This is a genomic window from Pseudomonas sp. G5(2012) (genome assembly GCF_000408945.1).
Lineage (GTDB): Bacteria > Pseudomonadota > Gammaproteobacteria > Pseudomonadales > Pseudomonadaceae > Aquipseudomonas > Aquipseudomonas umsongensis.
On record NZ_APIO01000092.1, the window covers coordinates 1 to 56365 of the forward strand.

Sequence of the window (56365 nt, forward strand, 5' to 3'; positions counted from 1 at the left end):
CCACCACCACCACCACCACCGTTGGAGTTAGACGGCAACCGTCGGGGTCTTCAGGCATATCTGGCACCCGGGGCTTCAGATTGGTCTCCGCTAAACGAGGATGCATTTACCATCCTCAAAGGCGCACCACCTACTGATCCCCTGCAGATCAGTTCAAATCGTTCAGCTCTGTCAGACATGCTTACCGCAGCATTGCAGATACCCAACCTAGGTTTCCTAGCAGGAAGCGGGACATCACTAGGCGCGCCAGGTGGCCCAGGTATGGGAGACCTCTGGAAGCGATCTATGTGTGAGACAGGAACTTGGACGCTTACGGGGTTGGCTGCTCAGGTGGCGGGAACGGTGCGTTATCACGAAACACTCAGTCCGAATATTGAGCACTTCCTATCGCAGTGTGACGCTTATCTGGCTTTCAATGATGACGCCGCTGTGAGGGCATTTGTCAGCGATGTGAAGGCTATTATCTTGGATGCTTGTTCAGCCTTCCTCAGAGCCCCTAGTGCTGACATATCAGCTTATCGGCATTTACTTCAAAAGCTGGCCAGACGACGAGTCCGGGATCCTCGCCTCAAAGTGTTCACGACGAACTACGATATGTGCTTTGAAACAGCGGCGTCAGATCTCGGCATGATGGCTATCGATGGCTTCTCGTACACTCGAAGACGCCGATTTGATGGTAGGCACTTTACCTACGATATCGTGCGTCGAGAAGCTGAAGGCCACGAATTCGCTGAAGGTGTTTTCCAGCTCTTGAAGCTGCATGGATCAGTAAGCTGGAGCAGAGACGGTAAAGAAATCTACGAGGATGCAGCACCTAATCCAGCTAACGCGTGCCTTATTTATCCGGCAAAAGGAAAGTACCAGCAGGCATTTTTGCAGCCTCACCTTGAGCTTCTGTCACGCTACCTGGAGTTCTTACGCCAGCCCAACAGCTGCCTCATCGTTGCCGGCTTCGGATTCAACGATGACCACCTCTCCGAACCGATTTTCTCTGCTATTCAATCTAACCCCAGCCTAAAGCTCATCCTGTGTGACTTCCAATGCATCACGCACCTGCACAACCGTGGATTCCATGGCTCAAGTGATTACTGGGGTAGATTTCACGACTTGGCCAAACGAGGCTTCGACATCCACTTCATCAGTGGCTCTTTCAGTGACTTAGTCAGTCATATCCCGCACCTGCGCACCGCCTCGCCTGCGGAACAACTTGCCAACGCTGTGAAGCGTATAGGAGGCCAGAGATCATGATATCGCTCGATGGTATTTTGGCTAGCAACCTAAAAATCGGGGTCGTCTCAAGCGTAAGTGCTCAGTTGGTAAAGACGAACCTTGCTCACGCAGGTAACGTGAGCGGCCAATATCTAGGGCACAACCGATACGGCAAGGGTGAGGTAGGCGAACTCGTATTGATCGAAGGTCAACAGGCCGTATTGCTTGGGCGGATCACCGAAGTAACACTCCCGGATAGAGACCGAACTGAGATATCCCAGGACTTTGCGGGCAGCCGTCAAATTGATGCCATCGGCTTCATTCGGCTTTTAGGATCAGTGAATCCGCAGTCATTGCGAGTGACCGCTGGTGTGAGCTCATACCCGCGTTTAGGTGACCGGGTTTATTCAGCACCAGGGGAGTTTATCTCTCAAATTCCCTTGCTAACCTCGGCTGGAGTGGACGGAACGCCCCCAGAAATTTCGCTAAATCTTGGGCACGTTGCAGGCGACGGTGGTTTCCCAATCGCAGTCACCCCCGAGAAAATCTTTGGTAGACACTGTGCAATATTGGGATCAACAGGCGGAGGGAAAAGTTGGACGACCTCAAAGCTGATTGAAGAGTGTCGGCGTTTCGCTGCCAAAGTGGTTCTCATCGACGCAACCGGTGAATATCGGTCTCTTGTAGGCGCAGACACGCTTCATTGTCATCTAGGCAGCCCAATCTACCGCGCTCCAGATTCGATAGAAGTTGCGATCCCTCCGACAAGCTTCACCGAAACTGATTTTATTGCGCTCTTTCAACCTTCAGGAAAGACTCAAGGGCCGAAACTCAGAGAGGCCATCAAGAGTTTGCGGCTCGCAAATCTCGCACCAGATTTATTTACTGATCGAATCGTATGGAAAGTTGACCAATCCCGGGCGACGTTCCGACAGGCCATGAACAGGGGGAACAATGCGAACCTGGTGGGCAATCCAAACCAGCCTTTCGATCCAAAATTCCTCGTCCGCCAATTGATTCAGGAATGTTGTTACCCAACATCTTTCAATGACCCAGAAAGATTCGGCTCAGCTAACAATGAGATTTCTCACTGTTCATCCTTGATGACCCGCATCATGGGCGTTATGGAATCTCAGTCGTTGAGCTGTGTGTTTAGCCCTCCGCCCGAAATCAGCAGCCTTGTAGAGCAACTGGAAACTTTCCTCGCTAGTGACAAAACTCTATTCCGGATCTGCCTGAGCGCAGTGGGGTATGAGTTCAATGCTCGAGAAGTGATTGCCAATGTTATTGGTAGGCTGCTCCTGCAGCGCGCTAGAGCTGAAGCATTTCGATCAAAACCTCTAATCACCATTCTCGATGAAGCGCATAATTTCCTGGGTAAAACCATTGGTAGTGAAGATGATGTTCAGAATCTGGACGCCTTTGAGTTGATTGCCAAGGAGGGTCGGAAATACGGTCTGAATCTCTGCCTAGCAACTCAGCGCCCTCGTGACATAACCGAGGGTGTCTTGAGCCAGATGGGGACATTGCTCGTTCATCGATTAACCAATGATCGTGATCGAGAGGTGGTCGAGCGTGCCTGCGGCGAGATTGACCGATCAGCAGCTGCTTTTCTGCCCAATCTAAAGCAGGGTGAAGTAGCCATGGTGGGAGTAGATTTCCCTATCCCCGTGACGATCCAGATTGGCCGTCCCATACAACCGCCGATTTCGGATGGGCCCAGTTTCCAGAGTTCCTGGGCCAGGCATGAGGATATTCAGTAAGAAGCATTCCATCTATTTCCCTCCCTGACGTTACCGCAGAGTGAGGGGTGTTGGGGGCCGCACCACTACTGCAGTAAGTGCGGAGACAGGTGGTGCTGACTACGGGACAACCGCAGAAATTGCCGGAGGCTTACACGACCATTACCACGCTGGAAGGCCGCGATTACGTACCGCGAGTTGACGGTTGTCAGTACCCAAAATCGGCCCTCGCGCTCCGCCTTAATGACGTCAGAAGTCCGGATCAGATGACCGTCGCCGAACCGTCCATATTGATCTTTACGCTTGTGACCAAATACCACGCCTATGCCAGTACGAGCCTTTATGGATACTCCGCAGAGATAGGCTGTTATCGGTTTGTCGAAGCCTTGCGCTTGTGCTTTTAGGACTCGTGCGAGATCGAAATCTGTATGGCGCTTTCCATGAAAGTTCACATCCAACGTGTTCAGCATAATTGCGCTCCTTTCGCAGCCCCTATGGCCTTACCAAGAAATCCAAACGGAACCATCTGCCCTGGTATCGTGCGGAATTCTTGGTAAATTTCAGGCTGTACGAATCATGTTCGCGTGATAGATCGGGCGGAGGTTGCTGAGAGCATCGCTGCTGAAGCCAGGTTGGTGAGAGCTGTGGTATTTGAAGCCGGTCTCTACCTCCAGCAGGCACACAACACACTCGTTTTGGTCTTCGCCAAGCGTCACCTTGGTAAGTATCTCCATGCGCCAACCTCCCGTGCCATTCATGTGGGCGGGAGTGACTACTTGCACCTCTGTGATGATCGTCTCAGCGTCTTGGGCAATCAGCAGTTGCTGAAGCCGTGGTTCGCTGTCGATCATCAGAACCGCCTCGGTGATTCGGCCCTCGTGCTTAGCCTGGATGGTGACGTGATACCAGTGAGAGCGAAGCACTCTTGAAACCTGGTGCCATTGGTACTGACCGGCACCAAACATGCCGGGCAGGCCGAGCATGTCGGCATCATGTGTTCTAAACATGGTATGTGCTGCGCCTTAAGGAGCTCCGATACGGAGCGCAGTTAGAAGAGGGAAAAAACATCCTTCAAGGTTGCGGGTTGTTCATGGCCGGGGCCAATCAAAACGTAAGTAGTGTTCCTGGTTTCGAAGACAACACCATCGTGGAAACCTGTGCACATGCTTGAACGAACCCAATCGCCCCGTTCGAAACGGCCTTGGCTATCCTCGGCCACGTTGTGAGCAAACAGGATCATCGGGAGCTGGCCCGCTGCATGACATTTGAAGAGTTCGTCGCGTGTGACTTCGATGCGAAATATTGTCCAGTCTCGAACCAGGCAGTAAGGCTTTCCGGGAAAACGTTGGTTCGCCAGTGTTCGTGCTTCAGAGCTGCTCGACAGGCCTTCCAGTGGTGTACGTGGCCCCTTCATAAAGTCGGGCTCTTCGACGCTAGCCATAATCTCTTCCCTCAGTAATTACCATCAAATTGACAATTCAACCTTTCTGCCCGCCGCTCACGATGGCTTGGCTGACCCATGAGGGCGCTGCCTTCTCCATGTCATGGCGTATGGGCAGGGCTATTAAACATGCACACAAGCCAACAGGCAATCATAATGAACCCAATCAGGCGTGTTATGACGAATTCAGATGTGGCCTCATCCTCAGATTTGATTGGGGAAAAATACCAATGGATGCGGCAGAAGCACTGGCTGTCGTGGTTCGTGGGATTCGCAGAGGGCAAGGTCTGTCCCAGGAGGACATCAACAGCCTCGGGCGGTCTCATTTCAGCCGGATAGAGCGGGGGAAAGTTAGTATTGGGCTTGATGTGCTGGTACGGCTTGCCGGAATCCTAGATCTCGACCCGGCTACGCTTCTACTAATGGCGACCTCCGTGCAAAATCACGAGTCATTCCGAGACGGTCAAAAGCGTCTCTCGAAGCAACTGACGAGAATCAAAAAGTCAGGCATCGATCTTGAAATTGACTCCCAGGCTCTGGCTGGGAAGCCACCTCCTGGTCGACCAGCTCGTGCTGGGGCGGCGGCTAATGTGATTGAGGCCAATCGGTTGAAGAAGGAAGGAGTGCCCGTTGTCGAGATCGCGGCAAAATTAGGGCTGTCTGAGGCTACTATTCGAAGATACTTAAAAGTAATCCAAAAAAACTAGGTGATCTCGTTGTTGAGAGCTTCCGAAAACTCTCGTCTAACAGGGTGGGATTTAATGAGACCTCAATATCTGGCGGCTCACCACTTCCTGTCATTCAAGTGAGCGCAAACAGCCAGTCACTGCATTCCTTTTATCAGACAGCATTTTTTGTATTTTCTGGTAGATCCGCAAGGACATGGATCATTTCGGCCAATATTTTTGGGCTGATCTGGAGTTTTTACTCGCTTCTCCGAAATGTTATCTAGAATTTTGTATGTATTCATTATTTTCTGAGCAGCTACCCGTTCTTCGCTTGAAAGAGGAACTGACGCATCAATAGCGAATATAGTTTCTGAGCCGCCTGGACTGCCTTTAGTGTCAGCGCCTAGTATCAAGATTTCTCTAGCTTTTTGGAATTTATAGCGGGCTACATGGGCATATAGCTGCATGCATGCTGTTCGATCCTGCCTGTACTCTTCGTAAGATTTATATTTATCGTCCCATGGAAAAAACACGAATACGTACATCCGACCGGGATTACTCAAAGACTGCACTGACCGAGAAGAGCGAATACCTTTCGGCACGCTATCAAATTTTTCGAATAGGGTAGAGGCTAGGCAGCTGCTCGAATGGACGTTCTCAGAAGCAAGGACTTGAACGGCATTTGAATGAGTTAGAAATGGAAGGTCGCGTCCCTCACCGACACGCGCGTCAACAATGCAGTCAGCAAAGCGAGCTGTAATTTCATTCCATAGTCTGGCTTTAACCTTATGCTGGTGCCGAAGCGCATACGCCACGGTTCGTCTGTAATGCTCCCACTCGCCCTCAGGTATGGCAAAGAAATTTCCTTTGTTTTCAGGTAGGTTTTGGATATCTCCAAAGCCGCGATCACCATCCTCTTGTAAATAGAATCCTAATGTCTCTTCTTCACCAGCACTAAGTAATAGCTTTTGCTCTCGGATCGCCTTTTCTTTCACTTCCAAGTAGTGAATGAAATCCGCTGGTGTGGCTAACTCTTCAAGAAGAAGATGTATGCCGCTTTCATCAAGTACGTGAACGAACGTTTTTTCTTGGTCAACGTCCCCTACGAAAAAAGGTTTTTCAAGAAGTGTTTTTTCAGGAACCTGATAGTAGTAGCCCAGCGTTCCACTGCTGCCCGGTTTTATAGTGTCGAAGAACCGTTTTGCATGCTCACCGATTCCTCGGGTGACCGCTATCAGATGAATCTTCAAGCGCGGATTGGTCAGGTCGAATGGGAACGGATCTTCCAGCTTGCTATTGAGAAAAATTTTATCAGGGTGGTTTCGTACAAAGCTTTCAGCGGCATGGAGTTGCTTGGCAGACTCCTTTACTGCTCCTCTGTACCAACGACTCCAAGCGAGGTTGATTTCACTGTGCGCCTGGAATTTAACATGTCCTTTATCCGAGAAAAGAATAAGGGTGTTGTCAAAATAGACTGTGAGATCGATGAGCTCTTTTCCTTTGCCCGCTGATCTAAATAAGCTCGGATAGCACCATAAACTGAAAAACGTGTTTGTAGCGATTGATGAAAGAATCCTTTCGCTCTCGTTAACGCTTGGCTCTTTTTGGATTGGCTTTAGCATTTTTCTTCCCTGATTGTTGTGAAGGTAAAATCCTCAAAAGCCTACCATCAAAAGTGGTTTTCTTATGCCTGTTGTTCTGCGAGTCTGAATACAGGTGCAGGACTTATCCTGACGCCGCCAGCGAGACTTGAAGCGGTCAGAAGGGTATAGGGGCAACGTATACGACAGCCCGCACGATGCACCTAGGAGAGTGCAGACTGCCGTGCAAATGAACCTCATCTTGGCTGCCGGCCCTCTCGTGGAGGTCATCCACATTTTGGGTAACCACAGTCAGCTTAGGCGCGTGGCGGGCGAGCTCAGCGATAGCGAGATGAGCACCGTTTGGCTGCGCCTGGTGAGCCTTCAGCCGGCGCCATTCGTACCACCCCCAACACACGCTCGGGTCTGCACGAAATGCTTCAGGAGTCGCAAGCTGTGCGGGATCAAAACGCTCCCAAAGTCCACTCAGCGCATCCTGGAATGTTGGGATGCCGCGCCCCAGCACCTGTGAAGACAACAACATGCTTAGACTCCCTCACTGCTGAGCCAGGGTACTGGTGATCATAAGCATTCCTTCGGGCCGGATCTCATTTGGGTGCCGACATTATGGGCGTTGGGTTAAGCTTGCCTGTCTCGCCTCATCATAAAGTCAGCGAAGGCATTCGCTGGGTTGTGCCCACCTTCATCACCAGCCCTTCCAAGTGATTCTGGGGTGACATCTGTCGTAGGCCAAACACAGCCGCTGACGAAATCATGCAGAAAGCCTAGGCTGTCTAGCTTCATGAAGAACTCATCGTCTGTTTCGCCCTTCTGCCGTTTGGTGTAGTAGTACGAGAGCGCGCTGGTGAGAACGTCGGTAAGCTGTATACCATCAGAATCGTGTGAGGCACTGAAGGCCAACGTATTCAGCCTCAGGGGCAACTCAATCTGGGCGTTTCCGAAGCCCATCACTTGTTGCTCTTCAGCCTGTTCTTCGAGCTCGGCGATTGCCGTGAAAAAATCGGCCTGCCGTTCCAGTGGCTCCGAGTCATCGCATATCGCGTCGAACCGGGCGTGCTGCCTTCCCCACTCAACACACAGCGAAAAGAAAGCCGGGATCGCAGGGTTGAAGGTACTCTTGGGCAAATCTTCGAGGGCATCCCGGACAATCACCGAGGTCATGGACAGCACTTCGAGCTCCCACTCCATCGGCAGCGTGCTCTGTGCGGCAGCTTCTTTCATCACCTCCAAATGCTCGTAGAACGCCGTGATTGCTTCCTCGCTCTTCTCGCCGCACATGTCGTAGTAGATGGAGAGGAATTGATCGAAGCAGGCATCCCCCACTGCCAGGGGAAGGCAAGTGAAGAGCATGTTGCTCAGGGCGATGTTCTGGCCGTTCTCATAGAGGTTGAAGTCGAATTGGTAGTAAAGCAGCGGCTCCAGGAGGTCATCGATCACCTTGGTCAGCAGCATGAACCGCTTGTGAAACACCTGTGCCTTAAAGCGCTCAGGCGACACCAAGTCGGACTGGAATAGCTCAATGATCCGATCTTGTCCTCGCCCAGACTTTCGAAGTTTTTTGAAGTGGATTTCAGCCGCCTGCTTGGAGCGCAGTGGGCGGAGAAGCTGCTCGCACTCTTCAGCGCTGAAGTCACACGAGCCAAGGATAAACAGTGGTTGGTCGAGATCGGCTAGCTGACGTCCTGTGTTGCCTGATTCGTCGAAGTAGATTGTTGTCATTTCGCTACCCTGCGTTTCTGCCTTCGTGGAGTATCAGGTTAAAGCCGAAGGAAGGGAAATATGGACTAGCAGCCTATGTTGGGAAGTCTGGGTATCTCGAAGCGTTTTGAATGGCCAGCTTAAAGCTGGCCATCACCTCATCAATCTCAGAACTCGTGCTCAACATCATCGAAGAAATTTGCGTCTAGCTCGTACTCCAGCGAGCCGAATCGCGCAAGCAGATTGGCTCTCAGTTTCCCCTCAGCTTCCGGTTCAAAATTGATCCAGTAGCTGTACACGAGGCCATCATCAGACTCGTTAGTCGTGATCTCTGATCCGGCCAAGAGCTCGCCGTCTTCGACCGATATCCCCAGCTCGCTCGCGAGTGCTTGCGCCATGGACATGCGGTTGCTGTTTCGAGCCTCTTCCATCTGAGCCCAATACTCCTGCTCAGACCTACGATCTCGATCAGCATCCGACTCGATACTGGAGATGGACACGCCATCTTCTGCAAGCAACCACTTCCCCTCGCGGCGAAGCAATCCGACCGTGGCAGTAAGGAAGAACGCTGCACCGTGGTACACCCGTTCCTGGTGTTGCTGGCCTTGGTAGGTCAGCGAGACTCCCAGGATCAGTATTCCGGTTGATGCGGCGTACTCAGTGGTATCGACCGTCAAGGCGTCTACCGTGAACCCGCTTGCGTTTGTCTCCGCAATCGCACCGGAGAGCTGATCTTCCAGCTCCTGATCCAGATCTGAGTAGACATCGTCCTCGTGGATCGCGTCGCTAAAATCCTTGATCCCAAAGGCAGCCATCATCAAGCGCGGATCCTCGGGGTTCCGCTGGGCGACCATAGCAAGCTCGTGGTAATCAGCAAAGCCAGCCTTCCGGGCGAGTGTCTCTTGAGCGGCAGAAAGCTTCACGTCCTGATCACGAACGAGCTGCTTGGCTTGAGATTTGAAAATGTTGAGCGGGGAAAAGTCGGACATAGCAATGTCTCCAAAACCATCGACGCTTTGGTTACCGATTGCCTGTTCACCGGGCAGCGTCTGGTTAGGGACATGCCGATGTAAAACTGGAGGGTGACTATAGATGGGCTATTGCTTCGCGAAACAGGCGCCAGGCGACCATCACCGCCTAGTGGGATCATAGGTCAACGAGCCCAACTCGACAACCTAATGATGCTCAACTTCCTAGGTGGCATTAACGCGAGCGAAACTTAAATTTTGACGCTTTATATAGTCAAAAATACGACCAATACAAAAAAACAACTCTTGCAACAAAAAACCGTTGTCGCCGGTTCGTTTACTCTGATAAATACTGTATCTGTTGGGTGTTACCACCCAAGTGCTCTTTAAATATGACTGAAATTTGGGCTTGCGGTTGTTGACCGGGAAACTGGTCGCCTTGGTGTTCTCCTTGGCTTTCTTCGCCGCGCAGGTTGTTGCTGCCCATCGCTCCTCAGTGCTTAGCGCCTAGGGCAATCCCAAAGGTGATCCAAGGGTTTGTCTCTGATCGTTTGATGCGTTGAGGCAAAAAGTGATGCGGCGGTAATGCGGCGGACGGCTTATCAAGGGACTTGATAAGCAGAACTGTGGTTTGTAGTGGCATCTTCAGCGTTCCTTTCGGCCCGGAATGCTTGGCGGCGGGGCAATTTCGCCTGTCGTTGGGAACATCAGTCATGGTTAATTTAAAGAACCTGGCGCGCCGCAAGGCTCGTCAGTCTATGCACAACAGTGAAGATGCTCGTGTCATCGAGGCAGCTCCATCTCAAGAATCTAAAGCGGGTCGGATTGCGTGGGTAAAGGCTAAGGCAGTAACCCTGCTCAAGTGGATCACACGTATTCGTCTATGCATCTGGTTATGGGAAAAGGCTGTTGAGGGTTGGGATTTTGTCGATACAGTGGTGATTCCATTTATTGAGAACCTCCCATGACACAACAAACCACATCATTCGAATTCAGAGGGGTCGGTTCTTCGGGGCCGGCCCATCACCGGAAGCTTGGACATGGATGCTCCGTTCTATCCTCATAGCCCTATCCACAGTATCAGCGCCTTAGCACGTGCTCTCGGAGAGCCTGTCGAGAGACTACTCGCACTTGCTCAGCGTAACTCTCGCCTTTATCGATATGTCCCGCAAACTAAAAAAGACGGCATAACACCCAGACATACCTATGATGCTCATGAACCGCTGAAGACCATCCAGCGCAAGATCGTGGATCGGATCCTCCGCAAGGTTGCGTTCCCTGGATACCTGCACGGCGGCATTAGAGATCCCAAGCTACCCCGCAGCATCTACTCGAACGCTCGAGTTCATACCGGCGCCAAGACAGTCATCCTTCAGGACATCGCTGATTTCTTCCCGTCAATCACTAACGAGCACATTCAGCGCTTGTTCGTGGGGCTCTTCCGTTTCTCCGCAGATGTAGCCACTCTGCTTGCGAACCTAGTTACTCGTGAGGGCCAGGTTCCACAGGGGGCGAGTACAAGTAGCTACTTGGCCAACCTAGTTTTCTGGGACATTGAGCCGGCGCTGGTCACTCGCTTTAAAGCTCAGGGAATGGCGTATTCGCGCTTCGCAGATGACATCACTGTTTCTAGCAAAACTCGTATTGATCAAGCTACTACCACCCAAGTCATCGCATCTGTCACATGGATGCTCGGCCAGAAAGGTTGCTTGCAGAAGCGAAGCAAGTTGCACGTACGCAAACGTGGACAGGCTTTGATCTCCGGGGAAAAAGCAGAGGCAGTAACGGTGACGGGTTTGGTCGTGGACAAACCAATACCGGGTCTTCCTAAGAAAGCGCGGCTGGCTATCCGGGCCGCTGTGAAGCAACTAGAGGATCGAGTCAAAGGTAATCTAGGCCAGCTGACCACAGAGGATGAAAAAGAAGCACGTCAGGTGATGGGGCGCATAGGCAGATTGATCGCTTGCGGGCATCTCGATGGGCAACGCTTTAAGGCTAGGGTTCGAGCATTGCTAATGCGAGCCCCTTTGCTGGAGCGCTACGCTGGTAATGTCGAGTTTGAACGTCAGATTGTTGCAGTAACGCCGGCAGAGCAGAACTCTACTCCGCCCTCTGCCCTACCCGGTTCGTTACTACTAGATCTGCCATGGGACATTGAGAAAGCGACTGCAGAGCATTTGCGTCGACTACCCACCTAAGTTAGCCCGACATAGTTTGGCGTATCGCGTGCTGCTCAAGGCCAAAGATCAAGCACCTACCACGTCGTCGGCTAGCACTAATGCTGTAGTGGGATGCATGATGAGCGTGATTTCGCGCTGCGCAGCCCCTTTCATCCGGCAACGCCCGTGCTATCGCTCGTTCACAAGTTTTACAGATTCCAACAAGGCGCGCAGACCGACTTGCCTTGAGAAAGCCTTCGGAGGCATTGCGATAGCATCCTTCACGGCATCCAAATTACCGACGAAGACCACCTGCACTTGGGCTCGGGTTGCAGCGGTGTACACAAAGGTACGATCAAGAATACGTGACTTACGCACCGGGATGATCACCCGCCTAAACTGCGAACCCTGAGCTTTATGGACTGTGATTGAGTATGCCAGCTCGAGTGAATCGATATCAGTGTTCAGAATGTAGTGCTTAACCCCCTCAAAGGTAGCCATGCCTAGGGCCGTGCAACGATAAGGCTTGCCTTCAGCGCCAAGATCCACGGAGCGCGGCTTGTCAAAAACCTCATCTAGCTTGCCAAGAGACCCATTCTGGAGGTTACGAGCCCAGTCGTTTGCTGTATACATCACGAGATCTCCGACGCATAGTCCGGTCGCCTCAACCTCACCCGTCTCTTGGTTCTCGACCAACAACTGCCTGGTGTGATCCCCGTACTGGACGTGACAGATCCGGTTTAAAGCATCAACACCCGCAAATCGGCACGATCTCGTTGCTGACAAGATCTGGGTGTTTTCAGAATCTTGCTCATATAGCCTGAGGACGGTTGGAATTATCTGCTCATCAGAGCAAGGCAAGAACACGACCTCATCACGCTCATTCGAGCTAAATGTCGGAGGCTGGCCATCTCGAATCTGCCGGGACGCCAATGGAATTGATGAATCTTTGGCTTGGCGTTTGACCTCAACCAGCTCAGTGGTTGGCACCGCTGCCATACCGCACAGCACATGCAAGATCAGGCCGGCGCCAATTGGTGGCAGTTGATACGGATCACCCACCAAGATTATTTGAGACTCAGATGGCAACTTTTGAACCAGCCGGTAGAACGTCACGAGGTCAAGCATCGAAGCTTCGTCAATGACAATGATTGGTGCAAGGCCCATTTCCTTGTCGCCTACTTTGCGCAGGAAGCCAGCGATAGTGCGCGCTTCCTCGCCCGTAGCTTCAATCATTCGAGCCGTGGCTCGGCCAGATAGGGCCATTTGAAAACGGGGCCGCCCGGTTGTATCCAGCGCCTTGTAGAGCGCCTTGAGGACAGTAGTTTTCCCGACGCCAGCACCTCCAGTGATTACGCTGAATCGGTTTGAAAATGAAGTGGCAACGGCATCTCGCTGGGCTTGGTTCAAGCCAAACGCCGGTAGGCCAAGGTGAGCCCGCTCTTTTTCCTCGAAACGCGAGATGACATCGCTTACATCCACCTTGAACAACTGTGGCTGCATTAAAGGGATGGAGATCAAGTCCCTTATGAATTGGGCACAACGTCGCTCCATGAGCCACGAGCCAGGCGCAAAAAGCATCGGCCCCAAATGCGGTAAATCTTGGAATACAAACTGACCGACTCTCGCGCCAGCTAGAAGAGCTTCCGACAATACAGCTGTAGGTGCAGCATGTGGTTTGATCAGTTGGCCAACGGAAGCTTGAAGATCATTCAATGTGCTGCAGGTATGTCCCTGCTCAGAAACGCGATACAGGGCCTCCTCCAGTGCCGCAGCCAAACGTCGTGGATCGTCCAGACGTAGTCCAAAACTATGCCTAGCGACCCGATCAACGCAGTCCCAAGTACCTGCGAAGCTGAGCAGTCGATAGGGGTCATTGGTGAGAGCCCAGATTGTTTGTTTCTTATGGAAGCGAATCGCTTTGCGAGCGATATCCAACGGGATCTGTTTGTCTTGTACAAACCTCAACGTCTTAGCATCACCGTCCTGAGACCACCGCTCAAACATCCTGTTCCGGACGTCTTCGGTAGGGAGGATTAATTCAACCGCCCCGTGGTCAGCGTGATCCAAGGAATCGTACAAACGCTCCCCCAGAGCGTCCCACAGACGGGTGGCTTTGACTTCTCCAACACCTTTGACGTTGTCCCCCAGCCATTGGATGACCTGGGAACCACTGGGGCGAACAATCCGTAAATCCTGGGCGTCCACGGTCAATTCACTGACCGCGAAGGTGCCATGGCTCCGCAATACAGTGGTCGCTTCGCCATAAACCTCAAAAATCGCCCCTACTGCGATATCCGAAAGCTTTGCAATAGCGTCTGAAACCCGAATGACGACAGGACTCGAACGATCATTGATGCCGAGGGCTACATCCATTCGATGACCGAATGCTATGCACCCCCTCTTGTTGACAGAGCGGATACTGGTGATACGGACGCTAACATTGATAAGCAAAGGAGCTGCGGCGCTCATCGAGGCATCCGTCCTGTTTCTTCCAAAAACTCAGTAATCAGTGCATGGCGACCAAGCATCTGCTTTGCGGCCTGAAGCTCTGCACGGAGTGCAGCGTTCTCTTGCTCCAGAGAATTGAGCCGCTGACCGTCCTGCCGACGCTGTTTGGCTTCAGTGTCCCTGAGCGCTGGCTCCAGTCGCTGACCTGCAGGCAATGAAGCGAGCAAGGGAGGCAGTATTCCTGCTGCTCGTAGCTCGTTTTCGAGGCTTTCCAGGGCCGAGCGGATCGCCGGGTTCTGCGTGAGTGCACTTTTCCCAAACCCGCACTCAGTCGCGATTTCGGAACGTTTCAGCTTGCCACGATGCACGTACCCTCTAAAGTCGTCATCAGACTTGGATGTCGACCATGCCATGAACGCCGCAAGGTTTTCTTCTGCGATCTGTTGCCCATTAGCCATTACGACTTGGCCTCTGACGAGTCGCGATCAACGAATGGAAGCGGAGCATCCAGTTTCTCAACCGACACATTGAATTTATGGGCGTTGTACTGCCAGCGCATAAACCGCTCAAGCAAACGTGCGTTTTCATGCTCAAGGCGAGAGTTTTCGGCTTCTAGCCGGCGAATTCGTTGCTCGGCAATCCGCAAGCTTGCTGGCGGCTTCACCTTTGCAAACCCCGACTTCAACCTTGCTTTTTGGTGATCGAAGGCGCTCCTGACTCTCTCCTGCAAGGCAAGCGTTTGCCTTGCAGGGCGTGTCCCAATCAAAGGCTCAACAGCATCGCCGAGAGCGTCCCAGCTAAGCTTTCCCTCCCATCCATCAATCAAGCCAACGACCAGATCGATATCTCTTTCGCTTAGGTGCTTGGCCATCGCTTACATCCCCATCAGAGCGCGGATCTCATCCATATCCGGTTCGTCTTGCTTCGGCGCAGGCAGGCTCGGAATTGTAGAGCGAGCAGCAATGGCGCGTTTAAGTGGACTGAATTCCTGGTCGTTACTCAAGCGGATGATGGTGCCATCTGGAGTGTCTTTCGATTCAAGGATCTGGATCAGTTGGTCAGCTCGTTCCAAGGTTTTGATCTGATGCTGGCTCCAGCGATCAGCGCCGTAGATACCGTCCTCGTTCGCTGCCTGAGCTTTCGCGAGCTGGACGCGAATCGAATCTCTGTGAATCTTGAGTCGTTGGAGTTTGCCATCGTCCCCTTTGACGCAGACTTGCTCGGTGCAGTTGAGGCAGTCCCGGTGCTTCTGGCACGGCACCATCGAAAGGTCTTTCACACAAAACCCGAAAATCGTGATGTGTGCGATCCCTTCACCGATGGCATCCAGATCTTCCAGTGTGACCGGCACGTTCTCTCGGATCTTGGTCAACGCGACCCCGATCCCAGCTTCCCTTGCCATTTCGACGTGCTCGTCGTCGGTCATGTGGTTGTAAGTGGCGTTCTGATGAATATTCGCCCGACCAGACCATTTCGCAATGTCCAATTGGCCTAATTCGCCACGCTGGGCAATCGTATTCAGGAAATGCCGAATCTGGTGTGACGACATCGAAATAGGGCTGCCGTCTGGATTCTTATAGCCATTGCGCTCCCAGATACTTCGCTCCTGACCATCGATGTAGTTGATGTCAGTCGTGAACGTGCTCTTTCCAGGGCTCCACACGATGATTGGCCGAGGAGACATATCCATACGCAGCTCGTTTTGACGGAAACAGCAAAGCGCATCGGAGTATTTGATGTGCCGCTCTTTATTCATCCAAGGCCAGCCCTTCGGCAGCAGGCTATGCATGTAGCCGTTGAGAAACCGTAGAGTTACATGGCCGTGCTTAGCGTAAAAAGCCAAGAACGGTTCGTACGATTTCATTCCGAGTTTGAGTCTTTGGCGGGAAACACCTAGTGAGTCTCCCGGATCCAACCCTATCGCCAAGCATGCTTGGGCATCCGTCAATAGCTGGTCTTCACCCACATTTGGGCAGTCTTCATGACGGTAGAACTCGTTCGGATTGGTTTCCAACCACTTTGCGAGCTTGCGACCTGGTTCGGACATCTCGGCAAGCCGGCGCACGGCCTCCTCAGCAACTTGCTCCATCGGCGTAGGCATCCATTTGATATCTGACTCATAGCCTTTACCTGCATAGAACCTCAGCCCAAGCCGCATTACTCCTTCATTGTCGAGCCCTCGGTGCAGGCAGTTCACTGGTAGATCCTGCACCTCCGTGACTCTCGACGGGGCACACATGCACAGTGCAAAAATGGATGAGGTGAAGCGATCTCGTGAGCCCAAGAGATCGTTGCTGAAGATCTCCGCCATTGAGTCTAGTAAGTAGTCAGGTAGCATTTTTGCTTGACGTCGCCCCTTAGCCACAGCATCTGTACCGTGAATCTCCTTTGGCTTTTTGATTGGGTTCTTCCAAGCGACTGGCGCAGGGATGATCCCGCTTTCATTAAGAAACTCTAAGAGCTTCACCAGGCTGATCCCTGCTTGGTATGACGACGCCTCGTAGGTGCGCGCAACCTGGGCAGCCTCGTTCATCACGCTGATGTCAGTCTGGGTGATGTCCGCGCAACCTTTAATCTCAAGGAGAGCAGCCTCAACACAGCGAATAGCCTTGAACTCATTCTTCAGTTTGCTCGGGCTATGTCCTTGCTGGTAGCGAACGTACGCCTTAGCGAAAGGAATGATCTCAGCGTCCATCAGCTGTTCTTGAGTAAACCCGCGAGAAGGAGCACCTTTCTTGGTGAAATTACCGACACCTGGCCAAGCGTGGCTGTACCAGTCCAGGTCATCGCCGAACACCGTGAGCCTGTCACGGCACATGAGAATGAACTCCTCTAAGTTTTGCCGACTGGTGACCTGAGCTTTGGGTACAAAAAGAAAGACATTAGACATTAACAAGCTCGCTCTTCATTGCATTGCAACGGGTTACCACATTGCTGACCGCAAGGATGAGCCGATCATTTACGGAAGCGATTTTCAGGTCACCCGTAGTATCACGCACGCTGTCGCGCTCACGAAGGAGGTCATCCAGAACAAGCTCATGTGGGCCGTCCAGCCACGGCTGGAAGTGAGAGCAGGTGTAACAAGCAATCGGGGCGAGCGCACCGCAGAAGCCATAGCTGCCACAGGTGCCAACGTTGCCTCCGGCACTGCATACCCGACTGGCAGGGTCGCCGCCGCGACGCGCCTTAGCCTCATCGGCGACGAGCACTCCTTGGAAGGCCTGTGCAATCGGAGCAAGCTGCAGCGCAACAGCCTTGTCGATACGTTTCACGATATCCGGAATGTTCTTCACGTAGACGCCGGCGTTCTGAATATCCGAGTGATCGAGCGCTTCAGCGATGATGTATTCACCATGGCCCTCTCGAGCCAGGTTTGTGCCCAAGGTGTAGCGAAAGCGGTAGGGGTTCAGATGAGTGACTGCTCCAGTTCGTTCACTGATAACTGCAACCACTTCTTTGACTTTGGTCATTACATAGGTGATCTCGACCACACGGGCGTGCAAATAATCTCCTGACAGTTGAACGCCAAGCTCCACATCATCATCATAATGTTTGATAGCCGGAAAGAGCGGTAACTCGGACGCCAAATTAGCGTTGAATTTGTCGCCGCAGGCCTCAATAAACGCTGACCTTGAGCTCTCTGCTTGCTGCTGAAGCAGAGTCCACAAGTCCTCTACGATTTGATACTTCTTAAAAGAGCCACGCCAAACTCCATGTTTCTGCTTTGCCCTAGGAAAGTTAACGAAATAGCGATCTCCCTGGAGAAATAAGTCCTTAATCTTGAGGGCTGCAATCTGAGCGGGGCGTCGGCCAGTCATTGCTAGAATCATTGCAAGGCAAACCTCGCGGAGGCTTAGGCTACCATCTGAGTAACAATCAATAAGCCTGGAGACAACCCCTTCCATCTCGATATCCGTGAGCGGCCCACTCTCAGGACACATCGACTGCACTGCGTACCCCTTCTCATTTCCTTTGATACGCCAGCCTTCCATCATTTTTAGCGTTTCAACAGGTACTCCCTGGTAGCCCAGGCTGACCCAGGTTCTGAGGAATGCACGCATCGAGCTGAGAGGCCAATCCTCACCGTCAAAAGCGGAACGATAGGAGATCATTGACTCTGGGGAGAACAAGAGGGGCCCTGTCGTAGACTCAAAATAGTCTCTGACTCGTTGAAAAATCGCCATTGTGTAAGGTGCAGAACACGTCTCACCATAAATTGCCAACACCTGTTTAAACGTCCGGTTAATCTCACTATCAAGCCATTCCGGAAGGCTATCCAGAAAAAATCCGGTATCTTTGTTTAGCTTCCAATGGTCGGAGAAGATCGCTACTTCATATCCATCCTTGGAAATAAAATCGGCACGCTCATAACGAGCAATGACAGTGCTGTTAACAATCATCAGACTTAACCCTCAAATGCTTTTTCTGCAAACTCATGGTCGCTTTCCCGGCAGCTTCTTTGATGTGTCTTTTGTTGTAAGTTTGTGCTGTTCCCGAGGTTTCACTCCAACCCATAAGGTACGACCGTAGTTTGCTCTCTCGTTCTTGGGTCAAGTCATTTCCTTCGCTGTTTTTGGAGAACATGTAATTCCAATGATGCCGCAACGCATGCGAGTGCACGCCTGAAAACTCAGCGGCCAAGTTCGACAATGAACCAATAAACTTCCCGAAGCCGGAGCCCGAGATAGGCCATCCGAGGGTTTTTCCAGGGCGATGGGTAACAAAAAGGTAGCCATGCTTACGAGCCCCAGGAACCTTGTTGCGGTAATCAGTGATATAAAGTTGGATCTTGTCCATCAATTCTGAAATAAGCGGAAATGTGCGCTCTCGCGTCTTCGCAAGCGGCTGATAGGTTCTGGGGTCACCGGCAGAGTCTGGCCGACGCACGACCCTCAAGGTGTATTTCGCAAAATCGAAGTCTTCGATCTTTAGGTTCAACAACTCGCCCCGACGCATCCCAGTTAGCCGGAGAACGGTAAACATCAAAGCGTTTCGATACTGCAATCCAATATCAGCAACAGGATTGGAGTCGCTTCCAGGCTTGAGGATTTCCTCCAAGGCGTCCAAGACGTTATCGTCAAGATCAGATTCCGATCTGTCCTTTTCCGTCTGGCTGCTTAGATTGGGCCGATTCGCTTTGACCTGAGCCACCATCGCCGCGATCTCATGAGCGCTAGTTGCCGTTACAGGATGCAACCTCCCAGCAAGAAATCCGACGTATTCGGCGATAACGCTCATGCGGTTGTACTGATTATCTTTAGCTACTCGATCCTGTTTTCCCCGAATGGCTACGACTTTACCAGCAGATGGCCACATGCTACTCATCGGCTTCTGCATGAAGTCTCTAAGAGAGTGGATTTCATGACCTACAAGCAGCTCGCTCCGCTTAAAGCGCGACTCCAGGTCGAGTCCGTAGTAGTTCTGCCAGGCATACATTGCTTTGAGTGCCGACAATGCATTGTCGATGGTATTGATCGAGAGCGAGGCCCCACGCATCTGTGCGGTTACGTAAAGCGCGGGGTAGTACAAAGGCATGCCAAACTCGTCGATCAGAATTGCGAACCTTTCGCCCGACTCGCCCTTAAACCGTCTGATCGCTAGTTGCATACACACCTCGAATACCTAACAGAAATTCAAGGTATGACCCTAGTAAAAATCGGTCAAGTTTTTTTTAACACGCCAAAAATGACAAAACCCCCGCAGAGCGGGGGTTTTAGGAGGAAACCTAACAAAAAGGTCTCTGCGGCTCGTCAGAACGGAATATCGTCATCAAAGCTGTCGAAGTCCGGAGCTGGCTGTGGCGCGGCCTGCTGAGGAGCCGGGCGCGACTGTTGCGGTGCCGACTGCTGTGGACGCGGAGCCTGCTGGCGAGGAGCGGATTGCTGGTAGTTGTTACCGCCGCCCTGGCCTTGTTGGTCACCCTGTTGAGGACGACCGCCCAGCAGTTGCATGGTGCCTTGCATGTCGACCACGATTTCAGTGGTGTAACGCTTGATACCGTCTTTTTCCCACTCGCGGGTCTGCAGCTTGCCTTCGATGTAGACCTGCGAACCTTTACGCAGGTATTCGCCGGCGATTTCCGCGACCTTGCCGAACATCGACACGCGGTGCCATTCGGTTTTTTCGACTTTCTGACCGGTTTGCTTGTCGGTCCACTGTTCGCTGGTTGCCAGACTCAGGTTGGTCACGGCGTTGCCATTCGGCAGGTAACGAACTTCAGGATCCTGGCCGCAAGTGCCGACCAATATGACTTTGTTAACCCCACGGGCCATTACGTTCTCCTAGGCTACGCACGCTGCCCCGGCCGGGTTGTTCACCAGGCTTTCAAGGGTGGTGCGATCCAATAGTTCGGTGTCCAATTTGATGTAAATCGCCGCTTCGTCTGCGACTATCACTGCATCTGTTACCCCTACGACGGCCTTCAGGCGCTCAACCAGCCCCGCTTCGCGGATCGCCTCGGGCGACAATGGCAAGCGCAGGCTTGTCACGTAGGGAGGTTCACGCATGGTAACAGCAAAGGCCAGCCAGAGGGCAGCCAGACCAGCGCATCCAAGGAACACAACCGACAGACCGCCATGCTGGAACAGCCAGCCGCCAAGTATGCCGCCCAGTGCCGAGCCAAGGAACTGACTGGTGGAGTAGACCCCCATCGCCGTGCCCTTGCCGCCCGCCGGTGAAACCTTGCTGATCAGCGACGGCAACGAAGCTTCCAGCAGATTGAAGGCGGTGAAAAACACCACGGTACCAATCACCAGAGCCCGCAAGCTGTCGCCGAACTGCCAGAAGAATAGCTCAGTGAGCATCAGCGTCACGACGGCGCCGAGTAAAACACGTTTCATTTTGCGTCTCTTCTCGCCGTAGATGATGAACGGGATCATGGCGAAGAAGGAAATCAGCAGCGCGGTCAGGTACACCCACCAATGCTGCTCCTTGGGCAGCCCGGCTTTTTCGACGAGCGCCAGGGGCAAGGCGACGAAACTCGACATCAGCATTGCGTGCAACACAAAGATACCAAGATCCAGGCGCAGCAGGTCCGGGTGCTTGAGCGTCGGTATCAGGGCCTGGCGCGCGACGCCGGATTCACGGTGCTGCAACGGGCCCGTGGAGCGCGGCACCATGAACATCACAATCACGATGCCAACCAGCGCCATGCCACCTGTGGCAAGGAACAGTCCGGACAGCCCGAAGGCACGGGTCAGCAACGGTCCTACTACCATGGCAACAGCAAACGACAGGCCGATCGTCATGCCGATCATCGCCATGGCCTTTGTCCGGTGCTGTTCGCGTGTCAGGTCTGACAGTAAAGCCATCACCGCGGCGGAAATCGCCCCGGCACCTTGCAGGATGCGCCCGGCGATCACGCCCCAGATCGAGTCGGCGTTGGCCGCCAGGACGCTGCCAAGCGCGAAGACGATCAGCCCCAGGTAAATCACCGGGCGGCGGCCAATGCGGTCGGAAATGAAACCGAAGGGAATCTGGAAAATCGCCTGGGTCAGGCCATAAGCGCCAATCGCCAGCCCGATGAGGGCCGGGGTCGCTCCTGCGAGGTCCATGCCATAGGTCGCCAATACCGGCAACACCATGAACATGCCGAGCATACGGAAGGCGAACACCAGGGCCAGACCGCTTGCCGCGCGGGTCTCGCTGCCACTCATGCGCTCGCTGTGGGGATCGTGCATGGAAAAACCTCATGTGAACCGGCGGCGATTCTACCAGTCCCATCGATTGGCAGGGTATATCGCGACGCTTTGCCGCGTGTAGATGACAGAGCTTTCATGTAAGGCAGCCATTGCAACATTCGATAGTGTGCATCCATCCAGTATTTGGCCGTATACTCCTACGTTTTCGACGCCCGCCGAGCGAGGCCACCTTGGACAAGATCCTGATTCGTGGGGCTCGAACCCACAACCTGAAGAACATCGACCTGACCCTGCCACGGGACAAGCTGATCGTCATCACCGGCCTGTCCGGCTCGGGCAAGTCGTCCCTGGCTTTCGACACGTTGTACGCCGAAGGCCAGCGCCGCTATGTCGAGTCGCTGTCGGCCTATGCCCGGCAGTTCCTGTCGATGATGGAAAAGCCTGACGTCGACACCATCGAAGGCCTGTCGCCGGCGATTTCCATCGAACAGAAGTCGACCTCGCACAACCCGCGTTCGACCGTGGGCACCATCACCGAAATCTACGACTACCTGCGCCTGCTCTATGCGCGCGTCGGCATTCCACGCTGCCCGGACCACGACATTCCCCTGGAAGCGCAGACCGTCAGCCAGATGGTCGACCTGGTCCTTGCCGAACCTGAGGGCAGCAAGCTCATGCTGTTGGCCCCGGTCATTCGCGAGCGCAAAGGTGAGCACCTTTCGGTCTTCGAGGAACTGCGCGCACAAGGTTTCGTCCGTGCCCGGATCAACGGCAAGTTGTATGAGCTGGACGAAGCACCGAAGCTCGATAAACAGAAAAAACACACCATTGATGTCGTGGTCGACCGCTTCAAGGTGCGTGCAGACCTGCAACAGCGCCTGGCCGAATCCTTCGAGACCGCGCTGAAACTGGCAGATGGCATCGCCCTGGTGGCACCGATGGACGACGAGCCGGGCGAAGAGATGATCTTCTCCGCGCGCTTCGCCTGCCCGATTTGCGGGCACGCCATCAGTGAACTCGAGCCCAAGCTGTTTTCCTTCAACAACCCGGCCGGTGCCTGCCCGACCTGTGACGGCCTGGGGGTCAAGCAGTTCTTCGACATCAAGCGCCTGGTTAATGGAGAGTTAACCCTGGCCGAAGGCGCGATTCGCGGCTGGGACCGGCGCAACGTCTATTACTTCCAGATGCTTGGCTCGCTGGCCTCCCACTACAAGTTCAGTCTGGAAGTGCCGTTCAACGAACTGCCGGCCGAGCAGCAGAAGAGCATCCTGCACGGCAGCGGTTCACAAAACGTCGATTTCAAATACCTGAATGACCGGGGCGATATCGTCAAGCGCTCGCACCCGTTCGAAGGCATCGTGCCAAACCTGGAACGCCGCTACCGTGAAACCGAGTCGGCCTCGGTACGCGAAGAGCTGGCCAAGTTCCTCAGCACCCAGTCCTGCCCTGATTGCCGCGGCACCCGTCTGCGTCGCGAAGCACGGCATGTGTGGGTCGGCGAGAAAACCCTGCCGGCGGTGACCAACCTGCCAATCGGTGATGCCTGCGACTATTTCGAAGGGATGAAACTGACTGGCCGCCGTGGCGAGATCGCCGACAAGATCCTCAAGGAAATTCGCGAACGCCTGCAGTTCCTCGTCAACGTCGGCCTCGATTATCTGTCGCTGGATCGCAGCGCAGACACCTTGTCCGGTGGTGAGGCCCAGCGTATCCGCCTGGCCAGCCAGATCGGCGCCGGGCTGGTCGGTGTTCTGTACATCCTCGACGAACCCTCGATCGGCCTGCACCAGCGTGATAACGACCGGTTACTTGGCACACTGAAACACCTGCGGGACATCGGCAACACGGTGATCGTGGTAGAGCACGATGAAGACGCGATTCGCCTGGCCGACTATGTGGTGGATATCGGCCCTGGTGCGGGGGTTCACGGCGGACACATCGTTGCTGAAGGTACGCCGGCCGAGGTAATGGCACATCCCGACTCCCTGACCGGCAAGTACCTCTCGGGCCGCGTGAAGATCGCGGTGCCGGCCAAGCGCACACCGCGCAACAAGAAGCTGTCGCTGACGCTCAAGGGCGCCCGTGGCAATAACCTGCGCAACGTAGACCTGGATATTCCCATCGGCCTGCTGACCTGCGTGACCGGCGTGTCCGGCTCAGGCAAGTCGACACTGATCAACAACACGCTCTTTCCGTTGAGTGCCACGGCGCTCAACGGTGCAACCACCCTGGAAGCGGCTGCTCACGACAGCATCAAGGGCCTGGAGCATCTGGATAAGGTCGTCGACATCGACCAGAGTCCCATTGGTCGTACCCCACGCTCCAACCCGGCCACCTACACCGGTCTGTTCACACCGATTCGTGAGCTTTTTGCCGGCGTACCGGAGTCACGATCGCGCGGTTATGGCCCCGGGCGCTTCTCCTTCAACGTGAAGGGCGGACGCTGCGAAGCTTGTCAGGGTGATGGCCTGATCAAGGTGGAAATGCACTTCCTGCCGGATATCTATGTGCCGTGCGATGTGTGCAAGAGCAAGCGCTACAACCGCGAAACCCTTGAGATCAAATACAAGGGCAAGAGCATTCATGAAACCCTCGAGATGACCATCGAGGAGGCCCGGGAGTTCTTCGATGCGGTGCCGGCTTTGGCGCGCAAACTGCAAACTCTGATGGACGTCGGCTTGTCGTACATCAAGCTGGGACAATCGGCGACCACACTGTCCGGTGGTGAGGCCCAGCGGGTCAAACTGTCGCGCGAACTGTCCAAGCGTGACACTGGCAAGACCCTGTACATCCTCGACGAGCCAACTACCGGGCTGCACTTTGCGGACATCCAGCAACTGCTGGATGTGTTGCACCGTCTGCGCGACCACGGCAATACGGTGGTGGTGATCGAGCACAACCTAGACGTCATCAAGACCGCCGACTGGCTGGTGGACCTGGGCCCGGAGGGCGGTTCCAAGGGCGGGCAGATCATTGCCGTTGGCACGCCGGAAGAGGTTTCAGAGATGAAGCAATCCCATACCGGTTATTACCTCAAGCCCCTGCTGGAGCGTGACAGGGCTTAACTGGGCCCCCACGAAAAAGCCCCTGTCACTTCATCGGTGACAGGGGCTTTTTTGTATTCGCCGCAATCAGGTGTGGGATTGCAGGTAATTCTCGAGACCGATCAACTTGATCAGGCCAAGCTGCTTTTCAAGCCAATAGGTGTGATCTTCTTCGGTGTCATGCAGTTGGACCCGCAGCATTTCGCGGCTGACATAGTCCTTGTGCTGTTCGCAGAGCTTGATGCCCTTGCACAGCGCGGCCCGAACCTTGTATTCCAGGCGCAAGTCCGCTTCGAGCATTTCAGTAACCGTGGTGCCGACATCCAGATCGTCCGGACGCATGCGCGGCGTGCCTTCGAGCATCAGAATCCGGCGCATCAGTGCATCAGCGTGCCCTGCTTCTTCTTCCATCTCGTGGTTGATTCGTTCGTAGAGCTTGGTGAAACCCCAGTCCTCATACATCCGCGAGTGGACGAAATATTGATCACGCGCGGCCAGTTCGCCGGTCAGCAACGTGTTGAGGTAATCGATAACGTCTGGGTGGCCTTGCATCGCCCTACATCTCCCTGCTTGAAAGTCTGTAGTTTGAACCAACATGACCACAACGTCACTCGCCGCACGCAATAAAAGCGAAGATATTCTGAGAAAAGCAGCTTAAATAACGCAAAAACCGCCCTAATAAGGGCGGTTCTGCTTCTCATTTAGACTTCGTTAAGCTGTACGTTGAGCAGCGTTGCAATTGCTTCTCCATACGCCGGATCGGCCTTGAAGAAATGCTGCAGTTGACGGTCGACGACGTCGCTTGAGACCCCCGCCATTGCGCCCGCAATGTTGTGGACCAGCAACGCTTTCTGTTCGTCATTCATCAATCGGTACAGTGCGCCAGCGTGACTGTAATAGTCGGTGTCTTTGCGATGATCATAACGATCAGCTGCGCCGCTTAATGCCAATGCAGGTTCAGCATAACGGGGCGCCTGCTTTGGCGACTCGATATAGCTATTGGGCTCGTAGTTGGGCGCCGCACCACCATTGCTGCCAAACGCCATCGAGCCATCGCGCTGATAGGTGTTCACCGGACTGCGCGGCGCATTCACCGGCAATTGCTGGTGATTGGTACCGATACGGTAGCGGTGCGCATCAGCGTAAGCGAATACCCGACCTTGCAGCATGCGATCTGGCGACAGACCTACACCGGGCACCATGTTACTTGGGCCAAACGCAGCTTGCTCGACCTCGGCGAAGTAGTTCAGTGGATTTCGATTGAGCTCCAACTCACCCACTTCGATCAACGGGAATTCCTTCTGCGACCAGGTTTTAGTCACGTCGAACGGATTCTCATAGTGCGCGCAAGCCTGGGCCTCGGTCATGATCTGGATGCACACGCGCCATTTTGGGAACTCGCCTCGCTCGATCGCTTCGAACAAGTCGCGCTGGGCGTAATCAGGATCGGTACCCGCCAGCCGCGCCGCCTCTGCAGGTGCAAGATTCTTGATGCCTTGTTGGGTCTTGTAGTGCCACTTCACCCAATGACGCTCGCCCGTGGCGTTGATCAGGCTGTAAGTGTGGCTGCCGAAGCCGTGCATGTGACGATAGCCGTCGGGAATGCCCCGGTCGGAGAACAGAATGGTGACCTGGTGTAACGCTTCCGGTGAGTGCGACCAGAAGTCCCACATCGCCTGTGCACTTTTGAGGTTGCTTTGTGGCAGGCGCTTTTGAGTGTGGATAAAGTCCGGGAACTTGAGTGGGTCGCGAATGAAGAATACCGGCGTGTTGTTGCCAACAATGTCCCAGTTGCCTTCTTCGGTATAGAACTTCAGCGCGAAGCCACGAGGATCACGTTCGGTGTCTGCCGAACCGCGCTCACCACCGACAGTGGAGAATCGCAGGAAGGTTGGCGTTTGCTTACCGACAGCCTCAAATAGCTTGGCATTGGTGTATTGGGTGATATCGCGGGTGACGGTAAACGTACCGTAAGCACCTGACCCCTTCGCGTGGACACGACGCTCCGGGATATTTTCACGGTTGAAGTGGGCAAGCTTCTCGAGCAGGTGGAAGTCGTCGAGCAGCAATGGGCCGCGAGGGCCGGCGGAGCGGGAATTCTGGTTGTCGGCGACAGGAGCGCCACTGGCAGTTGTTAGCGTGTTGTTTTGGCTCATGTGATCTTCCTTCCTCTGTCGGTCTTGAACTGCCGGCTAATCGGCTGAGAGGGAGTATTGATCATCAATCTGACACCTACAAATTCATTAACCTGTAGGCATCGATAGAAAATTACTAATGATCATCCCCGACCCATGATGACCACTTGAAGCGGTTAAAAGCTTGTACGCAGCGCGCTTTACTTTCAGGCACAAAAAACCGGGCACTAGGCCCGGTTTTTTGTTTCAGACTGACGTCTTACTCGGCGGATACAGCTTCGCCAGCAGTAGCACGATCAACCAACTCGACGTACGCCATAGGCGCGTTGTCGCCAGCGCGGAAACCGCACTTGAGGATGCGCAGGTAGCCACCCTCACGGGTAGCGTAACGCTTGCCCAGGTCGTTGAAGAGCTTACCAACGATAGCTTTCGAACGGGTACGGTCGAAAGCCAAACGGCGGTTAGCAACGCTATCTGTCTTGGCCAAAGTGATCAGCGGCTCGGCAACGCGGCGCAGTTCTTTAGCTTTTGGCAGAGTAGTTTTGATCAGCTCGTGCTCGAACAGCGACACCGCCATGTTTTGGAACATGGCCTTGCGGTGCGAGCTGGTGCGGCTCAGGTGACGACCACTTTTACGATGACGCATGGTTCATTCCTTACCAAACACTACGTTCGGTGATTACGACGATCAGGCAGTCGCCTTGTCGTCCTTCTTAAGACTTGCAGGCGGCCAGTTGTCGAGGCGCATGCCGAGGGACAGACCGCGGGAGGCCAGAACGTCCTTGATTTCAGTCAAGGATTTCTTGCCCAGGTTCGGAGTCTTCAACAGCTCTACTTCGGTACGCTGAATCAGGTCGCCGATGTAGTAGATGTTTTCCGCCTTAAGGCAGTTAGCCGAACGTACAGTCAGTTCCAGATCGTCAACCGGGCGAAGCAGGATCGGATCGATCTCGTCTTCCTGCTCGACAACCACTGGCTCACTGTCACCCTTGAGGTCGACGAACGCAGCCAACTGCTGTTGCAGAATGGTTGCAGCACGGCGGATAGCCTCTTCAGGATCCAGGGTACCGTTGGTTTCCAGATCAATAACCAGCTTGTCCAGGTTAGTACGCTGCTCGACACGGGCGTTTTCCACCACGTATGCGATACGGCGAACCGGGCTGAACGAAGAGTCAAGCTGCAAGCGACCGATGCTGCGGCTTTCGTCTTCATCGCTCTGACGCGAGTCTGCCGGTTCATAACCACGACCACGAGCTACTACGAGCTTCATGTTCAGGGCGCCGTTAGACGCCAGGTTAGCGATTACGTGATCGGGATTAACGATCTCGACATCATGATCCAGCTGAATATCGGCAGCGGTAACCACCCCCGAACCCTTCTTCGACAAGGTCAGCGTAACTTCGTCACGGCCGTGCAGCTTGATAGCCAGACCTTTAAGGTTCAACAGGATTTCAATTACGTCTTCCTGTACACCTTCGATGGCGCTGTACTCGTGGAGCACACCGTCAATCTCGGCCTCGACTACTGCACAGCCGGGCATTGAGGACAACAGGATGCGGCGCAGCGCGTTGCCCAGGGTGTGGCCAAAGCCACGCTCGAGAGGCTCGAGCGTGATCTTGGCGCGGGTTGGACTGACAACCTGCACATCAATGTGGCGGGGTGTCAGGAACTCATTTACCGAAATCTGCATGGATGCACCTATTTTCTAGCCCTTACTTGGAGTAGAGCTCGACAATCAGGCTTTCGTTGATGTCGGCGGACAGATCACTGCGAGCTGGAACGTTCTTGAAAACGCCCGACTTCTTCTCAGTGTCTACTTCTACCCATTCTACGCGGCCACGTTGGGCACACAGATCGAGAGCTTGGACAATGCGAAGTTGGTTTTTTGCTTTCTCGCGAACAGCAACCACGTCACCAGCACGAACCTGGTAGGACGGAACGTTAACGGTTTGACCGTTTACGCTGATCGACTTGTGCGATACCAGCTGACGGGATTCGGCACGAGTCGAACCAAAGCCCATACGGTATACAACGTTGTCCAGACGGCATTCGAGCAGTTGCAGCAGGTTTTCACCGGTTGCACCTTTCTTGCCAGCTGCTTCTTTGTAGTAGCCGCTGAATTGACGCTCGAGAACGCCGTAGATACGACGGACCTTCTGCTTTTCACGCAGTTGGGTGCCGTAATCGGACTGGCGACCGCGGCGTTGGCCGTGGATACCAGGTGCTGCTTCAATGTTGCACTTCGATTCGATCGCGCGCACGCCGCTCTTCAGGAAGAGATCGGTGCCTTCGCGACGAGCGAGTTTGCATTTTGGACCAATGTAACGAGCCATTCTTTACAATCTCCTGGATTACACGCGGCGCTTCTTCGGCGGACGGCACCCGTTGTGCGGGATAGGCGTCACGTCGGTGATGCTGGCGATCTTGTAGCCACAGCCGTTCAAAGCGCGGACTGCGGATTCACGACCTGGACCTGGACCTTTGACATTTACGTCGAGGTTTTTCAGGCCGTATTCCAGCGCAGCTTGACCAGCACGTTCAGCAGCTACTTGAGCAGCGAACGGGGTGGACTTGCGGGAACCGCGGAAACCCGAACCACCGGAGGTAGCCCAGGAAAGAGCGTTACCTTGACGGTCGGTAATGGTCACGATGGTGTTGTTAAAAGAAGCATGGATGTGGGCGATGCCATCAACCACTGTCTTTTTAACTTTTTTACGAGGACGAGCAGCAGGTTTTGCCATGATAATTTTCCTGTCGATTCGCTGGGGCGATTACTTGCGGATCGGCTTACGCGGACCTTTACGGGTACGCGCGTTGGTCTTGGTACGCTGACCGCGTACTGGAAGACCACGACGATGACGCAGACCGCGATAGCAACCGAGGTCCATCAAGCGCTTGATTTTCATGTTGATTTCGCGACGCAGGTCACCTTCAGTGGTGAACTTCGCCACTTCGCCACGCAGCTGTTCAATCTGCTCGTCGCTCAGATCCTTGATCTTTGCGGCTGGGTTTACCCCAGTCTCTGCACAAATTTTCTGTGCAGTAGTGCGACCAACACCATAGATGTAGGTCAGCGAGATAACAGTATGCTTGTTATCTGGAATGTTAACGCCTGCAATACGGGCCATTCAGTGGGACTCCAATTGACAGCTACCTACGCCCCGGAAGCCAAGAAATAGGGCGCGAGATAATATCGCTGTAATAACAAATAATCAACCCGGCAGCGCACTAGCTGCCGGGCTTGAAGCACAATCACACTCAGCCTTGGCGCTGTTTGTGACGCGGTTCCGCGCTGCAAATTACTCGAACAACACCTTCGCGGCGAATAATCTTGCAGTTACGGCACAGCTTTTTCACCGATGCACGAACTTTCATCACCAACTCCTCGAACCTTATGGGTCAGCGCAGCATGCCGCTGCCGTAACCCTTCAGGTTGGCTTTCTTCATCAGGGATTCGTACTGGTGCGAAACGAGGTGCGATTGTACTTGGGACATGAAGTCCATCACAACCACGACGACGATCAGCAACGAGGTCCCGCCAAGGTAGAACGGTACGTTCGCTGCAACCACCAGGAACTGGGGCAACAGGCAGACGGCCGTCATGTAAAGAGCACCGAACAGGGTCAAACGAGTCAGAACGCCATCAATGTAGCGCGCAGACTGCTCACCTGGACGGATACCCGGAATAAAGGCACCGGACTTCTTCAGGTTCTCCGCTACGTCTTTCGGATTGAACATCAACGCCGTATAGAAGAAGCAGAAGAAAATAATCCCTGCACTAAACAGCAGAATATTCAACGGCTGACCAGGAGCGATCGACTGCGAGATGTCCTGCAACCAGCCCATACCTTCAGACTGGCCGAACCAGGCACCCAACGAAGCCGGGAACAGCAAGATGCTGCTCGCGAAAATAGCCGGGATAACACCGGCCATGTTCACCTTCAGCGGCAAGTGGCTGGTCTGCGCAGCGAAGACCTTGCGGCCCTGCTGACGCTTGGCGTAGTGAACAGCAATACGACGCTGACCACGCTCAATGAACACCACGAAACCGATAATCGCTACTGCCAGCAAACCGATGGCAACCAGGGCGAAGATATTGATATCACCCTGACGCGCAGACTCGAAAGACTGCCCGATCGCTCTCGGAAGACCGGCGACGATACCCGAAAAAATCAACATCGAGATACCGTTGCCAACACCACGCTCAGTAATCTGCTCACCCAGCCACATCATGAACATCGCACCAGCCACAAAAGTGGTTACTGCGACGAAATGGAAGCTAAAGTCACCAGTGAACGAAACGCCCTGCCCTGCCAGACCAATGGACATGCCAATGGCCTGGACAAGAGCAAGAACGACGGTGAGGTAGCGGGTGTACTGGCTGATCTTGCGACGGCCAGCTTCACCTTCCTTCTTCAACTGCTCCAGCTGCGGGCTGACGGCGGTCATCAGTTGCATGATGATCGATGCCGAGATGTACGGCATGATCCCCAGTGCAAAAATGCTCATCCGCTCCAGCGCGCCGCCGGAAAACATGTTGAACAAGCTAAGAATGGTCCCCTCATTCTGTCGAAACAGGTCCGCGAGTCGGTCCGGGTTGATACCTGGAACCGGGATGTGTGCGCCTATTCGGTAGACGATAATCGCCAGGAACAGAAAACGCAGACGAGCCCAAAGTTCAGACATACCGCCTTTGCCGAGCGCAGAGAGAGCACCTTGCTTAGCCATTTATTCCTCGAACTTGCCGCCAGCTGCTTCGATAGCCGCACGCGCACCTTTGGTGGCGCCGATTCCCTTGCCGATAGTGACAGCGCGAGTCACTTCACCGGACAGCATGATTTTCACACGCTGTACGTTGACGTTGATCACGTTGGCATCTTTCAGGGACTGCACGGTGACGATGTCGCCTTCCACTTTAGCCAGCTCGGACAGACGCACTTCTGCGCGGTCCATGGCCTTCAGGGAAACGAAACCGAACTTCGGCAGGCGACGATGCAGCGGCTGTTGACCGCCTTCAAAGCCTGGAGCAATGGTGCCACCGGAGCGGGAAGTCTGACCTTTGTGACCACGGCCACCAGTCTTACCCAAACCACTACCGATACCACGGCCCGGACGATGCTTTTCGCGACGGGAACCCGGCGCTGGACTCAGATCATTGAGTTTCATCGATTAACCCTCGACACGCAGCATGTAGTAAGCCTTGTTGATCATCCCGCGATTCTCGGGAGTATCCTGGACTTCTACAGTGTGACCGATGCGACGCAGACCCAGACCCTTAACGCACAATTTGTGGTTAGGGATGCGGCCGGTCATGCTTTTGATCAGCGTAACTTTAACGGTAGCCATGATCAGAAGATCTCCTTGACGCTTTTGCCACGCTTGGCGGCAATGGATTCAGGAGACTGCATTGCTTTCAAACCCTTGAAAGTGGCGTGAACCACGTTGACCGGGTTAGTCGAGCCATAGCACTTGGCCAGAACGTTCTGAACGCCAGCAACTTCGAGAACGGCACGCATTGCGCCGCCAGCGATGATACCGGTACCTTCAGAAGCAGGCTGCATGTACACCTTCGAAGCGCCGTGGGCGGACTTCATTGCGTACTGCAGGGTGGTGCCGTTCAGATCAACCTGGATCATGTTGCGGCGAGCAGCTTCCATTGCCTTCTGGATCGCAGCAGGCACTTCACGCGACTTGCCACGGCCGAAGCCAACACGCCCTTTACCATCACCTACCACGGTCAACGCGGTGAAAGTGAAGATACGGCCGCCTTTAACGGTTTTGGCTACGCGGTTAACTTGAACCAGCTTCTCGATGTAGCCTTCGTCGCGCTTTTGGTCGTTATTTGACATAACTTAGAACTCCAGCCCAGCTTCACGAGCAGCATCAGCCAGCGCTTTAACGCGGCCGTGGTACTTGAAGCCAGAGCGGTCGAAAGCCACCTGCGAGACGCCAGCGGCCTTAGCACGCGTAGCGACCAGCTGGCCAACCTTAGTGGCCGCGTCGATGTTGCCAGTGGCGCCATCACGCAGTTCTTTATCCAAAGTCGAGGCGCTTGCCAGGACTTTGTTGCCGTCGGCCGAAATGACCTGGGCGTAGATGTGCTGCGACGAGCGGAACACGCAGAGACGCACGACTTCGAGTTCGTGCATTTTCAGGCGTGCTTTGCGAGCGCGACGCAGTCGAGTAACTTTTTTGTCGGTCATTTGCTATGCCCTACTTCTTCTTGGCTTCTTTACGACGGACGACTTCGTCCGCGTAGCGCACACCTTTGCCTTTGTACGGCTCTGGTGGACGGAAGTCGCGGATCTCGGCGGCCACTTGACCTACCAGCTGCTTATCGATGCCCTTGATCAGGATATCGGTCTGGCTAGGAGTCTCAGCGGTGATGCCTTCCGGCAGTTCATAATCCACTGGGTGCGAGAAGCCAAGAGCCAGGTTCAGCACTGTGCCTTTTGCTTGCGCTTTGTAACCAACACCGACCAGCTGGAGCTTGCGCTCGAAGCCTTGGCTTACGCCTTGGACCATGTTGTTTACCAACGCACGAGTGGTACCAGCCATTGCGCGAGTTTGTTGATCGCCATTGCGAGCAGCGAAACGCAGCTCACCAGCTTCTTCAACGATCTCAACGGACGAATGGATGTTCAGTTCGAGAGTGCCCTTGGCACCCTTCACCGAAAGCTGTTGGCCTGCGAATTTTACTTCGACGCCGGCTGGCAGCTTAACGGGGTTCTTAGCGACGCGAGACATGCTTATCCCCCCTTAGAACACAGTGCAAAGAACTTCGCCGCCGACACCGGCAGCGCGCGCAGCACGATCAGTCATCACACCCTTGTTGGTGGAGACGATAGACACACCGAGACCGCCACGAACTTTTGGCAGATCATCGACGGACTTGTACTGACGCAGGCCTGGACGGCTAACGCGCTTCACTTCTTCGATAACCGGACGGCCTTCGAAGTATTTCAGCTCGATAGACAGCAGTGGTTTTGTTTCGCTGCTGATCTGATAACCCGCGATGTAACCTTCGTCCTTCAGGACTTTGGCAACAGCTACCTTCAACGTGGAAGATGGCATGCTTACGACGGACTTTTCAGCCATCTGGGCATTACGGATTCGAGTTAGCATGTCCGCTAACGGGTCCTGCATACTCATGGGCTAGACGCTCCTAATACAGAAAAATTAGCCTTACGGCTACTACGTGTCGCCGAGAATCTCCGGGTATAAAAAACACGGGCTCAGGCGAGCCGGGTATTCTAGACACACCCCAGAAATGAATCAAGCCCCAAAAGGGGCTTGATCCAGATTCAAGGCCACCGGTGGTCAGGTTCTTGCGAACCCTTGCACCGAGACTTTGACAGTACTTACCAGCTGGCTTTAACCAGACCTGGTACGTCACCACGCATTGCCGCTTCACGCAGTTTGTTACGGCCGAGGCCGAACTTGCGGTAAACGCCGTGTGGACGACCGGTCAGGCGGCAGCGGTTACGCATGCGCGAGGCGCTTGCGTCACGTGGCTGCTTCTGCAGGGCAACTGTAGCTTCCCAACGCGCTTCTGGACTTGCGTTCAGATCAACGATGATAGCTTTCAGTGCTGCACGCTTCTTGGCGTACTTGGCAACCGTGAGCTGACGCTTCAGCTCGCGGTTTTTCATGCTCATCTTGGCCATGGTCCTACTCCAATCAGTTGCGGAACGGGAATTTGAACGCACGCAGCAGAGCGCGGCCTTCATCATCGTTCTTGGCAGTGGTGGTCAGGGTGATGTCCAGACCGCGGAGAGCATCGATCTTGTCGTAGTCGATTTCCGGGAAGATGATCTGCTCTTTCACGCCCATGCTGTAGTTGCCACGACCATCGAAGGACTTGGCATTCAGGCCGCGGAAGTCGCGAACCCGAGGCAGGGAGATCGACAGCAGACGATCCAGGAACTCGTACATACGCTCACGGCGCAGGGTCACTTTGACGCCGATCGGCCAACCTTCACGGACTTTAAAGCCAGCGATGGATTTGCGAGCGTAGGTCACAACGACTTTCTGGCCGGTGATCTTTTCCAGGTCAGCTACAGCGTGCTCGATGACTTTTTTGTCGCCGATCGCTTCGCCCAGACCCATGTTCAGGGTGATTTTGGTAACGCGCGGAACTTCCATCACGTTCGAAAGCTTAAGTTCTTCCTTAAGTTTCGGAGCGATTTCCTTCCGGTAAATCTCTTTTAGTCGTGCCATGGTCTTCTACCTAGCAGTGTTCAAGCATCAACCGCTTTTTGGGTCGACTTGAAGACACGAATTTTCTTACCGTCTTCTACTTTGAAACCAACGCGGTCAGCCTTGTTGGTTTCGCCGTTGAAGATGGCGACGTTAGAAGCGTGCAGTGGCGCTTCTTTCTCGACGATACCGCCTTGTACGCCCGACATCGGGTTAGGCTTGGTATGACGCTTGACCAGGTTCAGACCACCAACAACCAGACGGTTGTCAGCAAGAACCTTCAGCACCTTACCGCGCTTACCTTTGTCTTTGCCGGCGATCACGATGATCTCGTCGTCACGACGAATCTTTTGCATGTCGGATCTCCTTACAGCACTTCTGGGGCGAGCGAGACGATCTTCATGAACTTCTCAGTACGAAGTTCACGGGTCACTGGCCCAAAGATACGGGTGCCGATCGGCTCTTGCTTGTTGTTCAGAAGAACAGCAGCGTTGCCATCAAAGCGGATAATGGAGCCATCAGCACGACGTACGCCGTGACGAGTGCGGACTACAACAGCAGTCATCACTTGGCCTTTTTTCACTTTACCGCGAGGAATTGCTTCCTTCACGGTAACTTTGATGATGTCACCGATACCAGCGTAACGACGATGGGAGCCACCCAGCACCTTGATGCACATAACACGGCGAGCGCCGCTGTTATCGGCCACATCGAGCATGGATTGAGTCTGAATCATATAATTTCTCCGACCCCTAGTCCTTAGACTTCCACAGCGCGTTCGAGAACATCAACCAGCGCCCAAGACTTGGTCTTGGCCAAAGGACGAGTTTCACGAATAGTGACTTTGTCGCCGATGTGGCACTGATTGGTTTCGTCGTGCGCGTGCAGCTTAGTCGAACGCTTAACGTATTTACCGTAGATCGGGTGCTTAACGCGACGCTCGATCAGAACGGTGATGGTTTTGTCCATCTTGTCGCTGACAACACGGCCAGTCAGCGTACGGACAGTTTTTTCGGCTTCAGCCATGATTACTTACCTGCCTGCTGGTTGAGCACAGTCTTCACGCGAGCGATGTCACGCTTAACTTGCGAGAGCAGATGAGACTGCCCCAACTGGCCAGTTGCTTTCTGCATACGCAGATTGAACTGGTCGCGCAGCAAGCCGAGCAGTTGCTCGTTCAGCTGCTGTGCGGATTTTTCACGAAGTTCATTCGCTTTCATCACATCACCGTCCGTTTAACAAAGGAGGTGGCGAGCGGCAGCTTTGCAGCAGCCAGGGCGAAAGCCTCACGCGCCAGCTCTTCAGAAACACCCTCGATTTCATACAGGACTTTGCCTGGCTGAATCTGGGCAACCCAGTATTCCACGTTACCCTTACCTTTACCCATCCGAACCTCGAGAGGTTTTTTGGAGATCGGCTTGTCCGGGAATACACGGATCCAGATCTTGCCACCACGTTTTACGTGACGGGTCAGAGCACGACGCGCTGACTCGATCTGACGAGCGGTGAGACGACCACGAGCTACAGACTTCAGCGCGAACTCGCCGAAGCTGACTTTGCTACCGCGCAATGCCAGGCCACGGTTGTGACCAGTCATTTGCTTGCGGAACTTCGTACGCTTTGGTTGCAACATTTGGCGTACCCCTTACTTAGCAGCTTTTTTACGAGGCGCTGGTGCTTGTGGTTTCAGTTCTTCTTGGCGACCACCAATTACTTCGCCTTTGAAGATCCAAACCTTTACACCGATCACACCGTAGGTGGTGTGAGCTTCGTAGTTGGCATAGTCGATGTCGGCACGCAGGGTGTGCAATGGCACACGACCTTCGCGATACCATTCAGTACGTGCGATTTCAGCACCGCCGAGACGACCGCTCACTTGGATTTTGATGCCTTTGGCACCAATGCGCATGGCGTTCTGTACAGCGCGCTTCATAGCGCGACGGAACATTACGCGACGCTCCAGCTGCTGAGCTACGCTCTGCGCAACCAGCATACCGTCGAGCTCCGGCTTGCGGATCTCTTCGATATTGATGTGCACAGGCACACCCATTTGCTTGGTCAGGTCCTGACGCAGTTTCTCAACATCTTCACCTTTCTTCCCGATAACGATACCTGGACGAGCGGTGTGGATGGTGATGCGTGCAGTTTGAGCCGGACGATGGATATCGATACGGCTTACGGACGCGCTTTTTAGTTTGTCTTGGAGATACTCACGCACCTTCAGATCTGCGAGCAAATAGTCCGCATAAGTCCGACCGTCTGCGTACCAGACGGAGGTGTGCTCCTTGACGATTCCCAGGCGAATGCCAATGGGATGTACTTTCTGACCCATCTCTTCGACTCCGTTACTTGTCAGCAACCTTGACAGTGATATGGCAAGACCGCTTGACGATGCGATCAGCACGGCCTTTGGCACGTGGCATGATGCGCTTCAGCGAACGCCCTTCGTTGACGAAAACGGTGCTGACCTTCAGGTCATCAACGTCTGCGCCTTCGTTATGCTCGGCGTTGGCTACGGCCGACTCCAGCACTTTCTTCATGATCTCGGCGGCTTTCTTACTGCTGAAAGCCAACAGGTTGAGCGCTTCGCCCACCTTCTTCCCGCGGATCTGGTCGGCGACCAAGCGGGCTTTCTGGGCGGAGATTCGAGCGCCCGACAACTTAGCGGCTACTTCCATTTCCTAACCCCTTAACGCTTGGCTTTCTTGTCTGCCACGTGCCCGCGATAAGTGCGGGTACCGGCGAACTCGCCCAGTTTGTGGCCGACCATGTCTTCGTTCACGAGAACTGGGACGTGCTGACGACCGTTGTGTACTGCGATGGTCAGACCGACCATTTGTGGCAGGATCATCGAACGACGCGACCAGGTTTTCACCGGTTTGCGATCGTTCTTTTCCGCCGCCACTTCGATCTTCTTCAGTAGGTGAAGATCGATAAAAGGACCTTTTTTCAGAGAACGTGGCACTGTCGTATCCCTCTATTTACTTGCGACGACGGACGATCATTTTGTCGGTACGCTTATTACCACGAGTCTTCGCGCCCTTAGTCGGGAAGCCCCATGGCGATACCGGATGACGACCACCAGAGGTACGACCTTCACCACCACCATGTGGGTGGTCAACCGGGTTCATGGCAACACCACGAACGGTTGGGCGAACGCCACGCCAGCGTTTGGCACCAGCTTTACCCAGCGAACGCAGGCTGTGCTCGGAGTTCGAGACTTCGCCCAGGGTCGCACGGCATTCAGCCAGGACTTTACGCATTTCACCGGAACGCAGACGCAGGGTAACGTACACGCCTTCACGAGCGATCAGCTGAGCCGAAGCACCAGCGGAACGAGCGATCTGAGCGCCTTTACCTGGCTTCAATTCGATGCCGTGTACGGTGCTACCAACTGGAATGTTACGCAGTTGCAGAGCGTTGCCCGGCTTGATCGGTGCCAGGGCACCTGCGATCAGCTGGTCGCCAGCGCTCACGCCTTTAGGGGCGATGATGTAGCGACGCTCGCCATCTGCGTACAGCAGCAGAGCGATGTGAGCAGTACGGTTTGGATCGTATTCGATACGCTCGACAGTGGCAGCGATGCCATCTTTGTCGTTGCGACGGAAATCGACCAGACGATAATGCTGCTTATGACCACCACCGATGTGACGAGTGGTAATACGGCCATTGTTGTTACGACCACCAGACTTCGACTTCTTCTCGAGCAGCGGTGCGTGAGGAGCGCCTTTATGCAGCTCCTGGTTGACCACCTTGACCACAAAACGGCGGCCAGGGGAAGTCGGTTTGCATTTAACGATTGCCATGATGCACCCCTTCCTTACTCAGCACTGCTGCTGAAATCGAGATCTTGGCCTGGCTGAAGGGAGATAACTGCCTTCTTCCAGTCATTACGCTTGCCCAGACCGCGAGCAGTGCGCTTGCTCTTACCCAGAACATTCAGGGTAGTAACACGCTCTACTTTCACGCTGAACAGGCTTTCGACGGCCTTCTTGATTTCCAGCTTGGTTGCATCAGTAGCAACCTTGAAAACGAACTGGCCTTTCTTGTCTGCCAGAACCGTAGCCTTCTCGGAAACGTGCGGGCCAAGCAGAACTTTAAATACGCGTTCCTGGTTCATCCCAGCAGCTCCTCGAATTTCTTCACGGCCGACACGGTGATCAACACCTTGTCGTATGCGATCAGACTAACTGGATCGGAACCTTGCACGTCACGTACATCTACGTGTGGCAGGTTACGAGCAGCCAGGTACAGGTTCTGATCAACAGCGTCCGACACGATCAGAACGTCGGTCAGGCTCATGTTGTTCAGCTTGCCCAGCAGGTCTTTGGTTTTCGGCGTTTCAACGGCGAAATCCTGAACCACGACCAGACGATCAGTACGCACCAGCTCAGCAAGGATGGAACGCATTGCTGCGCGATACATCTTCTTGTTCAGCTTCTGCGAGTGATCCTGAGGACGAGCTGCGAAAGTGGTACCGCCGCCACGCCAGATTGGGCTACGGATAGTACCGGCACGAGCACGGCCAGTACCTTTCTGACGCCATGGGCGCTTACCGCCACCACGAACGTCGGAACGGGTCTTCTGCTGCTTGCTACCCTGACGGCCGCCAGCCATGTAGGCCACGACTGCTTGGTGAACCAGCGTCTCGTTGAATTCGCCGCCAAATGTCAGTTCGGAAACTTCGATCGCTTGAGCGTCATTTACATTTAATTGCATGTCAGCTTCCCCTTAACCGCGAGCCTTGGCTGCTGGACGTACAACCAAGTTGCCGCCAGTAGCGCCAGGAACAGCGCCCTTGACCAACAACAGATTGCGTTCAGCGTCCACGCGCACTACTTCGAGGGACTGCACGGTCACGCGCTCAGCGCCCATATGACCGGACATTTTTTTGCCCTTGAATACACGACCAGGAGTCTGGCACTGGCCGATAGAGCCTGGAACGCGGTGGGATACGGAGTTACCGTGGGTGTTATCTTGCCCGCGGAAATTCCAACGCTTGATCGTACCCTGGAAGCCTTTACCCTTGGACTGACCGGTTACATCAACCAGTTGACCAGCGGCGAAGATTTCAGCGTTGATCAGATCGCCGGCCTGGTACTCGCCTTCTTCAAGGCGGAATTCCATTACGGTACGACCAGCGGCAACGTTCGCTTTAGCGAAGTGGCCAGCCTGAGCTGCTGTTACACGCGAAGCACGACGCTCGCCGACAGTGACTTGCACTGCACGATAGCCATCGGTCTCTTCAGTTTTGAACTGGGTGACGCGATTCGGCTCGATCTCAATGACCGTGACCGGAATGGAGACACCTTCTTCGGTGAAAATACGGGTCATACCGCATTTACGACCGACTACACCAATAGTCATGTTGTAAACCTCATGAGTGTACGGGGCTTTCACCCGCTATGGCCGCCCATTTCAGAGCGTTACACGACTAAGACCGAGTCTTAGCCGAGGCTGATCTGCACTTCCACACCGGCCGCAAGATCAAGCTTCATAAGTGCATCAACGGTTTTATCCGTTGGCTGGACGATGTCCAGAACGCGCTTATGAGTACGGATCTCGTACTGGTCACGCGCGTCTTTGTTGACGTGCGGGGAGACCAGAACGGTGAACCGCTCTTTACGGGTAGGCAGTGGAATTGGACCACGCACTTGAGCACCAGTACGTTTCGCGGTTTCCACGATTTCCTGGGTGGATTGGTCGATCAGGCGATGGTCAAAAGCCTTCAACCTGATACGGATTTGCTGATTTTGCATTGGATTTCAGACTCCGGCTGCTATTCCCACCGAGCGCAATACGCCCGTTAAAAGGAGGCGCAATTCTATAGACGCCCCATATAGGTGTCAACCCAATAAAAAAGCCCCCGCTGAGCGGGGGCCTTTCAAAGCATCGAAGCTATCTCAAAAGAGATGCTTACTCGATGATTTTAGCTACAACGCCAGCACCAACGGTACGGCCGCCTTCACGGATAGCGAAGCGCAGACCGTCTTCCATTGCGATGGTTTTGATCAGGGTAACAGTCATCTGAATGTTGTCACCTGGCATTACCATTTCAACGCCTTCTGGCAGCTCGCAGTTACCGGTCACGTCAGTAGTACGGAAGTAGAACTGTGGACGGTAGCCTTTGAAGAACGGAGTGTGACGGCCGCCTTCTTCCTTGCTCAGAACGTAAACTTCTGCGGTGAACTTGGTGTGCGGCTTAACCGAACCTGGCTTAACCAGAACCTGGCCACGCTCAACGTCGTCACGCTTGGTACCACGCAGCAGAACGCCGCAGTTCTCGCCAGCACGACCTTCGTCGAGCAGCTTGCGGAACATCTCAACACCGGTGCAGGTGGTGGTGGTGGTGTCACGCAGACCAACGATTTCCAGTGCATCTTGAACGCGAACGATACCGCGCTCGATACGACCAGTCACAACAGTACCACGACCCGAGATCGAGAATACGTCTTCGATTGGCATCAGGAACGGCTTGTCGATAGCACGCTCTGGCTCTGGGATGTAGGTGTCCAGAGTTTCGACCAGCTTACGAACGGCAGTGGTGCCCATTTCGTTGTCGTCTTTGCCTTCCAGCGCCATACGAGCAGAACCGATGATGATCGGAGTGTCGTCGCCTGGGAAGTCATAGGTGGACAGCAGGTCGCGAACTTCCATCTCAACCAGTTCCAGCAGCTCAGCGTCGTCTACCAGGTCAGCCTTGTTCAGGAAGACCACGATGTACGGAACGCCTACCTGACGGGACAGCAGGATGTGCTCACGAGTTTGTGGCATCGGACCATCGGCGGCCGAGCAAACCAGGATCGCGCCGTCCATCTGGGCAGCACCGGTGATCATGTTCTTCACGTAGTCAGCGTGACCTGGGCAGTCAACGTGAGCGTAGTGACGAATGTTCGAGTTGTACTCGACGTGCGCGGTGTTGATGGTGATACCGCGAGCTTTTTCTTCTGGTGCGCTGTCGATCTTGTCGAATTCAACTACGGCCGAACCGAAAACTTCGGAGCAGACGCGAGTCAGAGCAGCGGTCAGAGTGGTTTTACCGTGGTCAACGTGGCCGATGGTGCCAACGTTTACGTGCGGTAGGGAACGATCAAATTTTTCTTTAGCCACGACAATTAACTCCTTGCCTAAAGGACTGAATCAGCCTTGTTTTTTGGTAACGGTTTCGACGATGTGCGACGGAGCCGTATTGTATTTTTTGAATTCCATAGAGTAGCTTGCGCGACCCTGGGACATCGAACGAACGTCGGTCGCATAACCGAACATCTCGCCCAACGGAACTTCAGCACGGATAACCTTACCGGAAACCGTATCTTCCATACCCAGAATCATGCCGCGACGACGGTTCAGGTCGCCCATCACGTCACCCATATAGTCTTCAGGCGTAACAACCTCTACCGCCATGATCGGCTCGAGCAACTCACCACCGCCCTTCTGGGCCAGTTGCTTGGTCGCCATGGAAGCAGCCACCTTAAACGCCATCTCGTTCGAGTCGACGTCGTGGTAAGAACCATCAAACACGGTAGCCTTCAGGCCGATCAGCGGATAGCCGGCAACAACACCGTTCTTCATCTGCTCTTCGATACCCTTCTGGATAGCCGGGATGTATTCCTTAGGAACCACACCACCCACTACTTCGTTCAGGAATTGCAGACCTTCCTGACCTTCGTCAGCAGGTGCAAAACGAATCCAGCAATGACCGAACTGGCCACGACCGCCGGACTGACGAACGAACTTGCCTTCGATTTCGCAGCTCTTCGTGATGCGCTCACGGTACGAAACTTGAGGCTTACCGATGTTGGCTTCGACGTTGAACTCACGGCGCATCCGGTCAACCAGGATGTCCAGGTGCAACTCGCCCATGCCAGAGATGATCGTCTGACCAGTCTCTTCATCAGTTTTGACGCGGAAAGACGGGTCTTCCTGAGCAAGTTTGCCCAGAGCGATACCCATTTTTTCCTGGTCATCCTTGGTCTTAGGCTCTACGGCAACCGAAATAACCGGCTCCGGGAAGTCCATGCGAACCAGGATGATTGGCTTGTCAGCGTTGCACAAGGTTTCACCAGTGGTGACGTCCTTCATGCCGATCAGGGCCGCGATGTCACCAGCGCGTACTTCCTTGATCTCTTCACGGGCGTTTGCGTGCATTTGCACCATACGACCCACGCGCTCTTTCTTGCCTTTAACCGAGTTGATCACGCCGTCGCCGGAGGCCAACACGCCCGAGTAAACGCGGACGAAGGTCAAGGTACCCACGAATGGGTCGGTAGCGATCTTGAACGCCAGAGCCGAGAACGGCTCGTTGTCGTCTGCATGACGCTCCATCTGCTTTTCCTCGTCATCCGGGTCAGTACCCTTGATGGCAGGAATGTCGGTTGGAGCCGGCAGGTAGTCGATAACGGCGTCGAGAACCAGGGGAACACCCTTGTTCTTGAAGGAAGAACCGCAAACAGCCAGGACGATTTCGCCAGCGATAGTACGCTGACGCAGAGCAGCCTTGATTTCCTCGATGGTGAGCTCTTCGCCCTCGAGGTACTTGTTCATCAGCTCTTCACTGGCTTCGGCCGCAGCCTCAACCATGTTGCTGCGCCACTCTTCAGCCAGTTCCTGCAGTTCAGCAGGGATGGCTTCGCGACGTGGAGTCATGCCCTTGTCAGCATCGTTCCAGTAAACCGCTTCCATGGTCATCAGATCAATCTGACCCTGGAAGTTGTCTTCGGAACCGATAGCCAACTGGATTGGCACCGGGGTGTGACCCAGACGCTGCTTGATCTGAGCGATCACGCGCAGGAAGTTAGCGCCGGCACGGTCCATCTTGTTCACGTAAACGATACGTGGAACACCGTACTTGTTGGCTTGACGCCATACGGTTTCGGACTGAGGTTCAACGCCGGAAGTGCCGCAGAACACAACGACCGCGCCGTCGAGTACACGCAGGGAACGCTCAACTTCAATGGTGAAGTCTACGTGACCCGGGGTGTCAATGACGTTGAAGCGGTATTGGTCTTTGTGCTGCTTAGCAGAACCCTGCCAGAAGGCGGTAATAGCAGCAGAAGTAATGGTAATACCACGCTCCTGCTCCTGAACCATCCAGTCGGTGGTCGCGGCGCCGTCATGCACCTCGCCCATTTTGTGACTTTTGCCAGTGTAAAAAAGGACGCGCTCGGTGGTGGTGGTTTTACCAGCATCCACGTGAGCAACGATACCAATGTTACGGTAGCGATTAATCGGTGTTGTACGAGCCATAAAGCCCTCGCAAAATTAGTGACGCTAAAATTAGAAGCGGTAGTGCGAGAAAGCTTTGTTAGCTTCAGCCATACGGTGCACGTCTTCACGCTTCTTAACTGCAGCACCTTTACCTTCGGCAGCGTCCAACAGTTCGCCAGCCAAACGCAGAGCCATAGACTTCTCGCCGCGCTTACGGGCGAAGTCTACCAACCAGCGCATTGCCAGAGCGTTACGACGGGACGGACGAACTTCAACCGGAACCTGGTAAGTAGCACCGCCTACACGGCGCGACTTTACTTCGACCAGCGGAGCGATGGCGTCGAGAGCTTTCTCGAAGATTTCCAGGGGGTCGCTGTTCTTGCGTTCTTTAACCTTTTCCAGCGCGCCATAAACGATACGCTCGGCAACGGCTTTCTTGCCGCTTTCCATCACGTGGTTCATGAACTTGGCCAGGATTTGGCTTCCGTATTTTGGATCGTCAAGCACTTCGCGCTTGGCTGCTACGCGTCTTCTTGGCATGGATAAGCCCTCAAACGGTCTTCAGGTTCGCTCGGAATCGGTGCCCATTACTACGGGACGCCTCCGACCTTACTCTTATCGACTCAGAAAAATAGAAATCAGTTTTTTGCAGCAAGCGACCATTACTTCGGACGCTTGGTACCGTACTTCGAACGACCCTGGTTACGACCTTTAACGCCGGAAGTATCCAACGAACCGCGAACGGTGTGGTAACGAACACCTGGCAAGTCTTTTACACGACCGCCGCGGATCAGTACCACGCTGTGCTCTTGCAGGTTGTGGCCTTCACCGCCGATGTACGAGGAAACCTCGAAACCGTTGGTCAGGCGCACACGGCATACTTTACGCAGTGCCGAGTTAGGTTTTTTCGGCGTGGTGGTGTACACACGGGTGCACACGCCACGGCGTTGCGGGCAGTTCTGCAGCGCAGGCACGTCGGATTTCTCGACGATACGCTTACGCGGCTGACGTACCAGCTGGTTGATAGTTGCCATCTACTAGCTCCACTGTTGTCTTGCGACGCTATTGTCTTGCAAGAAAAGCAAAATGGCAGGAACGAATTCCCGCCAAATTTAGGGGTACAAGAGTCTAAAGAGGATCTTGTCCCCAGTCAAGGCAAGGCCCCGACCTCCCCGCCCGTCAAACCTCGACAAATTGTCTCGATTCGATGAACGGAGTGACCAGGGCCCCTGCTCATTTACCGCAGAACTCAGTTACCGCTCGAGTTCAGCGCTTCGGTCAGTGCAGCTTCCACTTCACTGGCGCTTACGCGCAACGGCTTGTCTGCATCACGGCGGCGCTTACGCTCGCTGTGATAGGCCAGGCCGGTACCCGCCGGGATCAGACGACCCACGACCACGTTTTCTTTCAGGCCGCGCAGGTAGTCGCGCTTGCCGGTAACCGCCGCCTCGGTCAGTACACGGGTGGTTTCCTGGAAGGAAGCCGCCGAGATGAACGATTCGGTGGACAACGACGCCTTGGTGATACCCAGCAGAACGCGAGTGAACTTGGAGACAAATTTGTCTTCGCCGCTCAAACGTTCGTTCTCTACCAGAACATGAGTCAATTCCATCTGGTCGCCCTTGATGAAACTGGAATCGCCGGATTCAGCGATCTCAACTTTACGCAGCATCTGACGCAGGATGGTCTCGATGTGCTTGTCGTTGATCTTCACGCCTTGCAGACGGTAAACGTCCTGGATCTCGTTGACGATGTACTTGGCCAGCGCACTCACACCCAGCAGACGCAGGATGTCGTGCGGATCGCTTGGGCCGTCGGAGATAACTTCGCCGCGGTTTACCTGTTCGCCTTCGAACACGTTCAGGTGACGCCACTTCGGAATCAGCTCTTCGTACGGATCGCTACCGTCGTTCGGGGTAATAACCAGACGGCGCTTGCCCTTGGTTTCTTTACCGAACGCGATGGTGCCGCTGACTTCAGCCAGAATCGAGGCCTCTTTCGGACGACGAGCTTCGAACAAGTCGGCAACACGCGGCAGACCACCGGTGATGTCACGGGTCTTCGAAGTTTCTTGCGGGATACGAGCGATAACATCACCGATCGCGATCTTCGCGCCGTCCGCCACACCGACCAGGGCGTTGGCTGGCAGGAAGTACTGAGCGATAACGTCAGTGCCTGGCAGCAACAGATCCTTGCCGTTGTCATCAACCATCTTCACAGCAGGACGGATATCTTTACCGGCAGCTGGACGGTCTTTGGCGTCGAGGACTTCAATGTTGGTCATACCGGTCAATTCGTCAGTCTGACGCTTGATCGTGATGCCTTCTTCCATGCCCACGTAGGTCACGGTACCTTTCATTTCGGTAACGATCGGGTGAGTGTGCGGATCCCACTTGGCCACGATGGCACCAGCGTCGACCTTGTCACCTTCCTTGACCGAAATTACCGCACCGTACGGCAGCTTGTAACGCTCGCGCTCACGACCGAAGTCATCAGCGATAGCCAGCTCACCGGAACGGGACACGGCAACCAGGTGACCGTCCACTCGCTCAACGTGTTTCAGGTTGTGCAGACGGACGGTACCGCCGTTCTTCACCTGAACGCTGTCGGCTGCGGAGGTACGGCTTGCCGCACCACCGATGTGGAACGTACGCATCGTCAGCTGGGTACCCGGCTCACCGATGGACTGGGCAGCGATAACGCCGACCGCTTCACCGATGTTCACCTGGTGACCACGAGCCAGGTCGCGACCGTAGCACTTGGCGCAGATACCGAAACGGGTTTCGCAGCTGATCGGCGAACGAACGATCACTTCGTCGATGCTGTTGAGCTCGATGAACTCGACCCACTTTTCGTCAACCAGGGTGCCGGCAGGAACGATGACGTCCTCGGTACCTGGCTTGAATACGTCACGGGCGATAACACGACCCAATACGCGCTCACCCAGCGGCTCTACAACGTCACCGCCTTCAATGTGCGGAGTCATCAGCAGGCCGTGCTCGGTGCCGCAATCGATCTCGGTTACAACCAGGTCTTGCGCCACGTCTACCAGACGACGAGTCAGGTAACCCGAGTTCGCCGTTTTCAACGCGGTATCCGCCAGACCTTTACGAGCACCGTGAGTGGAGATGAAGTACTGGAGTACGCTCAAACCTTCACGGAAGTTCGCGGTAATCGGCGTTTCAATGATGGAACCGTCCGGCTTGGCCATCAGGCCACGCATACCGGCCAGCTGACGAATCTGTGCTGCGGAACCCCGCGCACCCGAGTCGGCCATCATGTACATCGAGTTGAAAGACTCTTGGTCGACTTCGACGCCATGACGGTCGATGACTTTCTCTTTCGAGAGGTTGGCCATCATCGCCTTGGAAACTTCGTCGTTCGCCTTGGACCAAAGGTCGATCACTTTGTTGTACTTCTCGCCCTGGGTTACCAGGCCGGAGGCGTACTGACTTTCGATCTCTTTCACTTCGTCGGTGGCTGCACCGATGATGCGGGCTTTTTCATCCGGGATAACGAAGTCGTTAACACCGATGGAAACGCCGGAAATGGTCGAATAGGCAAAACCGGTGTACATCAACTGGTCAGCGAAGATCACGGTCTCTTTCAGACCAACCACGCGGTAGCACTGGTTGATCAGCTTGGAGATCGCCTTTTTCTTCATCGGCAGGTTGACGACGTCGTACGACAGACCTTTTGGCACAACCTGGAACAACAGCGCACGGCCGACAGTGGTGTCGACGATACGGGTGTTGGTCACGCTGCCGCCATCACGGTCGTTGACGGTTTCGTTGATCCGCACTTTGACCTTGGCGTGCAGTGCGGCTTCGCCGGCACGGAACACACGGTCAACTTCCTGCAGATCCGCGAACACACGACCTTCGCCTTTGGCGTTGATCGCTTCACGGGTCATGTAGTACAGGCCCAATACAACGTCCTGCGACGGAACGATGATTGGCTCACCGTTGGCTGGCGACAGAATGTTGTTGGTCGACATCATCAACGCACGCGCTTCCAACTGGGCTTCCAGTGTCAGCGGTACGTGCACGGCCATTTGGTCGCCGTCGAAGTCGGCGTTGTACGCGGCGCAGACCAGAGGGTGCAGCTGGATAGCCTTACCTTCGATCAGTACCGGTTCAAACGCCTGGATACCCAGACGGTGAAGGGTCGGTGCACGGTTGAGAAGAACCGGGTGTTCGCGAATCACTTCAGCGAGAACGTCCCAAACCTCTGGCAATTCGCGCTCGACCATCTTCTTGGCTGCTTTGATGGTGGTAGCGAGACCACGCATTTCCAGCTTGCCGAAAATGAACGGCTTGAACAGCTCGAGAGCCATCTTCTTCGGCAGACCGCACTGGTGCAGACGCAGGGTCGGACCTACGGTAATTACCGAACGGCCGGAGTAGTCAACACGCTTACCGAGCAAGTTCTGACGGAAACGACCTTGCTTACCCTTGATCATGTCAGCCAGGGATTTCAGAGGACGCTTGTTGGAACCGGTGATAGCGCGGCCACGACGACCGTTGTCGAGCAGTGCGTCGACGGCTTCCTGCAACATACGCTTTTCGTTGCGCACGATGATGTCCGGAGCGGACAGATCCAGCAGGCGCTTCAAGCGGTTGTTACGGTTGATCACTCGACGATACAGATCGTTGAGGTCGGAAGTCGCGAAGCGACCGCCATCCAGCGGGACCAGTGGACGCAGATCTGGCGGCAGAACCGGCAGAACGGTCAGCACCATCCATTCTGGAAGGTTGCCGGAGCCCTGGAAGGCTTCCATCAACTTCAGACGCTTGGACAGCTTCTTGATCTTGGTTTCGGAGTTGGTTTGCGGAATTTCTTCACGCAGACGGCCAATCTCGTGCTCCAGGTCGATAGCGTGCAGCAGCTCACGGACAGCTTCGGCACCCATGCGGGCATCGAAATCGTCACCGAACTCTTCCAGCGCTTCGAAGTACTGCTCGTCGTTCAGCAGCTGGCCTTTTTCAAGGGTGGTCATGCCTGGATCGATAACGACATAGCTCTCGAAGTAGAGAACGCGTTCGATATCACGCAGGGTCATGTCCATCAGCAAGCCGATACGCGACGGCAGCGATTTCAGGAACCAGATGTGGGCAACTGGCGAGGCCAGTTCGATGTGCGCCATGCGCTCACGACGAACTTTAGCCAGCGCGACTTCAACGCCGCACTTCTCGCAGATCACACCGCGGTGCTTCAAGCGCTTGTACTTACCGCACAGGCACTCGTAATCCTTTACCGGGCCAAAGATCTTGGCGCAGAACAGGCCGTCACGCTCAGGTTTGAACGTACGGTAGTTAATGGTTTCCGGCTTTTTAACTTCGCCGAACGACCACGAACGGATCATCTCAGGCGACGCCAATCCGATACGGATGGCGTCGAACTCTTCGACTTGACCCTGGTTTTTCAGCAAATTCAGTAGGTCTTTCAAGGCCTTTCCTCCTGGCGGAGCAGAGAGCGGGCAGTGTTGCCCCGCTCTCGATTCGCGTCACGTGTTATTCGGTTTCCAGATCGATATCGATGCCGAGGGAACGAATTTCCTTGATCAACACGTTGAAGGACTCGGGCATGCCCGGCTCCATACGGTGATCGCCATCCACGATGTTCTTGTACATCTTGGTACGGCCGTTCACATCGTCCGACTTCACTGTGAGCATTTCTTGCAGAGTGTAAGCGGCACCGTATGCTTCCAGTGCCCAGACCTCCATCTCCCCGAAACGCTGACCACCGAACTGCGCCTTACCACCCAGCGGCTGCTGGGTAACCAGGCTGTACGAACCGGTAGAACGCGCGTGCATCTTGTCGTCTACCAAGTGGTTCAGCTTCAGCATGTACATGTAGCCAACGGTAACCGGGCGCTCGAACTTGTTGCCGGTACGGCCGTCGGTCAGCTGCATCTGGCCGCTTTCTGGCAGGTCTGCCAGTTTCAGCATGGCCTTGATTTCGCTTTCCTTGGCGCCGTCGAACACTGGAGTGGCCATTGGAACGCCGCCACGCAGGTTTTGAGCCAGGTCCAGGATTTCCTGGTCCGAGAAGTCATCGAGGCTTTCCTGACGACCGCCGATCTCGTTGTAGATCTCGTGCAGGAACTTACGCAGCTCGGCAACTTTGCGCTGCTCTTCAACCATGCGGTTGATCTTCTCGCCCAGACCTTTGGCCGCGAGGCCCAGGTGGGTTTCAAGGATCTGACCAACGTTCATACGCGAAGGTACGCCCAACGGGTTGAGGACAACGTCGACCGGGGTGCCATTGGCATCGTGCGGCATGTCTTCAACCGGCATGATCACGGAGACCACACCCTTGTTACCGTGACGACCGGCCATCTTGTCGCCCGGCTGGATGCGACGACGGATTGCCAGGTAAACCTTGACGATTTTCAGCACGCCTGGAGCCAGGTCATCGCCCTGCTGCAGTTTGCGCTTCTTGTCTTCGAACTTGTCGTCCAGCAGACGGCGACGATCAACGATGTAGGCCTGAGCCTTTTCGAGCTGCTCGTTCAGAGCATCTTCAGCCATGCGCAGTTTGAACCACTGGCCGTGCTCAAGACCGTCGAGCACTTCGTCGGTGATGTCCTGGCCTTTCTTCAGACCGGCGCCGCCTTCGGCTTTGTGGCCGACCAGAGCGGAGCGCAGACGTTCGAAAGTAGCACCTTCGACGATACGGAACTCTTCGTTGAGGTCCTTGCGGATCTCGTCCAGCTGGGACTTCTCGATCGACAGGGCACGCGCATCACGCTCAACGCCGTCGCGGGTGAAGACCTGTACGTCAATGACAGTACCTTTGGTACCGGTAGGTACGCGCAGGGAGGTGTCTTTAACGTCGCTGGCTTTTTCACCGAAGATCGCACGCAGCAGTTTTTCTTCCGGAGTCAGTTGGGTCTCGCCTTTCGGAGTGACCTTACCCACCAGGATGTCGCCTGCGCCAACTTCAGCACCTACGTAAACGATACCGGCTTCGTCCAGCTTGTTCAGTGCAGCTTCACCCACGTTCGGGATGTCCGCAGTGATTTCCTCTGGGCCAAGCTTGGTGTCACGGGCCACACAGGTCAGTTCCTGGATGTGGATCGTGGTGAAACGGTCTTCTTGAACAACGCGTTCCGACAGGCAGATGGAGTCTTCGAAGTTGAAGCCGTTCCATGCCATGAAGGCGATGCGCATGTTCTGACCCAGTGCCAGTTCACCCATGTCGGTGGACGGACCGTCGGCCATGATGTCGCTACGCTGAACCCGATCACCTTTACGCACCAGCGGACGCTGGTTGATGCAGGTGTTCTGGTTGGAGCGGGTGTACTTGGTCAGGTTGTAGATGTCGACACCGGCTTCACCGGTTTCTACTTCGTCATCGGCAACGCGAACCACGATACGGCTGGCGTCGACGGAGTCGATCACGCCGCCACGACGAGCCACGACGCAAACGCCGGAGTCACGGGCTACGTTACGCTCCATGCCGGTACCTACCAGCGGCTTGTCAGCACGCAGGGTTGGTACAGCTTGACGCTGCATGTTCGAACCCATCAACGCACGGTTGGCGTCGTCGTGCTCGAGGAACGGAATCAGCGACGCTGCAACCGAAACTACCTGCTTCGGCGATACGTCCATCAAGGTGACGTCTTCCGGCGCCTTGACGGTGAATTCGTTCAAGTGACGAACAGCTACCAGCTCGTCGATCAGGACTTTCTTGTCGTTCATCGTGGCCGAAGCCTGGGCGATCACGTGATCAGCTTCTTCGATGGCGGACAGGAACACGATCTCGTCGGTGACCAGGGCGTCTTTCACCACGCGGTACGGGCTCTCGAGGAAGCCATACTGGTTGGTGCGCGCATAGGCAGCCAGGGAGTTGATCAGACCGATGTTCGGACCTTCCGGCGTTTCGATCGGGCAAACACGACCGTAGTGCGTCGGGTGTACGTCACGAACTTCAAAGCCGGCACGCTCACGAGTCAGACCACCAGGGCCGAGTGCAGAGACACGACGCTTGTGGGTGATCTCGGACAGCGGGTTGTTCTGGTCCATGAACTGGGACAACTGGCTGGAACCGAAGAACTCTTTCACCGCCGCAGCCACTGGCTTGGCGTTGATCAGGTCTTGCGGCATCAGGCCTTCGCTTTCAGCCATCGACAGACGCTCTTTGACCGCACGCTCAACACGTACCAGGCCAACGCGGAACTGGTTCTCGGCCATTTCGCCAACGCAGCGAACACGACGGTTACCCAGGTGGTCGATGTCATCGACGATGCCTTTACCGTTACGGATGTCGACCAGGGTCTTCAGTACCGCGACGATGTCTTCCTTGCACAGCACGCCCGAACCTTCGATCTCGGTACGACCGATACGACGGTTGAACTTCATCCGGCCGACCGCAGACAGGTCGTAGCGCTCAGGGCTGAAGAACAGGTTGTTGAACAGGGTCTCGGCAGCGTCTTTGGTTGGCGGCTCGCCAGGACGCATCATGCGATAGATCTCGACCAGCGCTTCCAGTTGGTTGCTGGTGGAGTCGATCTTCAGTGTGTCGGAGACGAACGGACCGCAGTCGATATCGTTGGTGTACAGAGTTTCGATGCGAACAACGCCGGCCTTGGCGATTTTCGCCAGGATCTCGGTGTTCAGCTCAGTGTTGCACTCTGCCAGGATTTCGCCGGTTGCCGGGTGCACGATGACCTTGGCGGTTGTGCGACCCAGGACGTAGTCCAGCGGCACATCCAGCTCTTTGATCCCGGCTTTTTCCAGCTGGTTGATGTGGCGAGCGGTGATGCGACGACCCTGCTCGACAATAACCTTGCCTTTGTCGTCCTGGATATCGAGGACAGCGATTTCACCGCGCAGGCGCTGAGGCACCAGCTCCAGGCTCAGGGTCTCGCCCTTAACGTGGAATACGTTGGTGGTGTAGAACGCGTCCAGCACTTCTTCAGTGGTATAGCCGAGCGCGCGCAGCAGTACCGATGCCGGCAGCTTGCGACGACGGTCGATACGCACGAATACGCAGTCTTTCGGGTCGAACTCGAAGTCCAGCCACGAACCGCGGTAAGGAATGATGCGCGCGGAGTACAGCAGTTTACCGGAGCTGTGCGTCTTGCCACGGTCGTGGTCGAAGAACACGCCAGGGGAACGGTGCAGCTGGGAAACGATTACACGCTCGGTACCGTTGATTACGAAGGTACCGTTCTCAGTCATCAGGGGGATTTCACCCATGTAGACTTCTTGCTCTTTGATGTCCTTGATCGCTTTGTTCGACGATTCTTTGTCGAAAATGATCAGGCGCACTTTTACCCGCAAAGGTACGGCGTAAGTTACACCGCGCAATACGCATTCTTTGACATCAAATGCCGGTTCGCCCAAGCGATAACCGACGTACTCCAGCGCAGCATTGCCGGAGTAGCTGATGATCGGGAAAACGGATTTGAAGGCCGCATGCAGGCCCACGTCGCGGAACTGATCTTTAGTCGCTCCCGCTTGCAAGAATTCACGATACGAATCCAGCTGGATGGCCAGGAGGTAAGGCACATCCATGACGTCCGGCAACTTGCTAAAGTCCTTGCGGATACGTTTTTTCTCAGTATATGAGTAAGCCATCAGCGTTCCCCAGCTTGGTCACCTGCTTGTTTGGCCCCTCCCGACGGGAGCGACCAGAAAATCGTGCAAACCCCATGGTTTGCGCCACCGCATCGGGTGGTTACAGCTCGTTATCGGCACCGACCCAGTCGGCTGCCAATAACGGAAAAAGGCCGGTGGCAAGAGCCACCAGCCATCAGCCTGTCGCTTAACGCTCGGGCTGGAGACGCAAGGTCGGAGCTTACTTCAGCTCGACTTTAGCGCCTGCTTCTTCCAGAGTTGCTTTGGCTTTGTCAGCTGCGTCTTTGGCAACAGCTTCCAGAACCATGGCAGGAGCGCCGTCAACTACAGCCTTGGCTTCTTTCAAGCCCAGACCGGTCAGTTCACGTACTGCCTTGATCACGTTAACTTTCTTCTCGCCAGCTTCGGTCAGCATGACGTTGAATTCGGTTTGCTCTTCAGCAACGGCAGCAGCAACAGCTGGGCCAGCCGATGCAGCAGCAGCAGTAACGCCGAATTTTTCTTCGAAAGCTTTGATCAGCTCAACAACTTCCATTACGGACATGTTGCCAACTGCTTCAAGGATATCGTTCTGAGAGATAGACATGAATCTAATTCCTGATATTGGGGACGGCCTACGCGACCATCGAAAAAAACAAAAAACGCGAGAAGTTGACGAGCCTTAGGCTGCAGCAGCTTCTTTCTGGTCGCGAATTGCCGCCAGGGTACGAGCCAATTTGCTGGTAGCGCCTTGAATCACGCTCATCAGCTGAGAAATTGCTTCGTCACGGGTCGGCAGAGTTGCCAGTACGTCGATTTGGTTAGCTGCGAGGAACTTGCCCTCGAACGCAGCTGCCTTGATCTCGAACTTGTTCTGACCCTTGGCGAACTCTTTGAAAATCCGGGCAGCAGCGCCTGGATGTTCCTTGGAGAACGCGATAAGGGTAGGGCCGCTGAACACGTCGTTGAGAACACTGAATTCAGTGTCAGCAACGGCGCGCTTGAGCAGGGTGTTACGTACAACACGTACGTAAACGCCAGCTTCGCGAGCCTCTTTACGGAGTCCGGTCATTGCGCCTACTGTTACGCCACGGGCATCAGCCACGACAGCGGACAGAGCGACTTTGGCAGCCTCGTTGACTTCAGCGACGATGGCCTTCTTGTCTTCGAGTTTAATTGCCACGGGTTTAACTCCTGCTTGTTACCGTTTCATTCGATCGAAACCGAATGTCGTTTTGGTGTCTGATTCGGTAAGGAACCGGGAGCACCATCTGCGTAGGCTTGTGGTTTAAGACTTGCGTCGCCTACGGTCTTGGATAGCCCCCGCCAGGCAGGGACCCCAATTTTTCAATTGGCGCAATCGCTTGCGCCAATTTTTGTCTTACGCGTCGAGCGAGCTTTGGTCGATGACCAGACCTGGGCCCATAGTGGTGCTCAGGGTAACGCGCTTGACGTAGATACCTTTCGAGGAAGCTGGCTTGATACGCTTCAGGTCAGCGATCAGGGCTTCAACGTTTTCCTTCAGCTTGACGGCGTCGAAGCCGATCTTGCCAACGGAAGTGTGGATGATGCCGTTTTTGTCGGTGCGATAACGAACCTGACCAGCCTTGGCGTTTTTAACCGCGGTAGCTACGTCTGGCGTTACGGTGCCGACTTTAGGGTTAGGCATCAGGCCACGTGGACCGAGGATCTGACCCAGTTGACCTACAACGCGCATGGCATCCGGGGATGCGATCACTACGTCATAGTTCAGGTCGCCGCCTTTCATTTCGGCAGCCAGGTCGTCCATGCCTACACGGTCAGCGCCGGCAGCCAGAGCGGCTTCAGCAGCTGGACCCTGGGTGAACACAGCAACGCGAACGGTCTTGCCAGTGCCGTGTGGCAGCACAGTAGCGCTACGAACGACCTGGTCGGATTTACGCGGGTCAACACCCAGGTTTACAGCTACGTCGAACGACTCGCTGAACTTGACAGTCGACAGCTCAGCCAGCAGAGCAGCGGCGTCTACAAAGTTGTAGGCCTTGCCTGCTTCGATTTTGCCGGCGATAGCCTTTTGACGCTTGGTCAGCTTAGCCATTACACACCCTCCACGTTAAGGCCCATGCTACGAGCAGAACCGGCGATAGTACGCACGGCTGCTTCCATATCAGCTGCAGTCAGATCCGCGTTTTTGGTTTTCGCGATTTCTTCCAGCTGAGCACGGGTTACAGTGCCAACCTTAACGGTGTTCGGACGAGCGGAACCGCTGGTCAGACCTGCCGCCTTCTTCAGCAGAACCGAAGCAGGGGTGGATTTGGTTTCGAACGTGAAGCTACGGTCGCTGTAGACAGTGATGATCACTGGAGTCGGCAGACCTGGCTCAAGACCCTGAGTACGGGCGTTGAAAGCCTTGCAGAATTCCATGATGTTCACGCCGTGCTGACCCAGAGCAGGACCAACAGGTGGGCTTGGGTTAGCCTGAGCGGCCTTCACTTGCAGCTTGATGTAAGCGGTAATCTTCTTGGCCATGAGGCACTCCAATTACGGGTTCAAACGCCTCGAAAGGCTCCCCGGTTACTTGCGCGTTTATCCCAGTGACGACAAAACCCCACAGCCTAAGGCTGCGGGGTTGGGATGCTTGTTCAGTTAGACCTTTTC

The 56365-nt window shown here is 54.7% G+C and carries 62 protein-coding genes and 1 pseudogene (1 of these 63 cut by a window edge); 6 read left to right on the top strand and 57 right to left on the bottom strand.

Annotation, left to right across the window (positions count from 1 at the left end; translation table 11 throughout):
• Window positions 1-342 precede the first annotated feature (342 nt).
• On the top strand, window positions 343-1248 hold the full coding sequence (locus tag PG5_RS24495) for an SIR2 family protein (protein WP_256228774.1): 906 nt from the start codon (window positions 343-345) through the stop codon (window positions 1246-1248).
• Entirely contained in the window at window positions 1245-2972 is a 1728-nt protein-coding gene (locus PG5_RS24500; protein WP_020799809.1) for an ATP-binding protein, read from the top strand. Before PG5_RS24495 ends, PG5_RS24500 begins: the two co-directional genes overlap by 4 nt.
• 65 nt (window positions 2973-3037) lie before the next feature.
• Here PG5_RS24500 and PG5_RS24505 read toward each other — a convergent pair whose 3' ends face one another.
• From PG5_RS24505 to PG5_RS24515, 3 genes are all read right to left on the bottom strand, one after another.
• Window positions 3038-3421, bottom strand: coding sequence for a hypothetical protein (locus tag PG5_RS24505; protein ID WP_042955708.1), 384 nt, complete (start codon window positions 3419-3421; stop codon window positions 3038-3040).
• Window positions 3422-3511: 90 nt separating this feature from the next.
• On the bottom strand, window positions 3512-3958 hold the full coding sequence (locus PG5_RS24510) for a hypothetical protein (protein WP_020799811.1): 447 nt from the start codon (window positions 3956-3958) through the stop codon (window positions 3512-3514).
• A 41-nt stretch (window positions 3959-3999) separates the two neighbouring features.
• The gene (locus PG5_RS24515; protein ID WP_155943747.1) at window positions 4000-4392 is read right to left on the bottom strand and encodes a hypothetical protein; all 393 of its coding nucleotides are present in this window, start codon (window positions 4390-4392) and stop codon (window positions 4000-4002) included.
• Between the two features lie 62 nt (window positions 4393-4454).
• Here PG5_RS24515 and PG5_RS24520 point away from each other — a divergent pair, with 62 nt between their 5' ends.
• Window positions 4455-5099 (top strand): transcriptional regulator, encoded by a 645-nt coding sequence (locus tag PG5_RS24520; protein ID WP_155943748.1) that lies wholly within the window; start codon window positions 4455-4457, stop codon window positions 5097-5099.
• Between the two features lie 116 nt (window positions 5100-5215).
• On the opposite strand, the gene PG5_RS33855 is transcribed toward PG5_RS24520, so the two are convergent.
• The 5 genes and pseudogenes from PG5_RS33855 to PG5_RS34490 form a co-directional block, all read right to left on the bottom strand.
• Window positions 5216-6682 (bottom strand): SEC-C metal-binding domain-containing protein, encoded by a 1467-nt coding sequence (locus PG5_RS33855; RefSeq protein WP_020799813.1) that lies wholly within the window; start codon window positions 6680-6682, stop codon window positions 5216-5218.
• A 142-nt stretch (window positions 6683-6824) separates the two neighbouring features.
• Window positions 6825-7200, bottom strand: a pseudogene (locus tag PG5_RS24535) (Sir2 family NAD-dependent protein deacetylase); the annotation flags it as partial.
• A 79-nt stretch (window positions 7201-7279) separates the two neighbouring features.
• Complete coding sequence (locus PG5_RS24540) at window positions 7280-8380, bottom strand: DUF3800 domain-containing protein (protein ID WP_042955713.1); 1101 nt, start codon at window positions 8378-8380, stop codon at window positions 7280-7282.
• A 146-nt stretch (window positions 8381-8526) separates the two neighbouring features.
• Entirely contained in the window at window positions 8527-9348 is an 822-nt protein-coding gene (locus PG5_RS24545) for a hypothetical protein (RefSeq protein ID WP_020799816.1), read from the bottom strand.
• 316 nt (window positions 9349-9664) lie between these two features.
• Window positions 9665-9814, bottom strand: coding sequence for a hypothetical protein (locus PG5_RS34490; protein WP_020799817.1), 150 nt, complete (start codon window positions 9812-9814; stop codon window positions 9665-9667).
• A gap of 226 nt (window positions 9815-10040) precedes the next feature.
• On the opposite strand from PG5_RS34490, the gene PG5_RS24550 reads away from it, so the two are divergent.
• Window positions 10041-10295: a hypothetical protein gene (locus tag PG5_RS24550; RefSeq protein ID WP_042955714.1), complete on the top strand. Its 255-nt coding sequence runs from the start codon at window positions 10041-10043 to the stop codon at window positions 10293-10295.
• Between the two features lie 72 nt (window positions 10296-10367).
• A complete protein-coding gene (locus PG5_RS24555; protein WP_020799819.1) occupies window positions 10368-11525 on the top strand; it encodes a reverse transcriptase family protein in 1158 nt (385 codons plus the stop codon).
• Window positions 11526-11675: 150 nt separating this feature from the next.
• On the opposite strand, the gene PG5_RS24560 is transcribed toward PG5_RS24555, so the two are convergent.
• The 8 genes from PG5_RS24560 to PG5_RS24595 form a co-directional block, all read right to left on the bottom strand.
• The gene (locus PG5_RS24560) at window positions 11676-13958 is read right to left on the bottom strand and encodes an AAA family ATPase (protein ID WP_020799820.1); all 2283 of its coding nucleotides are present in this window, start codon (window positions 13956-13958) and stop codon (window positions 11676-11678) included.
• Window positions 13955-14395 carry a VPA1267 family protein gene (locus tag PG5_RS24565; RefSeq protein WP_042955715.1) on the bottom strand — a complete coding sequence of 147 codons (441 nt, stop codon included), beginning with the start codon at window positions 14393-14395 and terminating at the stop codon, window positions 13955-13957. The genes PG5_RS24560 and PG5_RS24565 overlap by 4 nt, the downstream gene beginning before the upstream one ends.
• Window positions 14395-14808, bottom strand: a complete 414-nt coding sequence (locus PG5_RS24570; RefSeq protein ID WP_042955716.1) for a hypothetical protein — start codon at window positions 14806-14808, stop codon at window positions 14395-14397. The genes PG5_RS24565 and PG5_RS24570 overlap by 1 nt, the downstream gene beginning before the upstream one ends.
• Before the next feature lie 3 nt (window positions 14809-14811).
• Window positions 14812-16827 carry an integrase gene (locus PG5_RS24575; RefSeq protein ID WP_042955717.1) on the bottom strand — a complete coding sequence of 672 codons (2016 nt, stop codon included), beginning with the start codon at window positions 16825-16827 and terminating at the stop codon, window positions 14812-14814.
• Window positions 16820-18337: a site-specific integrase gene (locus tag PG5_RS24580; RefSeq protein WP_020799824.1), complete on the bottom strand. Its 1518-nt coding sequence runs from the start codon at window positions 18335-18337 to the stop codon at window positions 16820-16822. The genes PG5_RS24575 and PG5_RS24580 overlap by 8 nt, the downstream gene beginning before the upstream one ends.
• Complete coding sequence (locus PG5_RS24585; protein ID WP_020799825.1) at window positions 18327-19544, bottom strand: site-specific integrase; 1218 nt, start codon at window positions 19542-19544, stop codon at window positions 18327-18329. Before PG5_RS24585 ends, PG5_RS24580 begins: the two co-directional genes overlap by 11 nt.
• A gap of 143 nt (window positions 19545-19687) precedes the next feature.
• Entirely contained in the window at window positions 19688-20209 is a 522-nt protein-coding gene (locus PG5_RS24590) for a single-stranded DNA-binding protein (RefSeq protein ID WP_020799826.1), read from the bottom strand.
• Between the two features lie 9 nt (window positions 20210-20218).
• A complete protein-coding gene (locus PG5_RS24595) occupies window positions 20219-21616 on the bottom strand; it encodes an MFS transporter (protein ID WP_008065728.1) in 1398 nt (465 codons plus the stop codon).
• A gap of 191 nt (window positions 21617-21807) precedes the next feature.
• On the opposite strand from PG5_RS24595, the gene uvrA reads away from it, so the two are divergent.
• Window positions 21808-24642 carry an excinuclease ABC subunit UvrA gene (gene uvrA, locus PG5_RS24600; RefSeq protein WP_020799827.1) on the top strand — a complete coding sequence of 945 codons (2835 nt, stop codon included), beginning with the start codon at window positions 21808-21810 and terminating at the stop codon, window positions 24640-24642.
• Window positions 24643-24708: 66 nt separating this feature from the next.
• Here uvrA and bfr read toward each other — a convergent pair whose 3' ends face one another.
• The 41 genes from bfr to nusG all read right to left on the bottom strand — a co-directional run.
• Complete coding sequence (bfr, locus tag PG5_RS24605) at window positions 24709-25173, bottom strand: bacterioferritin (protein WP_008053867.1); 465 nt, start codon at window positions 25171-25173, stop codon at window positions 24709-24711.
• Between the two features lie 149 nt (window positions 25174-25322).
• Window positions 25323-26777, bottom strand: a complete 1455-nt coding sequence (locus tag PG5_RS24610; RefSeq protein WP_020799828.1) for a catalase — start codon at window positions 26775-26777, stop codon at window positions 25323-25325.
• A gap of 238 nt (window positions 26778-27015) precedes the next feature.
• Entirely contained in the window at window positions 27016-27402 is a 387-nt protein-coding gene (rplQ, locus tag PG5_RS24615; protein ID WP_007970429.1) for a 50S ribosomal protein L17, read from the bottom strand.
• 42 nt (window positions 27403-27444) lie between these two features.
• Complete coding sequence (gene rpoA, locus PG5_RS24620) at window positions 27445-28446, bottom strand: DNA-directed RNA polymerase subunit alpha (protein ID WP_007970428.1); 1002 nt, start codon at window positions 28444-28446, stop codon at window positions 27445-27447.
• Between the two features lie 22 nt (window positions 28447-28468).
• Window positions 28469-29089, bottom strand: coding sequence for a 30S ribosomal protein S4 (rpsD, locus tag PG5_RS24625; protein WP_003176404.1), 621 nt, complete (start codon window positions 29087-29089; stop codon window positions 28469-28471).
• A gap of 18 nt (window positions 29090-29107) precedes the next feature.
• Complete coding sequence (gene rpsK, locus PG5_RS24630) at window positions 29108-29497, bottom strand: 30S ribosomal protein S11 (protein WP_002555466.1); 390 nt, start codon at window positions 29495-29497, stop codon at window positions 29108-29110.
• A gap of 30 nt (window positions 29498-29527) precedes the next feature.
• Window positions 29528-29884 carry a 30S ribosomal protein S13 gene (gene rpsM, locus PG5_RS24635; protein ID WP_009045849.1) on the bottom strand — a complete coding sequence of 119 codons (357 nt, stop codon included), beginning with the start codon at window positions 29882-29884 and terminating at the stop codon, window positions 29528-29530.
• A gap of 130 nt (window positions 29885-30014) precedes the next feature.
• Window positions 30015-30131, bottom strand: a complete 117-nt coding sequence (rpmJ, locus tag PG5_RS34300) for a 50S ribosomal protein L36 (protein WP_002555468.1) — start codon at window positions 30129-30131, stop codon at window positions 30015-30017.
• A gap of 24 nt (window positions 30132-30155) precedes the next feature.
• Window positions 30156-31484 (bottom strand): preprotein translocase subunit SecY, encoded by a 1329-nt coding sequence (gene secY, locus PG5_RS24640; RefSeq protein WP_008065724.1) that lies wholly within the window; start codon window positions 31482-31484, stop codon window positions 30156-30158.
• On the bottom strand, window positions 31485-31922 hold the full coding sequence (gene rplO, locus PG5_RS24645) for a 50S ribosomal protein L15 (protein ID WP_003228720.1): 438 nt from the start codon (window positions 31920-31922) through the stop codon (window positions 31485-31487).
• 3 nt (window positions 31923-31925) lie between these two features.
• Window positions 31926-32102, bottom strand: coding sequence for a 50S ribosomal protein L30 (rpmD, locus tag PG5_RS24650; protein WP_003176408.1), 177 nt, complete (start codon window positions 32100-32102; stop codon window positions 31926-31928).
• A gap of 2 nt (window positions 32103-32104) precedes the next feature.
• Window positions 32105-32605 carry a 30S ribosomal protein S5 gene (rpsE, locus tag PG5_RS24655; protein WP_003186035.1) on the bottom strand — a complete coding sequence of 167 codons (501 nt, stop codon included), beginning with the start codon at window positions 32603-32605 and terminating at the stop codon, window positions 32105-32107.
• A 3-nt stretch (window positions 32606-32608) separates the two neighbouring features.
• Window positions 32609-32959, bottom strand: a complete 351-nt coding sequence (gene rplR / locus PG5_RS24660) for a 50S ribosomal protein L18 (RefSeq protein ID WP_003186037.1) — start codon at window positions 32957-32959, stop codon at window positions 32609-32611.
• A gap of 10 nt (window positions 32960-32969) precedes the next feature.
• Window positions 32970-33503: a 50S ribosomal protein L6 gene (gene rplF, locus PG5_RS24665; protein ID WP_003176412.1), complete on the bottom strand. Its 534-nt coding sequence runs from the start codon at window positions 33501-33503 to the stop codon at window positions 32970-32972.
• Window positions 33504-33515: 12 nt separating this feature from the next.
• Complete coding sequence (rpsH, locus tag PG5_RS24670) at window positions 33516-33908, bottom strand: 30S ribosomal protein S8 (protein ID WP_008065722.1); 393 nt, start codon at window positions 33906-33908, stop codon at window positions 33516-33518.
• A gap of 209 nt (window positions 33909-34117) precedes the next feature.
• A complete protein-coding gene (gene rpsN / locus PG5_RS24675) occupies window positions 34118-34423 on the bottom strand; it encodes a 30S ribosomal protein S14 (RefSeq protein WP_003176414.1) in 306 nt (101 codons plus the stop codon).
• A 13-nt stretch (window positions 34424-34436) separates the two neighbouring features.
• A complete protein-coding gene (gene rplE, locus PG5_RS24680) occupies window positions 34437-34976 on the bottom strand; it encodes a 50S ribosomal protein L5 (RefSeq protein WP_003210069.1) in 540 nt (179 codons plus the stop codon).
• Between the two features lie 20 nt (window positions 34977-34996).
• Window positions 34997-35311 carry a 50S ribosomal protein L24 gene (gene rplX / locus PG5_RS24685; RefSeq protein WP_003186046.1) on the bottom strand — a complete coding sequence of 105 codons (315 nt, stop codon included), beginning with the start codon at window positions 35309-35311 and terminating at the stop codon, window positions 34997-34999.
• Between the two features lie 11 nt (window positions 35312-35322).
• A complete protein-coding gene (gene rplN, locus PG5_RS24690; RefSeq protein WP_002555479.1) occupies window positions 35323-35691 on the bottom strand; it encodes a 50S ribosomal protein L14 in 369 nt (122 codons plus the stop codon).
• Between the two features lie 23 nt (window positions 35692-35714).
• On the bottom strand, window positions 35715-35981 hold the full coding sequence (gene rpsQ, locus PG5_RS24695) for a 30S ribosomal protein S17 (protein ID WP_003176419.1): 267 nt from the start codon (window positions 35979-35981) through the stop codon (window positions 35715-35717).
• Window positions 35982-35983: 2 nt separating this feature from the next.
• Window positions 35984-36175 carry a 50S ribosomal protein L29 gene (rpmC, locus tag PG5_RS24700; protein ID WP_002555481.1) on the bottom strand — a complete coding sequence of 64 codons (192 nt, stop codon included), beginning with the start codon at window positions 36173-36175 and terminating at the stop codon, window positions 35984-35986.
• Window positions 36175-36588 (bottom strand): 50S ribosomal protein L16, encoded by a 414-nt coding sequence (rplP, locus tag PG5_RS24705; protein ID WP_003228729.1) that lies wholly within the window; start codon window positions 36586-36588, stop codon window positions 36175-36177. Before rplP ends, rpmC begins: the two co-directional genes overlap by 1 nt.
• 12 nt (window positions 36589-36600) lie before the next feature.
• Window positions 36601-37287, bottom strand: a complete 687-nt coding sequence (rpsC, locus tag PG5_RS24710) for a 30S ribosomal protein S3 (protein ID WP_008065719.1) — start codon at window positions 37285-37287, stop codon at window positions 36601-36603.
• A gap of 13 nt (window positions 37288-37300) precedes the next feature.
• Window positions 37301-37633, bottom strand: coding sequence for a 50S ribosomal protein L22 (rplV, locus tag PG5_RS24715; protein WP_003103908.1), 333 nt, complete (start codon window positions 37631-37633; stop codon window positions 37301-37303).
• A gap of 11 nt (window positions 37634-37644) precedes the next feature.
• The gene (rpsS, locus tag PG5_RS24720; protein WP_002555486.1) at window positions 37645-37920 is read right to left on the bottom strand and encodes a 30S ribosomal protein S19; all 276 of its coding nucleotides are present in this window, start codon (window positions 37918-37920) and stop codon (window positions 37645-37647) included.
• A 16-nt stretch (window positions 37921-37936) separates the two neighbouring features.
• Complete coding sequence (gene rplB, locus PG5_RS24725) at window positions 37937-38761, bottom strand: 50S ribosomal protein L2 (RefSeq protein ID WP_003186055.1); 825 nt, start codon at window positions 38759-38761, stop codon at window positions 37937-37939.
• Window positions 38762-38775: 14 nt separating this feature from the next.
• The gene (gene rplW, locus PG5_RS24730) at window positions 38776-39075 is read right to left on the bottom strand and encodes a 50S ribosomal protein L23 (protein WP_002555488.1); all 300 of its coding nucleotides are present in this window, start codon (window positions 39073-39075) and stop codon (window positions 38776-38778) included.
• A complete protein-coding gene (gene rplD / locus PG5_RS24735; protein WP_003228735.1) occupies window positions 39072-39674 on the bottom strand; it encodes a 50S ribosomal protein L4 in 603 nt (200 codons plus the stop codon). Before rplD ends, rplW begins: the two co-directional genes overlap by 4 nt.
• Before the next feature lie 12 nt (window positions 39675-39686).
• Window positions 39687-40322 carry a 50S ribosomal protein L3 gene (gene rplC, locus PG5_RS24740; protein ID WP_003186059.1) on the bottom strand — a complete coding sequence of 212 codons (636 nt, stop codon included), beginning with the start codon at window positions 40320-40322 and terminating at the stop codon, window positions 39687-39689.
• 80 nt (window positions 40323-40402) lie between these two features.
• The gene (gene rpsJ, locus PG5_RS24745; RefSeq protein ID WP_003186070.1) at window positions 40403-40714 is read right to left on the bottom strand and encodes a 30S ribosomal protein S10; all 312 of its coding nucleotides are present in this window, start codon (window positions 40712-40714) and stop codon (window positions 40403-40405) included.
• Window positions 40715-40871: 157 nt separating this feature from the next.
• On the bottom strand, window positions 40872-42065 hold the full coding sequence (gene tuf / locus PG5_RS24750; protein ID WP_008065716.1) for an elongation factor Tu: 1194 nt from the start codon (window positions 42063-42065) through the stop codon (window positions 40872-40874).
• A 30-nt stretch (window positions 42066-42095) separates the two neighbouring features.
• Window positions 42096-44201, bottom strand: a complete 2106-nt coding sequence (fusA, locus tag PG5_RS24755; protein ID WP_008065706.1) for an elongation factor G — start codon at window positions 44199-44201, stop codon at window positions 42096-42098.
• A gap of 30 nt (window positions 44202-44231) precedes the next feature.
• Entirely contained in the window at window positions 44232-44702 is a 471-nt protein-coding gene (rpsG, locus tag PG5_RS24760) for a 30S ribosomal protein S7 (RefSeq protein WP_002555493.1), read from the bottom strand.
• A 122-nt stretch (window positions 44703-44824) separates the two neighbouring features.
• A complete protein-coding gene (gene rpsL / locus PG5_RS24765; protein WP_003186084.1) occupies window positions 44825-45196 on the bottom strand; it encodes a 30S ribosomal protein S12 in 372 nt (123 codons plus the stop codon).
• A 215-nt stretch (window positions 45197-45411) separates the two neighbouring features.
• On the bottom strand, window positions 45412-49611 hold the full coding sequence (rpoC, locus tag PG5_RS24770) for a DNA-directed RNA polymerase subunit beta' (protein WP_008065703.1): 4200 nt from the start codon (window positions 49609-49611) through the stop codon (window positions 45412-45414).
• Between the two features lie 64 nt (window positions 49612-49675).
• The gene (gene rpoB, locus PG5_RS24775) at window positions 49676-53749 is read right to left on the bottom strand and encodes a DNA-directed RNA polymerase subunit beta (RefSeq protein WP_008018199.1); all 4074 of its coding nucleotides are present in this window, start codon (window positions 53747-53749) and stop codon (window positions 49676-49678) included.
• Between the two features lie 220 nt (window positions 53750-53969).
• The gene (gene rplL, locus PG5_RS24780; protein ID WP_020799830.1) at window positions 53970-54335 is read right to left on the bottom strand and encodes a 50S ribosomal protein L7/L12; all 366 of its coding nucleotides are present in this window, start codon (window positions 54333-54335) and stop codon (window positions 53970-53972) included.
• 75 nt (window positions 54336-54410) lie between these two features.
• Window positions 54411-54911: a 50S ribosomal protein L10 gene (gene rplJ / locus PG5_RS24785; protein ID WP_008065701.1), complete on the bottom strand. Its 501-nt coding sequence runs from the start codon at window positions 54909-54911 to the stop codon at window positions 54411-54413.
• Between the two features lie 198 nt (window positions 54912-55109).
• Window positions 55110-55805: a 50S ribosomal protein L1 gene (gene rplA / locus PG5_RS24790; protein ID WP_003186095.1), complete on the bottom strand. Its 696-nt coding sequence runs from the start codon at window positions 55803-55805 to the stop codon at window positions 55110-55112.
• Entirely contained in the window at window positions 55805-56236 is a 432-nt protein-coding gene (gene rplK, locus PG5_RS24795; protein ID WP_007933726.1) for a 50S ribosomal protein L11, read from the bottom strand. Before rplK ends, rplA begins: the two co-directional genes overlap by 1 nt.
• 117 nt (window positions 56237-56353) lie before the next feature.
• Window positions 56354-56365, bottom strand: the 3' end of a protein-coding gene (nusG, locus tag PG5_RS24800; protein WP_007933727.1) for a transcription termination/antitermination protein NusG. 522 nt of this gene lie beyond the right edge of the window; the window shows 12 of its 534 coding nt (coding positions 523-534); its start codon lies off the right edge, out of view; its stop codon occupies window positions 56354-56356.

Coding starts and splice junctions, on each gene's coding strand:
- PG5_RS24570 (WP_042955716.1), bottom strand. CDS start 14,808: ATGGCCAAGCACCTAAGCGAAAGAGATATCGATCTGGTCGTTGGCTTG.
- rpmJ (WP_002555468.1), bottom strand. CDS start 30,131: ATGAAAGTTCGTGCATCGGTGAAAAAGCTGTGCCGTAACTGCAAGATT.
- rplL (WP_020799830.1), bottom strand. CDS start 54,335: ATGTCTATCTCTCAGAACGATATCCTTGAAGCAGTTGGCAACATGTCC.
- rpoB (WP_008018199.1), bottom strand. CDS start 53,749: ATGGCTTACTCATATACTGAGAAAAAACGTATCCGCAAGGACTTTAGC.
- rpsN (WP_003176414.1), bottom strand. CDS start 34,423: ATGGCCAAGATGAGCATGAAAAACCGCGAGCTGAAGCGTCAGCTCACG.
- PG5_RS24565 (WP_042955715.1), bottom strand. CDS start 14,395: ATGGCTAATGGGCAACAGATCGCAGAAGAAAACCTTGCGGCGTTCATG.
- PG5_RS24575 (WP_042955717.1), bottom strand. CDS start 16,827: ATGTCTAATGTCTTTCTTTTTGTACCCAAAGCTCAGGTCACCAGTCGG.
- rpsJ (WP_003186070.1), bottom strand. CDS start 40,714: ATGCAAAATCAGCAAATCCGTATCAGGTTGAAGGCTTTTGACCATCGC.
- PG5_RS24500 (WP_020799809.1), top strand. CDS start 1,245: ATGATATCGCTCGATGGTATTTTGGCTAGCAACCTAAAAATCGGGGTC.
- rplF (WP_003176412.1), bottom strand. CDS start 33,503: ATGTCTCGCGTCGCTAAGAACCCCGTTAAGCTGCCAGCCGGCGTCGAA.
- rplE (WP_003210069.1), bottom strand. CDS start 34,976: ATGGCACGACTAAAAGAGATTTACCGGAAGGAAATCGCTCCGAAACTT.
- rpmD (WP_003176408.1), bottom strand. CDS start 32,102: ATGGCTACCGTTAAAGTTACGCTGATCAAAAGCATGACCGGCCGCATC.
- PG5_RS24590 (WP_020799826.1), bottom strand. CDS start 20,209: ATGGCCCGTGGGGTTAACAAAGTCATATTGGTCGGCACTTGCGGCCAG.
- PG5_RS24550 (WP_042955714.1), top strand. CDS start 10,041: ATGGTTAATTTAAAGAACCTGGCGCGCCGCAAGGCTCGTCAGTCTATG.
- rplX (WP_003186046.1), bottom strand. CDS start 35,311: ATGCAAAAGATTCGTCGTGACGACGAGATCATCGTGATCGCCGGCAAA.
- PG5_RS24545 (WP_020799816.1), bottom strand. CDS start 9,348: ATGTCCGACTTTTCCCCGCTCAACATTTTCAAATCTCAAGCCAAGCAG.
- rplQ (WP_007970429.1), bottom strand. CDS start 27,402: ATGCGTCATCGTAAAAGTGGTCGTCACCTGAGCCGCACCAGCTCGCAC.
- PG5_RS24610 (WP_020799828.1), bottom strand. CDS start 26,777: ATGAGCCAAAACAACACGCTAACAACTGCCAGTGGCGCTCCTGTCGCC.
- secY (WP_008065724.1), bottom strand. CDS start 31,484: ATGGCTAAGCAAGGTGCTCTCTCTGCGCTCGGCAAAGGCGGTATGTCT.
- rplC (WP_003186059.1), bottom strand. CDS start 40,322: ATGACTATTGGTGTAGTCGGTCGTAAATGCGGTATGACCCGTATTTTC.
- rpsM (WP_009045849.1), bottom strand. CDS start 29,884: ATGGCCCGTATTGCAGGCGTTAACATTCCAGATAACAAGCATACTGTT.
- rplB (WP_003186055.1), bottom strand. CDS start 38,761: ATGGCAATCGTTAAATGCAAACCGACTTCCCCTGGCCGCCGTTTTGTG.
- rpsL (WP_003186084.1), bottom strand. CDS start 45,196: ATGGCAACTATCAACCAGCTGGTACGTCAGCCGCGTAAGCGTATCGTC.
- PG5_RS34490 (WP_020799817.1), bottom strand. CDS start 9,814: ATGGGCAGCAACAACCTGCGCGGCGAAGAAAGCCAAGGAGAACACCAA.
- rpsC (WP_008065719.1), bottom strand. CDS start 37,287: ATGGGTCAGAAAGTACATCCCATTGGCATTCGCCTGGGAATCGTCAAG.
- PG5_RS24585 (WP_020799825.1), bottom strand. CDS start 19,544: ATGCAACTAGCGATCAGACGGTTTAAGGGCGAGTCGGGCGAAAGGTTC.
- rpsG (WP_002555493.1), bottom strand. CDS start 44,702: ATGCCAAGAAGACGCGTAGCAGCCAAGCGCGAAGTGCTTGACGATCCA.
- fusA (WP_008065706.1), bottom strand. CDS start 44,201: ATGGCTCGTACAACACCGATTAATCGCTACCGTAACATTGGTATCGTT.
- rpmC (WP_002555481.1), bottom strand. CDS start 36,175: ATGAAAGCGAATGAACTTCGTGAAAAATCCGCACAGCAGCTGAACGAG.
- PG5_RS24515 (WP_155943747.1), bottom strand. CDS start 4,392: ATGGCTAGCGTCGAAGAGCCCGACTTTATGAAGGGGCCACGTACACCA.
- rplN (WP_002555479.1), bottom strand. CDS start 35,691: ATGATTCAGACTCAATCCATGCTCGATGTGGCCGATAACAGCGGCGCT.
- PG5_RS24520 (WP_155943748.1), top strand. CDS start 4,455: ATGGCTTGGCTGACCCATGAGGGCGCTGCCTTCTCCATGTCATGGCGT.
- rplA (WP_003186095.1), bottom strand. CDS start 55,805: ATGGCTAAGCTGACCAAGCGTCAAAAGGCTATCGCCGGCAAAATCGAA.
- rpoA (WP_007970428.1), bottom strand. CDS start 28,446: ATGCAGATTTCGGTAAATGAGTTCCTGACACCCCGCCACATTGATGTG.
- PG5_RS33855 (WP_020799813.1), bottom strand. CDS start 6,682: ATGCTAAAGCCAATCCAAAAAGAGCCAAGCGTTAACGAGAGCGAAAGG.
- rplK (WP_007933726.1), bottom strand. CDS start 56,236: ATGGCCAAGAAGATTACCGCTTACATCAAGCTGCAAGTGAAGGCCGCT.
- PG5_RS24560 (WP_020799820.1), bottom strand. CDS start 13,958: ATGAGCGCCGCAGCTCCTTTGCTTATCAATGTTAGCGTCCGTATCACC.
- PG5_RS24540 (WP_042955713.1), bottom strand. CDS start 8,380: ATGACAACAATCTACTTCGACGAATCAGGCAACACAGGACGTCAGCTA.
- PG5_RS24505 (WP_042955708.1), bottom strand. CDS start 3,421: ATGCTGAACACGTTGGATGTGAACTTTCATGGAAAGCGCCATACAGAT.
- bfr (WP_008053867.1), bottom strand. CDS start 25,173: ATGCAAGGCCACCCAGACGTTATCGATTACCTCAACACGTTGCTGACC.
- rplO (WP_003228720.1), bottom strand. CDS start 31,922: ATGAAACTCAATGATCTGAGTCCAGCGCCGGGTTCCCGTCGCGAAAAG.
- rplV (WP_003103908.1), bottom strand. CDS start 37,633: ATGGAAGTAGCCGCTAAGTTGTCGGGCGCTCGAATCTCCGCCCAGAAA.
- rplW (WP_002555488.1), bottom strand. CDS start 39,075: ATGAACCAGGAACGCGTATTTAAAGTTCTGCTTGGCCCGCACGTTTCC.
- rpsH (WP_008065722.1), bottom strand. CDS start 33,908: ATGAGTATGCAGGACCCGTTAGCGGACATGCTAACTCGAATCCGTAAT.
- PG5_RS24595 (WP_008065728.1), bottom strand. CDS start 21,616: ATGCACGATCCCCACAGCGAGCGCATGAGTGGCAGCGAGACCCGCGCG.
- rplD (WP_003228735.1), bottom strand. CDS start 39,674: ATGCAATTAAATGTAAATGACGCTCAAGCGATCGAAGTTTCCGAACTG.
- PG5_RS24510 (WP_020799811.1), bottom strand. CDS start 3,958: ATGTTTAGAACACATGATGCCGACATGCTCGGCCTGCCCGGCATGTTT.
- rpsQ (WP_003176419.1), bottom strand. CDS start 35,981: ATGGCTGAAGCCGAAAAAACTGTCCGTACGCTGACTGGCCGTGTTGTC.
- rpsK (WP_002555466.1), bottom strand. CDS start 29,497: ATGGCAAAACCTGCTGCTCGTCCTCGTAAAAAAGTTAAAAAGACAGTG.
- PG5_RS24580 (WP_020799824.1), bottom strand. CDS start 18,337: ATGATTGTTAACAGCACTGTCATTGCTCGTTATGAGCGTGCCGATTTT.
- rpsE (WP_003186035.1), bottom strand. CDS start 32,605: ATGTCAAATAACGACCAAAAGCGCGACGAAGGCTACATCGAGAAGCTG.
- rplR (WP_003186037.1), bottom strand. CDS start 32,959: ATGACCGACAAAAAAGTTACTCGACTGCGTCGCGCTCGCAAAGCACGC.
- PG5_RS24555 (WP_020799819.1), top strand. CDS start 10,368: ATGGATGCTCCGTTCTATCCTCATAGCCCTATCCACAGTATCAGCGCC.
- rplP (WP_003228729.1), bottom strand. CDS start 36,588: ATGTTGCAACCAAAGCGTACGAAGTTCCGCAAGCAAATGACTGGTCAC.
- rpsD (WP_003176404.1), bottom strand. CDS start 29,089: ATGGCTCGTTACATTGGTCCAAAATGCAAACTCGCTCGTCGCGAAGGC.